Consider the following 57,671-nt stretch of genomic DNA (forward strand, 5'->3'; position numbering starts at 1 on the left):
CAAAGTCAATTCCGGTGCGTTCTTTCAGGTTTATGCCGCAACGCTTGCGCTGAGCCGCCCCATTTCGGGAAAACTTTCGGATCGGTAAGGAGAGACGTTTGTCATTGTACCAGGTCTTGTGATCACGATTTTTGCTATGCTTGCTTTGGGCTTCTCGAATAATTTGTTCGGCGTACTCGTTTCGGCGGTTCTGTACGGCATCGGTTTCGGTTCCGCACAGCCGGCTCTTCAAGCGGCAACGATACGTTTAGCCCGTCCTGACCGTAAAGGGGTTGCCAATGCTTCTTTATTGACTGCAACGGACCTCGGCATCGGCATTGGAGCAATCATGCTGGGCTGGGTTTCCCAGTACATGAGTTATCAGGCTTTGTTCACGCTAAGCGCTGTGTCGGTCACTATTTCCTTATTGATGTTTACTTTCTTTGTGAAACGTATGTTGAAAGAAAATCGTCTAAGCCCTTTGAACAACGGTTCTCTTCCCTGATTGATTAGATATTTGTATTGACTTGGAGTTAACTCCAGATTGTAAACTCCTTTAATAATGGATCTTCCCAATGGTGCCTGGGCACGAGATCACTGGTATCGTGACTGCAGTGGGCTCACACGTATCTATATATTCGGTCGGCGATCAAGTTGGTGTAGGGTGCTTGGTAGATTCCTGCCGCATGTGCGAATATTGTTTGTCCGGTGAAGAGCAATTTTGCAAAAAGGGAGTTGTATATACTTACAATGCACTTGATTATGAAGGGAACCCCACTTACGGCGGTTACAGCTCGCAAATCGTTGTGGACGAGGAATACGTGGTTCGAATCCCGGATACTATTGGACTTGACGTTGCTGCCCCGTTATTATGTGCAGGTATCTCAACGTACTCTCCGCTAAAGCATTGGAATGCTAGTTCTGGCATGATTTAATTCTAAACTCCGTTTCAACGATTCTCGACATCGATGCTTATTTATCGTTATTAGGTGTTGGCGGATCACTTGTTAACGTCGGTTTGCTCGCAGAGCCAGTATCATTCAATATGTTTTCGATCCTGGCAAGAAAAAACTTCACCGGTTCAAGTATAGGCGGTATTCGAGAGACTCAGGAGATGTTGGATTTCTGTGCTGAACATCGTATCGTTCCCCAGATTGAAAGAATTCGCGCAGATGAAGTGGATCGAGCTTGGAATCGGATTAAACAAGGCGACGTACGTTATCGATTCGTTATCGGCATTTCAACCATTTAATGGTGGAGATGCGTTCACGCAACTTGGATCAGATCTAATGAAAGATGATGGGCTTACCATTTCTATGGTAAGCCATCTTTTGTTTTTCTCTGAGAAACGCTCAGTATGTGTTGGATCGTAACTCCTGTTCAGGGAATGCGCAATTTTGATCCTACGGCTCTGGAATACCGGTGCCAGCTCAAAAATGTTCATAGATGTGGTCTATAGCTCCTGTGAAATATATTAATTACTTGTATAGGTCGTATTCGTATTATAGTGAAACTAAGAAAAAGAAACCAGTGCTTATTGATTTGGAGGGACAGTGCTGCTGCTTTAGCCACTGCCTCATGTGGATACGAAAGATATTAAGAGAAGCCATGTTGAAGGGAGAAATAAAATGGAGGCAACAACGTTCGTTTTGTTTGGAGCAACAGGGGATTTAGCTAAAAGAAAAATTTACCCTGCCTTGTATAATTTATTTGTCGATCAGAAGCTGCCGCAATCATTTTCTGTGATTGGTCTTGGAAGAAGGGAATTATCCGATGAAACATTTCAAGCAAATGTCGAGCAATCCCTTCGTAACTTTTCCAGACGTGAAGCAAACGATCCCGCATTAATCAAAAAATTCCTAAGCGCATTCCGTTATAGCGTTTTGGATGTAAGCCATAAAGAGGATTACCAGAAACTCCTGCAGATGATTGAGCAACGAGAGGAAGCGCTGAATTTATCACCGAATCGGATGTTTTATTTATCCGTTGGGCCTGAGTTTTTTGAAACGATAGCATCCAACATCAAAGAAAGCGGTCTTGGTTCAGCAAAGGGCTGGAAGCGCCTGATCATTGAAAAGCCTTTTGGCCACGATTTACAATCGGCCCGGGAGTTAAATCAAAAGCTGAGCAAAACTTTTGAGGAGCATGAAATTTTCCGGATTGACCATTATCTGGGCAAACCGATGGTGCAGAATCTTGAGGTTTTGCAGAAGACTAATCCGGTCATAAAAGCATTATGGTCTAACCGTTACATTGCGAACGTGCAGATATCGGCAAACGAAACCGTTGGCGTTGAAGAAAGAGCAGGATATTACGATCATGTAGGCGCGGTCAGGGATATGTTTCAAAACCATATGCTGCAATTGCTTATGATGGTGGCGATTCACCTTCCTACGAACAGTACTTCCGAAGACGTTCGCTTTAAGAAGAAGCTGGTAATGGAATCCCTTGAGCCGCTCGAGAAAGAGAATGTTAAATCGAGCGTGATCCGTGGCCAGTACCAAGAGGGAACCATCCAAGGGAAGCAGGTAGTTGGGTATACTTCCGAGCCAAGCATAGCCAAAACGTCCATGAATGACACATTTATAGCGGCTAAATTGCAGATCGATGACGCATTCTGGCGGGACGTTCCTTTTTATATCCGAACAGGCAAAAGAATGAAGGAGAAATCAACGCGAATCGTCATCGAGTTCAAAGAACCGTTAAAGCAGCAATCCACAGCAAATGACGATCGTAAAATACCGAATTTGTTAGTATTTGAAATTAGCCCTGACGAAAGCATTACATTGCAATTGAATTCGAGGGACCCGCAGCAAAAAGGGGAGTTCAAGCCTATGAACATCGACTTTCATACGAGTCAAACTGATGTGCCCGAGGCTTACGAAAATTTGCTCCACGACGCTTTACACGGAGACCCAACGTTTTTCGCGCATTGGGATGAAGTTGAATTGTCTTGGAAATGGGTTCAACCCATCTTGCATGCGTTTGAAGAAAATCTTGCTCCGCTTCATCTTTATGCAGCAGGTTCTTACGGTCCTGCCGAGTCCGATGAGCTATTGGCAAAAGACGGCTACCACTGGTGGTTCGATTCCAAGCCTGAACAAGAAATAAATGCACAGCAAGGAGAAGAATATGCCTATCACACAAACCATTGACCAGTTAGCTATTGATACGATCCGTACTTTGTCTATTGATGCCATAAACAGCGCTAATTCAGGCCATCCGGGCCTTCCGATGGGAGCTGCGCCAATGGCGTATGCCCTTTGGTCCAAATTGCTGAATCACAATCCAAGCCATGCCAAGTGGTTCAACCGCGACCGCTTCGTCCTTTCTGCGGGCCACGGCTCAGCATTGCTTTATAGTCTCCTGCATTTGTCGGGATATAAGGTATCGATTGAAGATTTGAAGCAGTTCCGCAAGTTTAACAGCAAAACACCAGGGCATCCTGAATTTGGCCACACGGATGGCGTAGAAGCAACGACGGGCCCTTTAGGTCAAGGGCTTGCCATGGCTGTCGGAATGGCAATGGCAGAAGCTCATCTGGCTTCAAAGTTCAACCAAAGCAGCTTTCCGGTTATCGATCATTATACGTACGCGCTTGTTGGTGACGGATGTCTGATGGAAGGAGTCGCGTACGAGGCAATGTCCATGGCAGGACATATGAAGCTTGGAAAATTAGTAGTCTTGTACGACTCCAATGATATCTCGTTAGATGGAGACCTAAACCTTTCCTTCGGAGAGAATATGCAAAAAAGAGCGGAATCAGCAGGATGGGAATATTTAAGGGTTGAGGACGGCAATAACGTGGCGCAAATTACGAAAGCCATCGAAGCTGCCAAGCAAAACGAATCGCAGCCAACCATTATCGAAATCCGGACGATTATTGGCTTTGGAAGCAAGGTAGCGGGAACGAACAAAGCACACGGCAATCCGCTAGGCAAGGAAGAGGCAAAAGCAACGAAGGCAGCTTACGGCTGGCAGTACGAGGAAGAGTTTACCGTTCCGGCGGAAGTCAAAGCTCATTTTGACCAGCTCAAGCATAATGGCGAAGCAAAAGAAGAGGATTGGAAAAGATTATTAACTTCCTATAAAGAACAGTATCCTTCGCTTGGCAAAGAACTGGAGCAAGTGATCGACGGAACGGTTGTGTTTGATGCCGCTGACATCCTTACGTTTGACTCCTCCAAAACCGTTTCTACCCGGGTAGCAAGCGGTGCAGTTATCAATCATTACATTAAATCTGTTCCATCGATTTTTGGAGGAAGCGCAGATTTATCGCATTCCACGATGACGGATATAAACGGCGAGCAAACCTTTGCTGTGGATTCCTATTCGGGACGAAACATCTACTTTGGTGTTCGCGAGCATGCGATGGGTGCAGCCGGCAACGGAATGGCATTACATGGCGGCGTAAAACCGTTCGTTAGCACCTTCTTCGTATTCAGCGATTATTTACGGCCGTCCATTCGTTTGGCTGCCTTGCAAAAATTGCCAATCATTTATGTATTTACCCATGATTCCATTGCCGTTGGAGAAGACGGCCCTACGCATGAGCCTGTCGAGCATCTGGCCGCACTGCGTACTATTCCGGGCCTTACGGTTATTCGGCCAACGGACGCTAATGAAACGGCAAGTGCATGGGCGTTTGCCTTGCAGCAAAAAGAAGGTCCGGTAGCGTTAGTGTTAAGCCGCCAAAACCTTCCAATTTATGAAGCCACCAAGGCCAATGTTGATAGCGTAGCGAAAGGCGCCTATGTCCTGACGGAAACAAACGATCATCCGGATGTCATCCTCATCGGTACCGGTTCGGAGGTATCCCTGGCTGTGAACGCAAAAGCGGAGCTTGAGCGGGATAACCTCGCAGTACGCGTCGTTGCAATGCCGAGCAGAGAACTGTTCGACCGTCAGTCCGAAGCCTACAAGCAGTCTGTTCTTCCTTCTTCCATCTCAAAACGGATAGCGATTGAAGCCGGCATTTCGCTTGGCTGGGAGCGTTACACGGGACCACACGGCAAAATATTGTCCATCGATACTTTCGGCGCATCAGGTCCTGGCAATGAGGTAATGGACTACTTTGGTTTCTCAATAGATAATGTGGTTCGCCAAACTAAACAATTGCTAAGCAAACAAGCGTAAACGGCTGTCGCTGTCCTCAGTGGCAAAAGCTATCGTTTCGCGGAGATATATAAGCACATTTATAAGTGAAAACTTATAAATTCTTATATATTAAAAAAATGGAGGTAGATCATAATGAAATTTTTTATCGATACAGCAAACGTGGAAGACATTAAAAAAGCGTACAAAATTGGTATCTTATCCGGCGTTACAACAAATCCTTCCTTGGTTGCCAAGGAAGGCGTGAAATTCGAAGACCGAATTGCAGAGATTTTGCGGGAAGTACCTGAAGTTGAATCTGTTTCTGCCGAAGTAACACCTGATGCGGTGACAGCTGAAGAAATGATTGAGCAAGCGAACGAGCTGATCAAAATCAATAATAATGACAAAAACATTACGATAAAGCTTCCGATGACACTAGCAGGCTTAGAAGCTTGTCGTTATTTAACCAAAAAAGGCGTGAAAACAAATGTTACTTTAATTTTCACAGTGAATCAAGCGCTCCTTGCTGCTCGCGCAGGCGCTACCTATGTCTCGCCATTTCTAGGCCGTTTGGATGACATTTCGGAAGATGGCGTACTATTAATCGTGAAAGTGGCAGAATTATTCCGCATTCATAACCTGGACGCGCAAATTATTGCAGCATCTGTCCGCCATCCGGATCACGTGACTCGCGTAGCGATGGCAGGCGCACATATCGCAACGATTCCGTTTACGGTTATTGAACAAATATCCAAACATCCATTGACGGATCAAGGGATGGAGAAGTTCGCTGCCGATTGGAAAAAAACAGTTCAAGTTTAAAATACAACTAAAAAATGTAGTTTGAAAGGAGCAGTTTCAAATGTCTATTTCATTTGATTATTCCAATGCATTATCTTTTATCCAGCAGCATGAAGTTGATTATTTCAATGATTTTGTGGGCGTGGCTCACCGTATGCTTCACGAGAAGGAAGGACCAGGGTCTGATTATCTCGGTTGGGTGAATTTGCCGCTTCAATATGACAAGGAAGAGTTTGCGAGAATCAAAAATGCTGCCGAGCGTATTCGCAGCCATTCCGAAGCTTTGATCGTCATCGGCATTGGCGGTTCATATTTGGGCGCAAGATCTGCAATTGAAGCGCTATCCCATACGTTCCATAACCAAATGAATGGTAAAACCCAAGTGTATTTTGCCGGACAAAATATAAGCTCTACGTACATTTCGCATCTGCTCGAGATGCTCGAGGGCAAGGATATTTCCCTAAATGTCATCTCCAAGTCGGGAACGACAACGGAGCCAGCAATCGCCTTCCGTATTTTGCGGGATTATATGGAAAAGAAATACGGAAAAAGCGAAGCCAAAAAACGGATCTTTGCGACTACCGATTCATCCAAGGGCGCACTTAAAAAACTTGCTGATGAAGAAGGTTATGAAACCTTCGTTATTCCGGACGATGTGGGCGGTCGCTATTCCGTTCTAACGGCCGTGGGGCTTCTGCCCATTGCCGCTGCCGGACTCGACATCGATCAAATGATGGCTGGAGCCGCCGCCGCTGCTCAGAAATATAATAATGCCGATCTTTCCACAAATGAAAGCTATCAATATGCCGCAGTCCGCAATGCCCTTTACCGTAAGGGGAAAACCATTGAGCTGCTCGTTAACTTCGAACCTTCCTTGCATTTTGTTTCCGAATGGTGGAAGCAGCTATTCGGCGAGAGTGAAGGAAAAGACCAGAAGGGCCTCTTCCCCGCATCTGTAGATTTTACTACAGATTTGCACTCGATGGGACAGTATGTCCAAGAAGGCCGGCGCGATCTCATTGAAACGGTGCTGTCGGTGAAAAAACCGCGCATCGAACTGACCATTCAAGAGGACGAGGGCAATCTGGACGGCTTGAATTTCGTAGCTGGCATGACGCTGGATGAAGTAAACAAGAAGGCAGCACAAGGTACACGGCTTGCCCATGTTGACGGAGGCGTACCTAATCTGATCGTTGAAATGGATGAACTAAGCGAATATACGTATGGTGAAATGGTGTACTTTTTTGAGAAGGCCTGCGGCATCAGCGGGCTGCTGCTTGGGGTGAACCCGTTCGATCAGCCTGGCGTGGAGGCGTACAAGATCAATATGTTCGCGCTGCTAGGCAAGCCCGGTTTCGAAGCACAAAAAGCCGAGCTCATGAAACGTTTATCCGCATCGGGCCAGGAATGAAAAACTAACATTTTATGATTAACAGGAGGTTGTTACGATGAAAAAACAACAAATTGGCGTAGTAGGCTTAGCCGTGATGGGTAAGAATCTCGCATTAAACATGGAAAGTAAAGGGTTCTCGGTTGCTTTATATAATCGTTCACCTGAGAAAACGAATGAGCTTTTGGCGGAAGCGCCAGGCAAAAACTTCGTAGGCACTTACAGCGTGGAAGAGTTTGTCCAAGCGTTAGAGGCGCCGCGTAAAATACTAATTATGGTCAAAGCAGGACAACCGACTGATGATACGATTAATCAGCTCCTGCCTTTCCTTAGTCAAGGGGATATCCTCATAGACGGAGGAAACGCACATTTCCCTGATACACAAAGGAGAAACAAAGATCTGCAAGCGAAAGGCTTCCGCTTTATCGGCGCGGGCATTTCGGGCGGCGAAGAGGGGGCGCTAAATGGCCCTTCGATTATGCCAGGCGGACAAAAAGACGCTTATGAGCTCGTAGAGCCAATCTTGACTGCAATCTCGGCAAAAGTGAACGGCGATGCTTGCTCCACTTACATCGGTGAAGACGGTGCAGGCCATTATGTCAAAATGGTACACAATGGCATCGAATACGGCGATATGCAGCTCATTGGCGAAGCGTATCACTTGTTGAAGGATGTATTGCACTTGAATACGAACGAGCTTCATGAGATTTTCTCGGAATGGAACCGTGGCGAGCTTGATAGCTACTTAATTGAAATAACGGCCGACATTTTTGCGAAAACGGATCCGGATACAGGCAAGCCGATGGTGGACGTTATACTTGATTCGGCAGGGCAAAAAGGAACCGGTAAATGGACAAGCCAAAGCGCGCTAGATTTGGGAGTTCCGTTGTCCATTATTACAGAATCCGTGTTTGCACGGTTTATCTCCGCCATGAAAGAAGAGCGCGTGGCTGCAAGCGAGCGGTTGAATGGACCGGCTGCATCAAGCTATGAAGGCGATCCTAAGGAGTTTATCGAGGCCGTGCGCAAAGCACTTTATACAAGCAAAATAGCTTCGTACGCGCAGGGCTTTGCACAAATGAGAGCTGCATCCGACGAGTACAAATGGGACTTGAGCTACGGAAGCATTGCGATGATATTCCGCGGGGGATGCATTATCCGCGCAGGCTTCTTGCAAAATATTAAGGATGCTTACGATCGCGACCCGGCGTTGAAAAACCTGTTTTTGGATGAATATTTCAAGGGGATCGTCGATAACTACCAAGACGCTTGGAGAAATGTCATATCGATCGCGGTAACCAGAGGAATTCCGGTTCCAGCATTCTCCTCGGCTTTAGCTTATTATGACAGCTACCGTTCAGAGAGGCTGCCAGCTAATTTATTGCAGGCGCAAAGGGATTATTTTGGAGCGCATACGTTCCAGCGGCTCGACCAAGAGGGCAGCTTTCATTTTCAATGGATGAAATAATATTTTTTTTCAATCATTTCGACCGATTAAGTAGGACTGCTTGCAAACTTTAATCGGAATGCCATTTAATAAATAGAAGATAATTTAGAAATTCATTGCTTGCTATGAATCAGAATTAGGTTCCTGGATAGAAAAGAGGGTGCCCCTAAAGCCTATGGCTTTTGGGACACCCTCTTTCTGTCAGACTTCGTTGACCTAAGCTTTTGGAATTTTCAACACCGTACCGGCTTTTACATCATCAATATTTACAATATGATTGTAACCCGCAATGAACTTCACATATTTGTCGGAGCCGTAATAGATTTTGGAGATGCTGTAGAGCGTCTCGCCACTCTTTACGGTATGAACGGAAGTCTCGTAATCGGGTAAATTTTCTACTGCACCATTTTCTTCATCTAGCTTATAATTTTTCAGGGACGGAATAAGGAGGTTGGTGCCTGCTTTCAAGCCTACATTTTTATCAAGCTTGTTTTCTTTCGCAATATAATCCACATATTCCGCCGATTTGTAAAACATTCTGGAAACACCTGACAGAGTATCGCCTACTTGGATCAGATAGGTAGCCGGCAAATTAATTTTCGAATAGTCTTTGGTTCCCTGCTGGCTGCCATCTATAGAGCCGGCTGTTGATGACAATACTGGGATCTTAAGCGTATCTCCTGCTTTCATATCATTAATAAACACGATATGGTTATACTCTGCAACCAGCGCATAATGCTCCTTAGATTGATAGAACTTCTCGGATATCAATCTTAGCGTATCGCCTTTTTGGACAACATAGGTGGTTGGAAGCTTCACCGTTTTAGAAGGGGCTTCCGTTGATTTATTGCCATTATCCTTTTTTTCTTGCGTTGGTTGTTCTGTCTGTGCAGGTTTAGTAGTTTCCGTCGGCTTATCACCTTCTTTGACCGTTGTGTTGGATGCAGTAGGAGCAGGCTCTTCCGTCACATCTTTGTATTCCTCTGTAGACTCTAGTTCCTCTCCGTTGTCAAGGGTTCTGTTTGAGATGGAGTCATCTGCCAAAGGCGCGTTTCCGCTATTCCCATTATTAAGGGAATCCGAAGCAGCAAGCGGAAGCTTAGAATCAACTTTATTCATATATTTACCGTACAATGCTCCGCAAATACCAACAAAAATGATGACTATCGCCAGATAGATTATGAGATTTGTTTGCTTTAAAGATGCCAGACGGCCTTTGGAACGGTTGCTTCTGCGTGTGCTTCTCTTATTCAAAACGTAATCTTCTCCTTTGTTCCTCAACTTAATCCTATTCTATCGGACTTATAGAACCCTATGGAATGGGCCTAAACAGCCAATTAATTAGTACCGAAAAATTCTCAGTATGTAATAGTGCTGTAGTGGCCTGCTCTTTTTATAATGCTAACGGGCAGGATGGTTTAATGAAAACACGTCCTAACTACCTTTCTTGGGTTCGCATCGCTGTTCATTTTCCTTTATTTATCGTAACGCTATGCCCGCACGCTGCCAAAGAGCCGCCCCGCGTCGAAAGACGGGTGCGGCCCTTCTCACTTCCCAACCATCCTCACAGCATCCGCCGCAAAAAGAGCATCACGCCAACCAGAACCGCCAGCAGGAGCAGCAGACCGGCGAACCGCTTGTCCGCTCTGCCCCGGCGCAGGCAGAGTAGGGCTTCAATCCCCGTCACGGCCATGGCTGTGTGCAGAATCGTATCGATCACCGGCAACAGCAGCAGGTAGGCTGCATACAGTCCGCCCAGCTGAATCGCGATGAGCATTAGAGGCAAGGAGAGCAGCAGCCCGCCAAGCTTCACCTTGAGCGGCCAGCCCTTCCGGTACGCCCACAGCTCGGACGTGCCGCGTCCGGCGAACAGTACCGCATACATGATAAAGTGGAAGGTGCTCACAAAATGCCGAGGCGCTTCAAGGCTTCCAGCGTGACCGTCTTGGCGGTCGTCCCGCTGCTGTCCACGTTAGCGGCGAACACCCAGTCGGTCTTCCCGTGCTCCACATAGCCCACATACCAGCCGAGGCCCATGTCGGACAGCCTCGTGCCCGTCTTGCCATGCACGGTGTAGTTGTCCTGGTCGTTATCAATCATGATGCGCTTGACGGTCTTCATCGTCTGCTCCTGGAAGGGCAGCGTCTCCTCCACCAGGTCTTCCATGAAGCCGGCCTGCTCCTCCGCCGAGATCTTCAGCGAGCTGCCCAGCCAAAAGGAATCGATGCCCCCGCTAATATCCATATTGCCGTAACGAATACGATCCACGTAGCTCTTCATCCGCTCGATCCCGATATCCCGTGCCATCGCCTGGTAATACCAGATTGCGGATGCACGCATTGCCGAACCCAGCGTATGGTCCCGATTCCACTCCTCGAACGGCCGGACGACGCCGTCCCACCGCTTCACGTCATATTCGTCCCGCACCGCTCCCACTTCGAGACCGATGAGTGCGTTCGGCACCTTGAACGACGATTCTGGCGTGAACCGCTGCTGGCTCCGTTCGGGATTGCAGATGTAGACGCGGTCCGTCTTCAGGTTTTTGACGATCAGGGTGCCCTGCACGTCATGGAATAGCTCCTTGCAGGGGAGTATAGTCTCTTTCGGGGCGGCATTTACGGGAAGTGCGGCACTGCCAGTTGTACCGGCGAATAGCAGGGCGGCGAGCGCCAGGACGACTCGGTTTTTCTTTTTCCAGGTAATCAAGTTGCATTCCTCCTCGATCTTCTTCATAATGGCAAAACAGAAAGGCTCGTGTCGACAACACTGAGTATATAGGAATGTACGGCTGGGCTGTACCGCCGTTTGCGATGATTGTACCCGTACAGTTGGCAGGAAGGAGTGCAAGGGAAGATGCTGTATGAAGCGATTGTGGAACAGCTCCTGCAGGAGATGAAGGACGGGAAGATGAGGCCGGGGGACAAGCTGCCGTCGATCCGGGAAGCAGCGGAAGCATTCGGTTGCAGCAGAAATACGGTGATTCGGGCATACGGGGAGCTCGAGAAGAGGCACCGGATCTATGCTGTGCCCCAGAGCGGCTATTATATCGCGCATCGCAGCCAAGGCTGGGAGGATGCGAGAGGCGCGGCGGAGGTGCCAGACGTCATCGATTTCCAGTGGGCAGGCCCGGACCGGAGCGCCATGCCATACCGGGACTTCCAGCACTGCATGAATGAGGCCATCGAGCGGTACCGCGAGGACATGTTTACGTATTCGGATGGTCAGGGCCTCGCCTCGCTGCGGCTCCAGCTGGCCCGGCATCTGCGGGATTTGCAGGTGTTCACGGCCCCGGAGCGCATCTATGTGGTGACTGGCTCTCAGCAGGCGCTGCATTTGTTGGTGGGACTGCCTTTCCCGAACGGCAAGGGGAACATCGTCGTGGAACAGCCGGTGCATGCCGGCATGGTCGAATCGCTGCGGGGATATCGGGGTGAAGTGCACGGCATCTCGTACGAGGAAGGCGGCATGGATCTGGAGCGGCTGGAGGCGCTGTTCCGGGACGGGGACGTCAAGTTCTTCTACACCGTCTCGCGGTTTCACAACCCAACCGGGTACAGCCACACGAACGAAGCCCGCAAGCGCATGGTGGAGCTGGCGAAGCGGTATGATGTGTACATCGTCGAGGATGATTACATGGGCGACCTGGATGGCGATCCGAGGAATGACCCCATGTTCGCTTACGATTTGTCCGGAAGGGTCATCTATGTAAAGAGCTTCTCCAAAGTCATGCTTCCCGGTCTGCGCCTCGGGCTGGCCGTGCTGCCGGACGGGCTGCGGGAAGGGTTCCTGCGGGCGAAGGCTGCGGCAGACGTACATTCGCCCCTGTTGACGCAAGGGGCGCTCGAGGTGTACCTAGAGAGCGGCATGTTCGCCGCCCACATCGGCCGGATGCGGGAGATATATCGCCGCAAAGCGGTGCTGCTGCAGGAAGCATACCGCAAGCATCTGCCGCCGGGAACCGCTTACACAAGGTCGTACTCCGGCTTCTATACCACGATCGGGCTGCCGGCCCCGCTCCGGGCGCAGGCAGCGGCCGACCACCTGCTGCAGCGCGGCGTGCGGGTCGATCCGGTCCAGCGCATGTACCTGCCGGAGTTCCTGCAGGAGGATTTTCTCCGGCTGAGCGTCTCACAGGTGGAGGAAGGACTCATCGAGCCCGGCATACGGGCCATCGGTGACGGAATCCGGGAGCTGCTCCGGCAGCGCACGGGAGTGCGGTTTGTGAAGCGGGGGTAGGGGGAAGGTTATTTCCTTTATAGGTGGTAAAGGATGTTAACAAAACGGCTTAATTCTCGTCTATGGAATATACTTCATTTCTCTTGAACACGAAAATCATATCGGCGAATTAAAACACTGCTCGGTAGTTGACGTCAAAAAAGGAAGGAAGATCAAAGTACTTTCCGATCTTCAAGCCAGAACGAACTATCATCCTACGATTTGTCATTGTAAAATATATGCTTGGCAGATACTGTTCCACCAGCAAGTTGAAATATGCCGAACGAATACATGGGCTGCCTCCTCTTATCAGTAGGTGACCCGGGATTAAATACCAGCAGGCCACCTGTCCGCTTAAGTACTGGAATATGGGAATGGCCATAGATCAGCACATTCAAATGAACATTCTTGAAGGCGTCTAACGCACGCGCTTCCGTATTTATTCTTTTCCCATCACCATGACCGTGAACGATACCCATTCTTACACCCTCAAACTCTAATTGCCTCTGCAATCCAAACTTGCGGATAATGTCTGCACTATCATTATTTCCTGCGACACCGTAGATCGGAGCGAATGCTACCAAAGCCTCGTACACAGAAAGGTTCGTCCAATCACCTGCATGAATGATAGCTTTTGCCGTTTTTAGCTCGCGAAGCAATCGATCCGGCAGTTTTTTGTTCATTCTGGGCATATGCGTGTCAGATACGACGACGATTTTCATCCTCACCGACCTCGATTCCTTGTCTTCATATTCTTCATTCGTATTTCATATTTTCATCGAATAGACCAATAAGACAACAATCAATGCAACAACGAAAAAACCGACTGCTATTGTTTTCTGTCCAGATGCGTAAAGTGCTAAACTAGCCAACGAGAAAACTGCTATCTGAAGCAGGTGACGAACAGGAATGGTAACGGGGTAGGTCGCTTTGGGTGCTACGAAGAGTCCCCAGAACACCGCAATGACAAGTGGTGCTCCAATTCCCAGCGCGAATCTGACGATCCAACCTCGATTAAAATGGAAACCCCAATATCCTAATGAAAAGAGAGCGGCTAACTCAATAAGAAATAAGATTAATAGCACGATAGATTGAAATAGGATCAACTTTGTTCCCCCTCACTTAAAACTAATGTTATTAGTTTTAGTTTAACTAATGATATTAGTTTTAGTTTAACTAATGATATTAGTTTTGGCAAGGGATATGAAAATATTCTGGTCATTTCAAAATCATAGATAGATAGTGCCGAAGATATGCATACTTTTGCGGATAGAATGAGAAGTAAATAAATGTCCCCTCCGTTATGATGAAAACAACGCAAGATTACATCATTTTGGAGGGAATAATAATGGCAAACGCGACACTATCTGAGCAAGAGGTTCAATTTTATAAGCAAAATGGATATGCTCTCCATAAGAAACAGCTATTTAGTCAAGAGAAAATGGCAGAGCTGTCAGGCATATTCGAAGAGCAATGGGAGCTGGTTGGCAGAAAGCTGAACAGCGAGCTGGACACTCCACATTTTCGTGACGAGCGGCTGCTGAAATTTCTGTTAAGCGATGATGTGCTCGATTTGGTTGAGCCGCTAATCGGGCCAAATATTGGATTGTGGTCGAGTCATTTCATATGCAAGGAGCCGCTGATCGGCAAGCAAACGCCATGGCATGAGGATTCCGCTTATTGGAACGGCCGTCTTAGCAGTTTTGACAAAATCGTAACCGTGTGGCTGGCAATCGACCGCAGCACGAAGGAAAACGGCTGCATGCGCGTTATTCCCGGTACACATACTGACGGATTTTCCGAATATGAAGAGGTTGATGGAAGCCAAAACATTTTTAGTACCGAAATTAAAAAAGTAGAGAATGAAAAAGCCGTTTATTTCGAATTAGAGCCGGGCGAATGCTCGGTGCACGATTCCCGCATCATTCATGGGGCAGCTGCCAATACGAGCGAGTTTCGCCGATGCGGCTATACGATGCGTTATTTCTCGACAGAAGCCAAGGTATATGAGGAGAAAAACCAAAATCATAAAATTTGGCTTGCAAGAGGCAAGGATCTGGCAGGCAATCCATTCATTAATGTATAATGATCGAAGCTAGAAGGAGCTGTATTTCATGGAATTGAGGCCAATAAAGGCGTTATGGGGAATGGCTGGCACTTACGATGAGCAGTTAGCACGCGCGGCGGAAGCCGGATATGCCGGCATTGAAGCGCCGCTGCCGCCTTTGCCCGAGGAGCAATCCTTTAAAGAAGCGCTCGAGCGGCACAAGCTGGCTTTCATTGCTCAGGTGTGTACGGAAGGCGACCATCTTGCCAGCTTCGAGAAGCAGGTGGATCGCGCCGCAGCCTTTAAACCATTGTTTATCGTAGCGCAAAGCGCGAGAGACAGCATGACAGAAACAGAGCAGGATCACTTCTATGAGGGAGCTCTTGCCGTAGAGCAGAAAATCGGGATTGCGGTTGGGCACGAAACGCATCGAAGCCGCGCGATGTTTACGCCTTGGACAACGGCAAGATTGCTGAAGCAATTTCCTGATTTGTCGATATCGGCAGATTTTAGCCACTGGGTAAACGTATGCGAATCGCATCTGGATAATCACGAGAATGAGCTTGCACTTGCGATGAAGAGGACCATTCATATTCATGGCCGAGTTGGGTTCCCGCAAGGACCGCAGGTTCCGCATCCTGCTGCTCCAGAATATAAAGCAGAGCTTGCGCTGTTCACAAAATGGTGGCAGCAAATATTCGTTGACCAAGCGATGAAAGGGAAAGCGGAAGCTACCTTCACGGCAGAATTTGGACCTCCTGGCTATATGCCGACTGAGCCGTTCACCAATAAGCCGGTCGCTGATTTATGGGAAGTCAATCAATGGATGACGGACTACATTTCCGCCAAATTTGCGGAGTGGTTTAACGTTAAGACCAAATAAGCATGAAGGGGGAATAGGGATGGATAACAATAAAACACCAGAAAGGCTGCTTAGCAAAAACTTTTTATCCTTGTCGTCCCCCTTCCGTATTTATAAGCATGTGATCGATCACAAAATTGATACGCATTGGCATGAGTTTTTCGAGATGGGCTTTATCGTATCAGGCAGAGGTACTCATATTCTTAATGGCGAGTCATCTCCTTTGGAAAGAGGGATGGCTTTTCTGCTTACAACCGCCGATTTCCATGAAATTATACCGGATGAAGGCGAAACGATACGTCTGTACGATTTTATATTTGAGGATTCATTCATTCGTCCTGCTTTAACCGAAATGCTTTTTGAAGAGGCATCTCATTTCGCTTATACTTTTGAAAGCGCACAAGCTGGCATGATCGAAGCTGAGTTTGATCGCATTTGGGACGAATCGCTGCTCTGGCAGCTAGGCAGCGACATGATTGTTCAAGGCAGCTTTGAGCGGATACTGATTGAGCTATTCAGACTAACGAGTCAAAAAAATACGGCAGCGGAAAACGTTACTGTTCGCACCGTCCATCCTTCTATAAGGAAATCAGTTATCTACATTCAGCATCATTTCCGTGAGCCGATTACTCTCCATAAAGTGGCAGAGCATGTCGGACTCTCAGCAAATTATTTCAGCGAATGCTTCCGGAAGCAAACCGGAACTTCATTCCAAGAGCATCTTCAAGAGAAAAGGCTGCAGTTCGCCAGAGCTCTGCTATGCAGCACAACGCTGCCAATAACGGAAATCTGCTACGCCTCAGGCTTTAATACGATGCCGAATTTCGAGAGGTTTTTTAAGCGAAAGTTTGGACTAGCGCCGCGCGATTATCGGAAAAGCAATAAATGAAAACCTTCCATTCACTTTTCAAAGTGTATGAAAGGTTTTTTTGCTCATGTTAAGTAATTCCAGTATACGCTAACAGGTAACGATAGCTGAACAAACAAGAATAAGCAGTTTACTGCGGCAACTGCTAGTAGAATGGAAAGCGAGCGAAGATCTTAAGTAACTGACATTTTGACCAACGTGAGCCGTTCGGAGTGAATAAAATTGAGCTTCTATATATGGGAGACATTAATATTTATTTTAGCTCTGAAGAAATAAAAAGAATACCAAAAAAACATGGGATGAATCCTATAAAATTATTGAATTAATGCAAATGGGTTCACAGGTAATTGATGTATTCCATTTGGTTAATCCGACTGGGAATTATGTTGGCTGTTTTAAGGCATTACTGATTACAAATTTTATGAAGCAAAGCATAAAGTAAAGGCCACGTCTTAGGTCGTGGCTTTTTTATGTTAGAGAATTTCTTATTGTTTCTCTTACAGCAGGTGCTAGAAAGCACGATCAGGGAAGAAAACGAATAGTTTTATCAGTTATTGCCCCTGTTTCGGTCGCTGACTGTCCATTTCTAATGACATTTATTGTGGATAAATAAAGCTTCAAGAAGCTCTTTCCCTTCGTTATTTTCCATAACTGTTGATGGTAGCCTTCATTAAAGTTTGTTGTGTAGATAATTTTTGAGTCTCTACTGGATATTTGAAGAGCACAGATAGATCTTCCCAGTTTTTTACCCACAATCGTACATAAAGCAGGTAGTTCTTAATCCTTCAAAGCGAACTAGTTTAATCAAAGCTTCTTCTTTTGTTACTGCTTTGTTGAGTTGCTTAATTTAGCGTGAAAGCTCCTTAACTTCTTGTAGAAGTCGTAGGAAGTGGAGTAGCGTAATTGGATAATGATGTACTCTTTAAATCTCGTTCTCCTAAATACAGGCAGTCATGGCTTGTGAGAAGCTGATCAGATTGTCGACGCAGGTTATGAGAAAGTCCTGTACGCGGCAGTTTTCACATTGAGATAAAATCTTTTGTGTAAACGGTACTTTCCCTTCATGATGTGTATAATCAATAAGAGTTGTTTAATTTTGCAACAGTCCATAATTGATCATAAGCGAGGTTACAAAATGAAAATTAAAGTGTTAGCGATTGCACCATATCTTGGTTTGAAGGGTTTGCTGGAAAGTTTATCACAAGAAGAGCCGAGGATCGAGATGGACATTGAAGTAGCCGATCTCCAAAATGCGATTCCAATCGTCACCGGAGATAAAGGACGTACATATGACATCATCATCAGCCGCGGGGGAACCTCTTCCGTGATCAGAGAACATATTTCAACTCCGGTTGTGGACATTCCCGTCTCAGGATATGATATTTTGCGCGTGCTTACCTTAGTCAAAGACTCCAGCACTAAGGTGGCTATCATCGGCTTCCCCAATATATGCCGCGGGGCAGCGGCCGTTTCGAGCTTGCTCGATTTTGAAATTCCGATCTATTCAATTGAGCATGCAACCGAAGTTCACACCGCGCTGCAAACGGCTTTCAATCATGGCGCAAAAATCGTTCTTGGAGATGCGATTACGGTTCGTACGGCCGAGGAGATGGGGTATAACGGCATCCTTATTACTTCAGGCCGCGAATCCGTGCTCGAGGCACTGTCGGAAGTAAAACGCATCTATGACGCTCTATTGAAGGCCCGAGAAAACGAACGTTTTTTTGAGCATATGCTAGAGCATCACCGTACGGGCGTACTTGCGTTAGATAACCGCGGCGTTATTCGTTATGCCAATCATGCTGCCTCGTTATTATTAGGTTACGATAGTTCGGTCATGCGCGGCATGAATCTTAGAGGCATCGACCCGATTTGGGGTCATTATTTGGAGGAAGCAGCCAAAAGCGATGCAGTCTCTGGAAATCAGCAAAAAACAAAATGGTTTTATAAACGCCAAATGAAGGTTGAATTTGTCGCGCCTGCCATGGCAAAGGAACAAACCTATTTAGTCTATATGTATCCGCTGGAGAACCACGGTAAAAACCCTATTTCAAGCACCTTTGAAGTAACCGGCCGAATAGCTACTTTTGCTCAGGTAATCGGTTCGAGCATAACGATTCAGCAAACTGTCAAACGCGCCAATTCGCAGGCCCAAACGGACAAGCCTATCTGGATTTTCGGGGAAGCCGGTAGCGGGAAATCGTTGTTTTCTCAAGCGATCCATTCCGCCAGCTCGCAAAGTGGCGATGCATTATACGTCATTCCATGCAACAAGTTAACGGATTCCGAACAAGAGTCTATTTTATTTGGGAATGAAACGACGCCGGGGCTGCTCTACATGGAATCTGTCGGTACGGTTTGCCTCCAGCAAATCCAGCATACCAGTCAGCATTTGCAGCAAAAGCTGCTGGCCGCCATGCAAGGAGGAGCCCATCCGCGCCTTATCGTCACTTCCCTGCTGCCAGTAAAAGCCTTGTTAAAAAAAGAAGAACTAGCCGCCGATTTTGCACATCTATTCGCCAATACGAACTTGCAATTACCGCCGCTTCGTGAGCGTCTGGAGGATATCGGAGAAATAGCCCGCGTCTTAATCGCCAATTACAATTCCCGTCATGGCAAGCAAATTGTCGGTATACGACAGCCTGTATTAGAAGACGATCTCATGCAGAAGCCATGGCCGGGCAATATACAGCAATTGAAGCTGGTCTTAGAGTGCATTTTATCGGTTACGAATGGAAATTATATTGGCGCCAATGAAGCATCTGAAGGATGGCTAAAAGTAAGGGAGTCCATACAAACGGAAGATGTCAGCCACAATGTGCTTTTAAACTTGTCGGGCACCTGGGAGGAAATCGAAAAGAGAGTCTTATGGGAAATCCTGCAACACGAAGGCATGAATCAATCCAAAACGGCTAACCGTTTAGGCATCAATCGCTCCACTCTTTGGCGAAAACTTAAAAATATGTTGCAATATTAAACGATAATGATATTGTTATGCAACATTTAGCCCTTTATAATAATCGTATAAAGCTAAAATTTATTTGGTGTTGCAAAATAAAGCATTTATATAAATTTGTTTAACACAACTAGAGAAACTCGAAACTTGGATAAAGAAATGCGTGAGTTTCTGTCAAAAGCCGTACCTGTTATGGTTCCATTCTTCTCCTTAATTGCCGGATTACGGGGGAGCTGGCCTCCGGACCTTTAAACACTCTTATGAAACACAAGAATGAGATGCAAGGAGATACCACATTTATGAGGCAAATCGCAATTATTGCAGATGATTTAACCGGAGCGTCCGACTCGGGCGTGCAGTTCGCAAGAAAAGGCTTTGAGACCCAGGTCATTTTTAATATTGATCATTTTTCTACAGGCACACAGGAAATAGAAGTCATTGTTCTCGATACGGATAGCCGGTCAGTTTCAAGGAAATTGGCCTATGAGAAGGCAAAGGTAGCTGCGGTTCAAGTCAATCAACTAGGCTTTAAGCATGTATATAAAAAAATGGATTCTACGCTGCGAGGTAACTTAGGCACAGAAATAGACGCCGTCGCGGATACCATCCCAGTGGATTTTACAGTTGTAGCGCCTGCATTCCCGAAACTAGGCAGAACAACAAGAAACGGCATCCATTATATGAACAATGTACCGATCGCTCAGACTGAAGTAGCAAGAGATCCCAAGTGTCCCGTAACGGAATCAAACTTAGTAAAGCTGCTCGCTTCCCAATCGAAACGGAAAGCGGGACTAATCCCGTTAGAAACCCTTCGTGCAGGTAAGGAAGCCGTTTTGTCCCGAGTAAAAGCTTTACTTCAGAAACAAATTGAAATAATTGTGTTTGATTCTGTTTCGGGAGAAGATATGCAACAAATCGCCGAAATCATGGCGGTAAGCGAATATCGGATTCTATGGGCAGGATCGGCAGGTCTCGCAGATTACCTTCCAGAGGCGCTGGCTTTGTTGAGCAGCAGCAGTAAAGTCTTAAATTCGGTTATATCCGTCACCAATAAGCCCATACTTTTAGTTGCGGGCAGCATTTCTAAGGTAACCCGAAGTCAGATTGCCGCGTTTAATCTAAGTCCGCAGGTCAAAGCCGTGGAGTTTAACACGGTTACGGCCCTTACCTCCGATGAGGGCTGCTCTAAGGAAATCGAGCGATGCAAGATGGAGCTCCTGACGGCCATAGCTGCAGGTTCAGATGTGTCTCTTTATGCAAGCTCCTCACCCGAGCATGTCCAATTATCCAAAGCGGCAGGCGCCGTAAGAGGATTTGATTCTACGGAGGTTTCCAACCGGATCGCAGCTATATTGGGTGGAATTGCTTCCGGAATTATTCGAGAGATTGAACTGCAAGGCGTTATTCTAACCGGCGGGGATACAGCTAAGGCCGTATGCAAGCATCTGAGCGTATCCGGCATTCAGCTCATCAGTGAGATTGAACCGGGAATTCCACTGGGAAAATTCGTAGGGAGCAAGCCGTTGTGGGTAGTCACGAAAGCCGGTGCTTTCGGCAATGAAAATAGTTTGGTGCATGCTAAAGTGGCTGTGAAGGGAGGACAATCAAATGAATAGACCAATTATAGGAATTACAATGGGGGATGCTGCAGGCGTCGGCCCTGAAATTATATTGAAATCCTTGCAAGATCCCCTTGTATATGAATCTAGCAGACCTTTCGTCATCGGCGATTCGAAAATCATGGAAAGAGCCGAAGGCTTTGTCCAAACAGGACTGAAAATCCATAACATTCAAACCGTCACGGAGGCTCAGTTTCAATTTGGCACGGTAGACTGTCTGGATTTGGATTTGGTTCCGGCCGATCTGCCGATCGGACAAGTGTCTGCCGAGGCTGGACATGCCTCCTTCAGCTTTTTGAAGAAAGCGATCGAGCTTGCAAATGCCGGCGAGATAGATGCGATCTGCACAGCGCCATTGAACAAAGAAGCACTTCACAAAGGAGGACATATTTATCCGGGACACACCGAAATTTTGGCCGACTTGACCGGTACAAAGGATTTTTCGATGATGCTGTCCGCTCCAAAGCTGAAGGTCATTCACGTCACGACTCACGTTGGCATTATCGATGCCGTTAAGATGATCAATCCGGAACGCGTTTATAAGGTCATTCGCATGGCGCATGAAACGTTGCAAAAGGCAGGCTTTGCCGCTCCGAAAATCGCTGTCTGCGGCATTAATCCACATGCCGGAGAAAATGGGCTGTTTGGTTATGGAGAAGAAAAAGAAAAAATAATTCCCGGCGTCAAACAGGCTCAAGAAGATGGCATTCATGCGGTTGGGCCCCTTCCGGCCGATACCCTGTTCTTCCGAGCGACGCGCGGCGATTTTGATATCGTCGTAGCGATGTACCACGATCAGGGACATGGCCCTATTAAAGTGCTTGGACTTGAGGCTGGCGTTAACATTACCGTCGGTCTGCCTATTATTCGGACCAGCGTAGACCACGGCACCGCGTTTGATATTGCCGGCAAAGGAATCGCTGACGAGCAAAGCATGAAGGAAGCTATCCGCCAAGCGATTGAGTTAGCTCCTAACCGCGTATATCATCATCTTCCTTGAAGCAAACAATCCTAAGGTTGCGATAAGTTCCACTAGTTCATATGTCTAACTAGGCTTGGCACAGCTTTCCCAATTCTGAAAGCTATGATATGAAAAATTATGAGAGAACATCCTACAAGACCTATAACAGTAGATTTATCAGCTATCCTTATTTGCCGGTCTATCAATTTGCGGAGGAATACAAGTGGCATCGCTTTAATCCGCATAAGCTGCATCTCGGGCAGATCGGTTTCGGCTTTTGTCTTCAGAGGAGGAGGCTGTCCTCTCCGAGGAATTGACCGATACAAGGCAACGCTTGACGGAAGGCTTTCCGGATCATCATACTCCGGGTTTCCCGCAAGACGGTTCTTGGACGGTGCGTTTCGAGGGCTTGAAAAAACTGCTATAACGCAGAAAAGTATGAAGAGGAGGAAATGAAATGGCTAAGCGTTCAATACCGGATACGTTGATGCTGGAAGAACGGGCTGCCCATGCTCTGAATGCGATGGTGGGCATTGCGGATAGGGATTACGATTATGTGCCGTTCTTTGCGGCAAATTTAATGGCTAAGCCCGCTTACATGACGCATGGAGATTGGGATTACGGTTCCTCCCACGGCCGGATGATCGACGGGATGATCCTTGCAAGGCATATGTCCGGTGAAACGTTCGGACAGGAGGTAGAGGAGCGATATCGCTCCAACTTGCTCTCCTTCTTTAAGGAAGACGGAATGAGCTACCGCCAGTTGAATCCGGTACACAAATGGGAGACGAATGCGAATCTGATCGATCAGCGTGCTGTGATCCTGTCACTGACAACCTGGTATATGGAATCGGGAGATCAGAAGGCTAAGGAAGCTGCGGATCGTCATGTTGCGGCACTTAAACGGATCGCGATCAAGGAACGCGACATCTGGTATTATCCGGCTTCTGAATATAAGGAAACGGGATGGCCGTCCAAGAATGCCGTCCAACTCCGGCTTGCTCCGGACCCTGCTTCTTTCTGCGGGAGACTCATTATGCCACTGCTGAAGTACCACGAATTAACGGGGAACCAGGATGCGTTTGAGCTCTGCCAATATTTCACGGCGCTCATTACGGAAAGAAGTCGTGTATTCCTTGAAGATGGGAGCTTTAATGATTCTCTAGCCTACCGCAGCGGACACTTCCACACCCGGTTGGGTACTTTGGACGCGATTGCCCGTTTCGGTGAGTTCACGCGCAACGCCGCGATGATTAGCTGGGTTAAGAAGAGCTATGATTGGGCGCTAACGAAGTGCACCGCATTCGGCTGGACACCAGGCGACCTTCACGAGCAAGCTTATGAGCACGAAACCTGCTCTTTAGTGGATCTGATCGCGACCGGGATTACGCTCGCCAAAAATGGTTACGTGGAATATTGGGGAACCGTTGAACGGTTTCTCCGGAACCACCTGGCGGAATCTCAACTGCTGGACTTGAATTGGGTAGAACAATCTACGGACAAGTTGAGGGACATTCACGCAGATCGCTCCTATTATAAGGTTGCAGATCGAACGCGGGGAGCCTTCGCCGGATACTCCGCTCCTAACGACTTCTGCTGTGACGTTAATGAAGGACGCGGCCATACGAACGATTTGCAAATTTGCTGTTTAGGGTCTGGAATGCGCGGTTTGTTCATGGGTTGGAGTAATAGTATTACGGAGCAAGAGGGCATGATCAGCGTGAACTTCCTGCTAAACCGGGGTTCAAAGTGGCTTGACGTTGACAGCTACTTGCCGCACGAAGGAAAAGTCGTGCTTCACATTCATCAGGATCTGCCGCGGCTTGCCGTCCGAATTCCTGAGTGGGCGGGATTCACAAAAATCAACGTTGCCCGCAAACGAGGCAATACATTGACGGAAGGCAAAGGAAAAGATCCGAGCAGCTGGATTAACAAGTGTTTCCTGTTACTTGGTCCCGCATATGAAGGAGAAACAATTACGATTACGTTCCCGCTGAGCTTTCGAACAACACAGGAGAATGCAGTTGGTCAAGTATTCGATACACAGTGGCGCGGCGATGATGTTGTAGACATCAGTCCAAAGGGACGGCAAAAGCCGCTGTACAGCGGGCGCGAAGTATATGATCATGCACCGATGCGGATGGGCGATTATCGGAGACTGGATCGTGAACTTATCTGGTAGAGTGGAAAGCGGTATGACGTTTCTGAAGGAAGTTATTCAGGTCACGAATGAAGTGACCGTGCAGCGGCTTCTCCGTACTGCTTGAGAACATGGGAATCTGCAGAACAGAATTCGTTCCGCAGATTCCTCTTTTTTTTGGAAGTGCAGAATGAGACCTCTAGTGTCGATACGAGCCGCGTTCAAAAAAAGACAGAACTTTCGTCATTCGGGAGGAGAGATTGCAATGAAAAGAACAATTGTAGCGGTCTATACGGGCCAAGGCCTTGCAGATCCGTTAAAAAAGGTATTCAACGAGCTCTTGCCGGACTGCCGACTCGTTAATATCATCGATGACAGCCTGATTTATGACGTCGTACAGGCTGGAGAGATCACTTCACAGGTGTCCGGGCGGCTGTTGAACTATTATCAGAACGCGGTGGAGCTTGGGGCCGACGTAATTTTGAATACCTGCTCGTCGGTTGGTGAAGTGGTCGATCGAGCAAGGCCATTTGTATCCGTGCCAATCGTGAAGATCGATGAGCAGATGGCTCAGGAAGCGGTAAGGCGCTATTCCCGCATTGGCGTCATTGCGACCTTGCCGACGACGCTGCATCCGACAATGACCTTGCTGCGTTCCCAAGCAGAAGCTACTGGAAAATCCATTGAACTGGTGGATGGTCTGGCGAAGGGAGCATATGACGCGCTGGTCAGCGGCAAGCCGGAGGAGCACGACCGCTTAATCACGGAAACGGCGGCGAGTATCGCCTCTTCGGTGGACGCTATGGTGCTCGCGCAAGGCTCGATGGCAAGGATGGAAGCAGCTCTAAATGAGAAAACCGGCAAGCCGGTATACACCAGCCCGTATTTAGGCGTATTGGCGGTTAAACGGTTATTGGAGGCGCTTGAATAAATCGATAATTTGCGAGGTGTTTAAATTGAAAACAAAACGTATAATAGCCATTTATTTGGTCGAAACCCCGTTCACGCTTGAGCAGGCAGCTGCGTCCATCGCAGGGGAACAATCAACCGGAACGTTCACAGCAGTGCCTGGCGAAACGGCGTCGCTTAAGGATCGTCATGGTGCCCGAATCGAGTGCATCACACCTTTGGAGCAGGTCGGGCAGCCTTCGCTGCCCGGGGCGGTCTTACCGAAAGGCCATAACGGTACCTATTCACGCGGGGAAGTCGTTGTTTCTTTTCCGCTTCATAATTTCGGACCGTCGATTCCGAACCTGATGGCTTGTGTAGCCGGTAACTTGTATGAGCTGCGCGAGTTATCGGGGTTGCGGCTTCTAGATTTGGAGCTGCCGGATGACTTCGCGGCCTGCTATCCGGGGCCGCGTTTCGGCATCGAAGGGACACGACGGTTAACCGGCGTTTACGATCGACCGATTATCGGTACGATCATCAAGCCGAGTGTAGGTCTGGGTCCGGCGGATTTAGAGTCACTTGTGTATAAGCTGGCGATATCGGGACTTGATTTTATTAAGGACGATGAATTAAATGCGGATCCGCCTTATTTCCCGCTTCAGGATAAAGTGGTGACGGTCGCGCGGGCGATTGAGCGGGCAGCAGATGTTACGGGCCGTAAGGTGATGTATGCCTACAATATTACGGGAGACATCGATGCGCTGAAACGCAACCACGATCTCGTGGTCAAGGCAGGAGGCAATTGTGTCATGGTCAGTATGAACAGCGTTGGAATCGCGGGTCTCACTTATTTGAACACCTTTAGCGAGGTTCCGATTCACGGTCATCGGAATCAGTGGGGGATGCTGACGCGACATGGGCAGCTTGGTATGGACTTCCGGGCATATCAGAAGCTGTGCAGGCTCGCGGGTGCTGACCATCTGCATGTCAACGGATTAGGTAGCAAGTTCTATGAATCCGACGATTCTGTCGTGAGGTCTGTGCAAGCCTGTATGCAGCCGTTATTGGGCGGTTATGCGACGATGCCTGTCCTGTCTTCGGGACAATGGGCGGGGACGGCAGCGGTCACGTATGAACGGACGCGCACGGTTGATGTAATGCATCTCGCTGGAGGCGGTATTCTCGCTCACCCGGACGGCCCTGTCGCTGGCGTCGAGAGCATGAAGCAAGGCTGGGAGGCTGCGATACGCGGTATTCCTGCTGAAGATTATGCGAAGGATCGAGTCGAGCTGCGCCGCGCCTTCGACAAATTTCTACGTAAGGATCATGCGCAATGAACAACTTAGACGTAATGATGCAAAAAAATGAAAGACTGCTTTGCTACTATGGCGATGATTTTACCGGCTCCACAGATGTGATGGAGGCTCTGGCCATGAATGGCGTGGAGACGGTGCTGTTTCTTGAGCCGCCATCAGCGGAGCTTCTAGCTCAACGGTTTCCGAACGTGGAGTGCTTTGGCGTTGCCGGAGTAAGCCGAACGATGACGCCGGACGAGATGGAGCGCGAGCTGCGGCCCACTCTTGAACTGCTGAAATCGTATGGGACGGCAGTCGTGCATTATAAAATATGCTCGACCTTCGATTCTTCGCCCCGCGCAGGCAGCATTGGCAAGGTGCTGGAGATGGGCCGGGAGATCTATTCTCAATGCAGGTATGTGCCGATTGTGGCAGGTGTGCCGATCCTTAAGCGATATACAGTGTTCGGCCATCATTTTGCCGCTGCCGGAGCGGATGGAGAGACGTATCGGCTTGATCGTCATCCCACGATGTCCCGTCATCCCATTACGCCGATACATGAATCGGATCTTCGACTCCTTCTTCGGCAGCAAACCGAATTGCCTGTTGCTTTAATGGAACTGCCGGCATTGGATGGTGAGGCTGAGAAAGTAGCGGCTAGGCTCGAGCAGCGGCTGGAGAATAAGGAGACAGCTGCTGTCCTGTTCGATGTGCTCGATGTCTCGCGCTTGGAGACGACAGGCAGGTTGATTTGGCAGGAAGCGTTAGATCAGAAGATGAGCTTATTTGTAATCGGCTCCTCAGGCGTCGAGTACGCGTTGACCGCACATTGGGCTAGTGAGGGGCTCGTTGACCGGGATAATGTACAATTACAAGCACCAGGCGAAGTGGATCAATTGTTGGTCGTATCGGGGAGCTGTTCGCCTGTTACGCAATCGCAAATCGAGTGGGCTTTGGGGCAAGGCTATGCCGCCATTCAGGTGCCAGTGCAGGATTGGCTGGAGCCGAATCGAGCGGAAGAGTCGAGACAGGCGCTTCTGAAGCGGGTAATACCGCTCCTGGTAGAAGGCAGGAATGTTATTCTTTATTCCGCTATTGGTCCGGAAGATCCGGCAATCGAAGCGCTTCGGAAGGTATTGGATGTTCTTGGTCTAGAACCAGCGGATTCCGGTCGTATTATCGGTATGCAGCTCGGCAGACTGACCCGGGATATTTTGCAGACGTCCGGCCTGCGTAGAATTTTAATTGCGGGCGGTGACACTTCCGGTTATGTAACACGTGAGCTGGGGATCTATGCAATGTCGTGTATAAGCACGATTGTCCCTGGAGGTCCGCTATGCCGTTGTTATGCAGAAGATTCCCGAATGGACGGGCTTCAACTGTCGCTTAAAGGCGGGCAAGTTGGCGGAGCCGATTATTTTGAGCGCGTTAGGCGAGGAGGGTTATCATGAACTGCATGGTCAAAGCATTACCGGATTGGGAGAACCTGCAAATGCTGACGCCCCCGGGTGGAGTTTGATGTCACGGATTTCTTGAAGCCAGGGAACAATCGCTTGGCCGTTCGCGTCATCAGATGACCTGACTAATAATTGGGCGGAGGGAATGAATGTTAAACGTTAACATTGTAAGACGTCTGCGTTCGATCGTCGGAGCAACCTATTATAGAGACGATATGGAAGCATTGGTCGCACATTCCTATGATGGCACACCGATGCTGCAGGCTCTGCCTGACGGAGTTATTTACCCCGTTTCTACGCATCAGATTGCTGAGATTATGACTATATTATCTGAAGAAAAAATACCGCTTGTGACCCGCGGGTCAGGTTCGAACTTATGTGGTGGTACAGTCCCGGTACAGGGCGGAATTGTGATGGTCATGCATCGGATGAACCAGATTATTGATGTCGATTTAGAAAATCTCACTGCGACTGTTCAAACTGGATTAATAACGGCCGAATTTACCGCTCATGTCGAATCATTGGGTTTGTTTTATCCACCTGATCCCAGCAGTATGCGTATTTCTACAATTGGGGGCAATATCGCAGAATGTTCCGGCGGTCTTCGAGGATTAAAATATGGAACAACAAAAGAATATGTCATTGGTCTTAAAGCGGTATTGCCGAACGGAAGCATCATCCGTACCGGGGGAAAGCTAATGAAGGATGTAGCTGGCTACGACTTAACCAAATTGTTAGTCGGATCGGAGGGAACGCTTGCGGTTATAACAGAAGCAACGCTTAAACTCATTCCTCCTCCAAAAGCCAAAAAGACGATGCTCGCGATGTACCGTGATCTCTATGGTGCAGCACGTACGGTGTCCAAAATTATTGAAGATAGAATTATTCCAGCGACGCTGGAGTTTATGGATAATTCGACAATTCGAGTCGTCGATGATTTCGCTAAGTTAGGGCTGCCGCATGACATGGAAGCCATTTTATTGATTGAACAGGACGGAGATCCTGAGACCGTTGAGCGCGACATCGAGCGGATTAGAGAGATTTGTATGCTTGAGCAGGCTGACCGAGTTGAAGTGGCGGCGAACCGTGAGGAAGCGGAGAAGCTGTTAATGGCTCGGAGGAGTGCATTTACCGCTTTGGCTCGGCTAAGACCCACGACAATACTCGAAGATGCAACAGTACCTCGGTCCAAAATTGCCGACATGGTGCTTAGGATCAATGAAATTGCGCAGAAATACCAGGTTACAATTGCCACTTTCGGCCATGCAGGTGACGGTAATCTTCATCCTACGGCCATGACAGATGCAAGGGATACGGAAGAGATACATCGAGTAGAATTGGCCTTTGCTGAAATTTTTGAGGCTGCTATCGAGTTAGGAGGCACGATAACCGGAGAACATGGCGTGGGAATTGTAAAGGCACCTTATCTCGAATGGAAGGTTGGTACGGCAGGCATGGAAGTTATGCGCGGTATCAAAGAGGTATTTGATCCTCACCATATTCTGAACCCTGGAAAAATATTTGCCAAAGAAACGAAAAAAAGGGTGGTTCTGCAGCATGGCTAACGCTGATGATATGACCAAGCCTAATATCGAACACAGTAATCCACTGTCACATACACTTCTGAAAAAGATGGATTATAATCAATTAACGAACTGCATGCGTTGCGGGTTCTGTCTTCCGGCTTGTCCAACTTTCCGGGAAACAGGCGTAGAATCAGAATCACCGCGTGGTCGTATTGCGCTTATGAAAGCGGTTGTTGATGGGCTGATGGAGCCGGATGACAGATTCAAGGAACAAATGAATCACTGCCTTGGCTGCAGGGCATGTGAACCGGCTTGTCCTGCGGATGTGAAATATGGACAGCTCATTGAACAAGCTCGTGATGCCATTGAGGACCATAATGATCATAGTCTTCCCGTTAAAGGTATTCGTAAATTATTATTTAACCGAGTTTTTCCGCATCGAAACCGATTGAAATGGCTGGGGCGTTCCTTGCATTTTTATCAGAAATCGGGATTGCGGCGTGCGGCTAGAGGAACTGGTATGATGCGGTTATTCCCTGACTACTTGCGAGAGATGGAAGGGATTTTGCCAGAGGCAACCGCCTATGGAGTAGTCGAGCAATTGGGAAACTTCTATCCAGCCAAAGGAGAAGCGATAGCAAGAGTAGCTCTATTCAGGGGTTGTATCATGGATGTTTTGTTCGCCGGAACGAATGTGAATTCAGTGGAATTATTGTCAGAAGCAGGATTCGATGTGCTTATACCTAAGACTCAGGTCTGCTGCGGAGCGCTGCATGCACATAGCGGAGAGATGGATTCCGCGCGAGAGCTGGCTAAGAAAAATATTGCAGTCTTCAAGGAGACAGGCGTTGACTATATCGTTTCGAATGCTGGTGGCTGCGGAGCGCTGCTGATGGAATATGACCATTTGCTTAATAAAGATGAGAACTGGCGTGAGGACTCAAGCTGGTTTGCATCGCGCGTGGTCGATATCAGCCATCTTGTGATGGAAAAGGGACGAATTCCAACTTTTACCGAGAATCTTGTGAATAACAAAGAAGAGAAAATTCGAATTACGTATCAAGATTCCTGTCATCTTCGCAATGTAATGAAGAGTTCAGCGGCCCCAAGGCAATTGATGAAGCAGGTAACAAACGTGGAATTCATTGAGATGAAAGAAGCGGATCGCTGCTGCGGTTCTGCAGGTATATATAATGTTACTCAGCCAGTAATGGCGGGGCAACTATTGGAGCATAAGATGGTACTTGCTAAGCATACACAGGCTCGATATATGCTGACAAGCAATCCTGGTTGTTTACTCCAAATGAAGCTTGGAATTGAGAAGCATAAGCCCGATGAAAAGATGGAGGCTATGCATATCGTCGATTTTTTGCATGAGAGAATGGTTAAGTCCGAGTAAAGTCATTCATCTATAAATCTCAAGTATAGAAGGATCATCATGGAGGAGCCGTATGCGATGACCGCATGTCCGGATCTGGGAGAAGCCTATGCGCACGCGCATAGGCTTACTCGATTTTCATGTTAAAACCATTTTTGTCCCTAGCGAGCTATGTCGAAAGTGAGCCGGCCGCTTTTGAGACAGCCCCACGCTTTTTACATATACAGTAATTGTTTTGCAGGGCTCACTCTCGCGTGTCATTATGTTTGCCAAATCAGTTTCGCAAAATGGATCGAATGTCCCGTTATCCATGGACTCTTTCAAAAATCCCCTATAAAGACGGTTGAACTAGCCTATATACGGAAGCCTGAAACCGTGTAAAGTGGTTGTCAAACGAGCTTCCGGAGAAGTCTGCGAAACTGCAGAACCGAATTCAATATATCGGTTGAACCGGGAAAAGATGAGCAATAGGAGAGGAGAGGATAAACACATGGTTTTGGGCTTGGCACATATGCGAGATCGTTTTACGGAGCCGGAGCCGGATCCGCATTACGGACCGGTGCCGTTCTGGTGGTGGAGCGGCGAAGAAGTAACGGAAGAGAGAGTAAGGTGGCAGCTTCAGAAGTTTCGGGAGGGAGGCCTTCGCAACATCGGCATTATCCATCTGGCGCCGACCGGCCCGCAATACGGTTCCTGCGGGGATCTTCCCGTCTACATGAGCGAGGAATGGTGGACATTGTTCGAGGTCGCGCTGCGGGAAGCCGAGCGGCTGGGGATGAGGTTGTGGTTCTACGATCAAATCGGGTTCTCTGGCGCTAACGAGCTTGCGCGACTCGTGGCGGAGAAGCCGGAATATGCCGGATACCAGCTGCGCAGGTACCCGCTGCCGGAGGAATTGCCTTCTGGCTCGCAACTCTTGCTGGAGACGGGCGAATACCGTTATGCCGCCGTACGTCAAGGCTTTAACTGGCTTGATCCGCGGGCGTCGGCTGCTATGCTAGACCGGATACACGGCGAGCTCGAAAGGCGCTTTCAAGGCGACCTGGGCCGTACGATCGCAGGCAGCTTCCAAGACGAGCTTCCACCGCTGCCGCTATGGTCGCCGGATGTTCCGGTCATTTATGGCGAACGTCACGGCGAGAATTTGATTGATGCTCTTCCGGCGATGTTCGACAATATTCCCGGAGCTGCCGACGTCCGGCGCCGCGTCTATGCGATCGCGGCGGAGCTTGCCGAACGAGCGTTTTTCATTCCTCTAGGCGACTGGCACCGGAAATACGGCATGCTGATCGGATGCGACCAAGCCGGACCGGCGCGCAGGGTTGACGTTCACGGCGCGCAGCGGTTATATCTCGATTATTTCCGGACTCACCGCTGGTACAACTCGCCCGGAGCGGATATGGACGGGGATTCGAAAGCCCATTCCTCTATCGTCCATCTGAACGGCGGATCCCGCGTATGGCTGGAGGCTTTTCATTCCAGCGGCTGGGGCGGAACGATCGAGGAAACGATGCACTGGCTGGTCCCGTGGCTGCAGTCGGGGGTGACGCTGTTCAGTCCTCACGCCGTATATTATTCCACCCGCGGCGGCTGGTGGGAATGGGCGCCGCCGGATACGGGCTGGCGTCAGCCATACTTTGAGCACTACGGCGTATTCGCGGACACGGTCAGCCGGGTATGCCGCTTGCTGAGCGAAGGGAATCACGTGGCTGACATTGCCGTTCATTATCCTTCTTACGCTGCGGTAGGCTATCTGTCGCTTGACGATGTAAAGCCTTTCGAGCATCCGATGGCAGCTTCTAACCGCGACCCTAATGAGCGAATTACGCAGCTGCGGAAGGCGTACTTGAGCATAGCTGGAACCATTCACAGGAAGGATACCGAAGCGTATTCCGGCTCTCTTCGCAAACGTAAGCTCGACTTCGATATCGTGGACGACTCCGTTCTCGAAAGAAGCGACGTCCGGGACGGAAGACTGGAAATTGCGGGCGAACATTTCAAGGTGCTGGTACTTTGCGGGACCACTTTAATGAACGAGCCTGCTTTTTCGAAAGCGCAGGCCATGGCGAAGCAGGGCGGGCTGGTCGTCGGGGTGGATGTGCCGGAGGAAGAGCGCAGCTCGCTTCCGGGCGCCGTGTTTGTCAGCTCGGCGGAGGAAGCAGCTGAGCTCATCGACCAAAAGCTGGAGAAACGGGTGGAAGGCCCCGGCTTGTCGCTTCATCGGCGAACGGACGAGGCGGACATCTTCCTCCTGCTGCCAGAGAATGGCACGCTGCTTCGGATGCACGAGCCGGCGGGTGAGTCCGCTCGGCCTCTTACGGCAGCTGCTTATCGCCTTCGAACAGCAGGCGTTCCGGAGCTATGGGATCCGGTAAGCGGCCGGACCGAGCCCGTCGCTTATAAGCGCGAAGGAGATTGGATTTCCCTTGAGGCGAGCTTCGACCATTGGCCGGCCGCGTTAATCGTATGCCCCGAGGCGTCCGCTATGAATCCGGGCAACCGAGCGGCGGACGAGTTTTCTGAGGCTGCCCCGGCCGTGGGCTTCCGGAACGGGGTCGTTCCTTCCGTGACAGTCCCGACCTTGGGGAGAGCGCGCTTCCCTGCAAATCTGGTCGCATGGACGACAAGCAGAGGAGAGAACCGGACGCTAGACAATTGGCGCGTCCGGATCGAGGCGACGCTGGACAACCGGTACGGCGACTTCGACCTGCACAACGACCAGCGCGGTCTTATGCCTCCCGAGCGGCGCATGATGCTAATCCGTACGGAGCAGCCTGGCGAAGACGGGGTGGCGGAAGGCTGGCATATGCCAGAGCTTTCCGAAGCAGGCTGGGAAGATCGGCTGTGGAGCGAATCAGCTTACTGGCATGTCCATAAGGGGGAGTCCTTCGATCCGAAAAAGGCGCAGCCTCTCGTCTACAGCACGGTGTTCGGCGATTTGGCATTCCGTTCCTGGGCTGGGCGGATGGGCCGCGTGCCGCGAAGATATTTGCATCTTGGCCAAGCTTCCAAGGGTGAGTTCGTATGGGCCGTCACGAACGCCGTTGCCGCGAAAGAAGGGCGCTACTGGATAAGGGCGGAAAGCAATGCCGAGCTAATAGGCTGGATCAACGGGAATGCCGTCGAATGGAGCGGAGGCCCTGAGGAGAAAACGGCATGGGCCTGGCTGAAAGAAGGCCCGAATACGGTCGTGCTGCGCGCGGAAGCCAGATCGAACGGGATGCTGCGTGCCGGAATCGAAATAAACGAAAACGCTGGGGAGCCGCTGCCGAAATGGCTTTTCGCCGGGCGGCCAAATCCCGAATCTTGCTTGCGAATGAAGCTGGCGGCTCCTGCGGATCGCCCGGTGAACCGCGTCCGCGTCGTATTCGCCGCGCGAGGGAGGGCAGTGCTGCAGGTGAACGGCGTCTCCATTACAGAGCACGGAGACTTCAATCCGTATATTCGTCAGGGACAGGAAGAAGTCGATATTACGGCTTATTGGCGCGAAGGCATGAACGAAATCAAGTTCCTGCTGCCAGAAGGCAAAGGCGAAGTGTTCGCGGACGGAAGAATCGAGCTGCATGACGGCGGAGTGATCCCGTTCTGCACAGGTCCAGGCTGGCTGGATGAACAAGGTCATGCTTCGCTTGTCCTTCATGCGGGGGTGCTGCAGTTCGCCGAGACGGAGTCATTATGGATAAATGACCGACCTCATCCTCTTCCCGGCGTCGGCTGGCTTATGCCCGGCTCGGTACCGGAGAAGCCGCCTGTCCCTTTCGTTTCGGATGTTGACGCGATCGGCCGGCCGGTCTGGCTCAGGTTCCCGCTGCCTGCCGGCGCGTATCGGCTGCGCCTGGAGACAAAGGGCCGGGTGCGCTTATGGATCGGAGGAGAAGAAGTGCCATTTGCAGGAGGCGGATCCGTATTCACTGCGCAGGATGCAGGAACGATGGCCGTCGTACGGATTGAACCGGACGGCGCAATGACGGAAGCCGCTGTCTTGAGCGCGCCTGTGCGGTTCGAGACAGTCCCTCACCGCGGGGAGCTCGGCGACTGGCGGACGGCACTTCATCTGCCTCATCACAGCGGAGCTGTGGAATACGAGACGAAGCTGGAGTTCAAGGAGGAAAGCGCGGTTACGCTGGATCTGGGCCATGTCAGAGGGACCGCGGAAGTCTGGGTGGACGGCGCTCCGGTTGGCGTCCGCGTATGGCGCCCTTACCGTTATGCGATAGGGACGCTGTCAGCAGGCTCGCACATGCTGCGTATACGCGTAACGAATACGCTTGGCACGCATTACGAGCACGGTCGTCCGACCAGTCTCGTCGGCGCGAATCCGGCCGTCACTTATTGGGACAAGACCCATCGGCCGGAATGGCAGGCTTCTTTTCCGACAGGAGGTTTGTATGGTCCCGTGCGCGCATCGATCACACAACCGGGGGATGATGGAAATTGAATATCAATAATTGGCTGACGCCTTATAAATGGAGCAGGCCGGTGCTGGTCGGCTCCGGCGAGAAAGGCGCTTTCGACTATCATGCAGTCGATTGCCCTTTCGTGTTCCGCCACCATGGCCGTTTCTATATGATGTACGTCGGCTACGACGGTACCGGCTATCAGACGGCTCTTGCCGTTAGCGACGATCTGCTAAAATGGGAACCCCAATCGACAATTTTGCGCCGGAACGATGGTTCGGGCTGGGATTCAAGGAACGTTGCGGGAACTTGGATTTTGCGGGATAACGAGATGTATGGGCCGGGCACGCTGAAAAAATGGAACGGCAAGTATTGGCTAGCCTATCATTCCTATCCGGGAGATGGATACGAGGAAGGCTCCGCCAAAATCGGTCTGGCTTGGACGGAGGACGAAAATTTGCTCGAATGGCATCGCCTGCCTGATCCGATCCTGACGCCGGAGGGAGGCGAGGCGTGGGAAAGAGGAGGGCTCTACAAGGAGTGTCTGCTGCAGCACGAAGGGACATTCTATTTGTTTTATAACGCCAAAAACAAAAACCACGGACGCTGGATCGAGCAGACCGGGCTTGCCACATCGAAGGATTTGAACCATTGGACGCGGCATAAAGATAATCCCGTTATCCGCGTGACGCCGGATGCGTGGGACAGCGGGTTTGTCAGCGATCCATGCGTTCTTCGGGACGGAGGCCGCTGGGCAATGTTCTTCTTTGGCTACGACTACAAGAAGGCGCAGGAGGGAATAGCCTATTCGGGCGATCTTCTGAATTGGACGAAGCATCCCGAGCCGATCATCGCTGTCGGCGAAGAGGGAGACCTTGATGAAGTATATGCCCATAAGCCTTCCGTCATCGCGCATAATGGCGTTCTATATCACTTTTATACGGCATGCAGAAAGCCGCAAGAAGGCGATAGGACCTGCAATTTTTTCCCCGAATACCGGACGATAGCCGTCGCAACATCACAGAAGCTCTGAACGGGTCCGGTCCAATGCATGTCGGCATTTCCGGCGATTGAGCAATCAGGCTGCCGCTTCCAAGCGGCAATTAAGGAGGAACACGGTGGCAGCGATCGAAATCGCGACTTTGCGCACAGAAGGAATACAATTTCCGCTCGGCCTGGACGTTGAGAGGCCGCAGTTTTGCTGGTCGTTCGGCAGGCCGGATGGTCCCGGAAGCAGCCAGAACGCATTCCGGATTGCCGTTGCAACCAGCGAAGAACGGCTGAAGACGGGATTGCCGGATGCGTGGGATAGTGGAATCGTGAGAACCGGCGCGCATACTTCTGTCCCTTACGAAGGCGTCGCGATATTGCCGAGGCAGCGGTATTACTGGAATGTGACGGTGTGGGACGAACATGGGAAGCCTTCGACCAGCGGTACGGCGTGGTGGGAAACGGGTATGCTGGCAGGAGACCGTTGGTCGGGACGCTGGATCGGCGCCTCTGCCGGGGCGAGCGGCGAACAGCCGCTCGTCCAGATCCGAAGGTCTTTCACCGTAAAGGGGACTATTACGCGTGCGCGTGCATACATTTCCGGATTAGGCCACTATGAAATGCGTTTGAACGGGGCGAAGGTTGGACAGCGGGAACTTGAACCGGGATGGACGGACTACGACAAAACCGTGCTTTATTCGGTCTATGACATAACTTCCCAAGTCCGGCAGGGGGAGAATACGGTTGGCGTTCTTCTCGGCAACGGATTTTATCATGTCGCAGGCGGCCGCTATACGAAATTCAAAGACAGCTTCGGTGAGCCGAAATGTCTTGCCGAGCTGGTCATCGATTATGATGACGGTACGAGAGATACAATCGTCACCGATCGTTCGTGGTCGATGAGTGAAAGTCCCCTCACCTTCTCCTGCATATACGGCGGAGAGGATTATGATGCCGGACTGGAGCAGGAGGGTTGGGATGAGCCCGGCTTCGAGGAGAACGAAAGATGGAGGAGGGTCTGCGAGCTGCAGCCGCCGCAAGGCAAGCTGTCGGCGCAATCGTCTCCTCCGCTCACGGTAACGAAGCGGTTTCCGGTGTCCGGCGTCTCAGAGCCGCGCAAAGGAGTCTACGTATACGACCTGGGCCAAAATTTTTCGGGCTGGCCTTTCATCCGCATAAGCGGACCACAAGGAACGCGGGTCAAGCTGACGCCTGCGGAGCTTCTGACGGATGAGGGCATGGCCAATCAGAAATATTCGGGCTCGCCGTACGAGCTGAACTATGTCTTGAAGGGCGGAAGCATGGAAGAGTGGCATCCCCGGTTTTCGTACTACGGCTTCCGGTACGTGCAGGTGGAAGGTGCAGTGCCGTACGGATATGAGAGCGGCGGGGATGCGTGGCTTCCGGTACTGCACGGTCTCGAGGGCCAAATGATCTGTCCGGACACGCCCGTATGCGGCGGCTTCCTATGCTCGGACCCGATGCTGAACCAGATTCACGAAATAATCGATTGGGCGATCCTCAGCAACATGAAGAGCATTTTCACGGACTGCCCTCACCGCGAGAAGCTGGGCTGGCTGGAGCAGCTTCATCTGATGGGCCCCTCCATCATGTTTAATTACGATATTGAAGCGCTTTTGGACAAAATCATGCGCGATATGGCCGATGCCCAGCTTCCGAACGGGATGGTGCCGACAACGGCGCCGGAATTCGTAGCATTCAAGGAGCCTTGGCATATGTTCCGCGATGCGGCTGCCTGGGGAGGCTCTTACATTCTGGCTGCATGGGAAATGCTTCAACGTTACGGCAGCAAAGGCTCGCTGGAAAGACATTACGATGGGATGCGCCGCTACATCGATTATTTAATTGAAACGTCGGACGGATTCATTCTCCGTGGCGGACTCGGAGATTGGTACGATATCGGACCGAAGGGGCCGGGCTTTGCTCAAAATACGCCCGTTGAGTTTGTGGAAACCGCCATCTACTTCGGGCTGGTCGGCGCGATGCGGCAAATTGCGGCCGTGCTTGGCAAGGAGGAGGACGCGTCCGCTTATGCGAAGCTTGCCGAATCCGTCAAAGAGGCGTTTAACGCGGCGTTCTACGATCCATCCTCCGCGCAATACGCCGAAGGAAGCGATGCCGCGACAGCGATGCCGCTCGTAATCGGCCTTGCGCCGGAGGAGCAGCGCGGCGCGCTCTTGAACCGCCTCGTCCGTAACATAGGGGAGCGGGGATGGCTGACGACCTCGGGCGATGTCGGTCATCGGTATGTGCTACTGGCACTCGCCCGCGGCGGCCGTTCGGATGTCATCTACCGGATGACGAGGAACACGGATACGCCCGGCTACGGCTATCAGATTACGCACGGCGCAACGACGCTGACAGAAGCCTGGGACGGACCGACCGTCGGAAAATCGCAAAACCATTTCATGCTCGGCCATCTCGAAGAGTGGTTGTACAGCAGCTTGGCCGGTCTGGATTACCGTTACCAGCCGGGGACCGGGCGCTTCATCGTCAAGGTGAAGCCGGCCGTCTTAGGCGATGTTGCATGGGCGGAAGCATGGCAGCAGCTGCGTCCCGGCTTGGCGAGCGTGAGATGGGAGCTCGGTCCCGGGCGGACGGTTTCAGTAAAAGTCGAAATACCCGCGAACAGCGAGGGCCGTATCTTCATTCCTGCAGCATCGCACGCGGAGGTGCGCATGAGCGGACCAGCAGCCGAATGGCTCGTGTACGAAGACGGTTATGCGGTTTACCGCACGGGTCCGGGTTCCTATTTCTTTACCGCCGCTTATTGAAGAAGGCGGCTGGACGGCCTTGGGTCGGCGCACTCCGCCGGTTCAGGGCCGCCGTGGTATTTCGATCGAATGAGGCGAAGAGGAGCTGTTAAGACATGAGATTGCGTTTCAATCAGGAGCAGCCGGATTGGGAGAACCCGGACATTTTGCAGATTCATGCCGAGCCGGCGGACGCGCGCGGCATTCCTTTTCCCGACAGGGAGACGGCGCTTGCGGCCGCGGCTGCTTGCGACAAGAACGCCTCCACCTATGTCCAAATGTTAAAAGGCGAATGGAAGTTCCATTATGCGGAGTGTCCCGAGGATGCGCCGGAGGGGTTTTTTGACGAATCGTTCGCAGACGAGGATTGGGACCGGATTCCGGTGCCGTCGAACTGGCAGCTGTTCGGTTACGGAACGCCTTTATACAGCAGTAGTAAATATCCATTCCCGGTCGATCCGCCTCATATTCCGAAGCGGAACCCGACCGGTTGTTACCGGCGATCGTTCGACTTTCCGGAACAGCAGGCAGGCGGCGACGTGTTTCTTGTATTTGAAGGCGTAGACTCTGCCTTTCACATCTGGGTCAACGGCGAGGAAGCGGGCTTCGGCCTTGGCAGCCACAACCGGATGACGTTTAAGGTGACGGACCTGATCCGTCCGGGAGTCAACAAGCTTGCCGTTCGTGTCTATCAGTGGTCGACCGGCAGTTACCTGGAGGATCAGGATAAATGGCGGCTAAGCGGCATTTTTCGGGAAGTCTATCTGCTGTCGTTCCCATCCGCCGTCCGCCTGGGGGACACCCGTATCCGTACCCGGCTGTCCGATACGTACGACAGCGGAGCGATCGAGCTTGGCATAAGCTTTGCTGCGTCCTCGGGCAGCACCGGAGAGGGATATCGGATCCGGACCGAGCTGCTGAATGCCGACGGATCGACGGTCGCCGCAAGCGAAACCGGCGTTCCTCGTCTTTTGGGTTGTTCGCCGGAAGCCGACGTCCGAATAGAGATTCCCGTGTACGCTCCCATGCTTTGGTCGGCGGAAGAGCCGAATCTTTACACGCTGCTCATCACCTTATCCGGCGAGCAAGGACAAGCGGAGGAGGTATATCGTTACGCGGTCGGTTTCCGGGATGTCCGGGCGCGGGACGGACGCCTGCTGGTTAACGGCAAACCGATCATCATCCGCGGGGTTAACCGGAACGAATTCGATCCCGAGCTCGGCCACGTCACGACGATGGAAGCGATGATCAAGGACGTCGAGCTGATGAAACGTCACAATATCAATGCGGTACGCTGTTCGCATTATCCGAATGACGAGCGCTGGCTAGACCTGTGCGACCGTTACGGTCTGTTCGTCGTCGACGAAGCGGATTTGGAAACGCACGGCTGCGTTTTTCTGGGCGAAATCAGCCGCTGGGTCGACAATCCTGACGAGAAAACAGCCTTCGAAAGCCGGTTGGCGAACGACCCGGCATGGAAGGATGCATTTATGGATCGTATCGTTCGGGTCGTAGAGCGGGACAAGAACCATCCGTCCGTCATCGTCTGGTCGCTTGGCAACGAATCGGGCTACGGCGAGAACCACGATGCGATGGCTGCTTGGGTACGGGAGAAGGATCCGACACGTCCGGTCCATTACGAGCGGGCTTACGACGCACCTCTCGTGGATATTGTCAGCAGCATGTACCCGTCAGTGGATATGTTGATTGCGGAAGGCGAAAAAACGGACGAAACCCGGCCCTATTTGATGGTCGAATTCGGTCATGCAATGGGCAATGCGCTAGGCAACCAAAAGGAATATTGGGATACGGTATTCCGCTATCCGCGCCTTTGCGGGGGCTTGATCTGGGAGTGGGCGGACCTGTCCTTAAGGCGGAAGAAGCCGGACGGCGGCTTCGAATACGCTTACGGCGGCGATTTCGGCGACAATCCGAACAGCGGCCATTTCTGCATCGACGGTCTGCTCTTTCCGGACCGGTCCGTCAAGCCGGCGCTTCTGGAGTTCAAGAAGGCGATAGAGCCGGTCGTCGTGCAGCCGGCCAATGGGGAACGCCTGCTCCGGATTCGCAACCGGTACGATTTCGTCTCTCTCGAGCATCTGGACGTCCGGTGGACCGTCTACCGGGATGGCGAAGCGGTCGAGGATGGAACGCTGCCGCCGCTCGCGATTGCCGCGAGAGAAGAGCGGTTCGTCACCGTTCCTTACCAGACGAAACCGACGCCTTGGAGCGGAGAATATTGGCTCCATGTGAGCTTCTTGCTCCGCGAAACGACATGCTGGGCGCCCGCCGGGCATGAGGTAGCCTGGGCGGATATTCCCATTCCGTCCGCAGGGGCTCCCTTGACGCCGGTATCGCCGGCGGCCATGAGCGGCGTTTCCTTAGACGATGGCAGCCGGTTCGTAAAGGTGACCGGAGCAGGATTCGCTTTAACTTTCGACAAGCTGAGCGGCGTGATGGACCATTGGGAGAAAGACGGCATAAGCCTGCTGGAGTCGGGTCCCCGGATCCAGCTGTGGAGGGCTCCGGTCGATAACGATGTTCATCTGGCGAAGCGATGGCGGGAGGCCGGCTATCACGAGCTGGAAGCTCACGTCAGATACATTGAGGCCCGTCATATCGCGGGAGGCCTGGCCGTCCAGGTTCGGACGGAGACGATTCTTGGCGTGAATGGCTTGCGGCCGGCGTTCTCGGCTGTTCAGCTGTACACCGTCTACGGCAGCGGCGACGTGACGATCGAAACCGTGATCAAGCCGCTCAAGGAAGGGCTCCCGCCGCTGCCAAGGATCGGACTGAGGTTCGTTATGCCCTCCCGGTTCGGGCGTATGACCTGGTTCGGCCTCGGCCCGCATGAATGCTATGCGGACCGCAAAGAAAGCGGCAAGCTGGGCTTGTACGAGGGAACAGTCGATGAACAATTCGTTCCGTACATTAAGCCGCAGGAGAACGGCAGCAAGGCCGATGTCCGCTGGGCGAGCATCGCCGCCGCTAATGGAGCCGGACTTCTGGTTTCCGGAACGGGTGCTCCGCTCGGACAGGTCGGTGCGCGGCCGTATTCGACCGAGGCTTTAAGCGCCGTCCGGCACCACTCGGATTTGGAGCTTCTAGGCGCGACCGAAGTAAGCATCGACTGGCGCCAGTCCGGACTCGGCAATCACAGCTGCGGCTATGCGCCGACCCTGCCGGATTATTTGATCCCTGCGGAGCCGGTTTCGTTCTCGATCCGATTGATGCCGATCGCTGCGGGAACGGATCGCGGCGAAAGCGCAAGCCTGCGATTACCACGACGGATTGAGTGGGAACAGAGGAGAGAGGAGCCGGTTCAATGAACGGATTATCAAACAAAATATTATACGGCGGGGACTACAATCCCGAGCAATGGCCGCGCGACGTGTGGGAAGAGGACATGCGGCTGTTCAAGCTTGCCGGAATCGATATCGCCACGGTCAACGTCTTCTCCTGGGCACGGAACCAGCCGGACGAGAAGACGTACCGTTTCGAATGGCTGGACGACGTCATGGATCTGCTGCACGCGAACGGAGTACGCGCTTGCCTCGGGACCGGCACCGCAGCCCATCCCGCTTGGATGGCGCGTCATCATCCGGACGTATTGACCGTAGATTCGCAGGGCCGCAAAAAAAAGTACGGGCGCCGGCATAATTCCTGCCCGAACAGCCCGACTTTCCGCCTTTATTCGGAGCGGATGGCAGAGAGGCTGGCGGAGCGGTACAAGGATCACCCGGCCTTGCTGCTCTGGCACGTCAACAACGAGATGGGCTGGCGATGCTATTGCGACAATTGCGAACGGGCGTTCCGCGCCTGGCTGCAGGAGCGTTACGGCACGCTTGAGGCGTTGAACAGCGCTTGGTACACATCGTTCTGGGGGCATACGTTTTACGACTGGGAAGAGATCGTGCTGCCGAGCCAACAGAGCGAGCATTTCAATGTTTCCGGACATGAATCCACGGCATTCCCGGCCATGTCGATCGATTACGACCGCTTCAACTCGGACAGTTTTCTGGCGTGCTATAAATTAGAGCGCGATGCGATTAAATCCGTTATTCCGGATGCAATTGTCACGACTAATTTCCAGAGCAACGGCACTTATAAGCCACTCGATTATTTCAAATGGGCTAAAGAGTTGGATATTGTCGCGCTGGACAGCTATCCGGACAATGACATGCCAATGAGTCAAATTGCCATGCGGCACGATCTGATGCGCGGGCTGAAAAACGGCGAACCGTTCCTGCTGATGGAGCAGAGCCCGAGCCAATTGAACTGGAAGGACGTTAATCCGCTGAAGCGGCCTGGCGTCATGCGGCTGTGGAGCTATCAGGCGGTCGCGCGGGGAGCGGAGGCGGTCATGTTTTTCCAGCTTAGACGTTCCGCTGGCGCCTTTGAGAAGTTTCACGGGGCCGTCATCGACCATGCCGGCCATGAGCATACGCGGGTATTTTCCGAATGTGCAGAACTCGGCCGCGAGCTTCAGCAGCTGGGCGATAAGCTGCTCGGCGCGACGACGAAGTCAAAGGTGGCAATTGTGTTCGATTGGGACAATTGGTGGGCGATCGAGCATTCCAGTGGTCCGACGAAGCAGCTCAAATATTTGCGGCAAATTCAGCGCTATTACGACGCTTTCTACGCCCTTAATGTGCAAGTCGATATGATCGGCACGGATACGGAGGTGGGAGACTATGCTTTAGTTATTGCGCCCGTGCTGTACATGATTAAACCGGGCTTCGCGGAGAAGCTGGAGACGTATACGGCGAGCGGCGGCACGTTTGTGACGACATTCTTTAGCGGGATTGTGCAGGAAAACGATTTGGTGTCGCTCGGAGGCTATCCCGGCGAGCTTAGGAGGCTGCTCGGCATCTGGGTGGAAGAAATCGACCCACTGTTTCCAGATCAGACGAACTCTCTTGTGATGAATGGGAATGCCGGCCTGGCGAAAGGCACTTATACATGCGGCTTGATGTGCGAGCGCCTCCATATGGAAGGGGCGGAAACGGTTGCCGTCTACGGCAGCGACTTTTACGCAGGCATGCCTGCGGTTACGCGAAATCGGTTCGGCAAGGGCGAGGCTTGGTATATTTCGTCCGATCCGGAGGAGCGGTTCTTGTCAGCCCTTTTCTCGGAATTGACGGCTAGTAACATGATCGTCCCGGTTGCGCAGACGCCTCCCGGCGTGGAAGCGTGCGCCAGAGTCAAGGACGGAAAGAGATACCTTTTCCTGCTTAACCACAACGACCGCCCGTCTAACGTCTATGTCGGCCCGGAGCCGCTGCGCGAGCTGCTCGGAGGCTCGGAAATTAGCGGTGAAGCCTCGCTTCCCGCCCACGGCATCTGGATTTTGGAAGACCGGAATGATGCGCAAGGAGGCGATTAACGTAATGAGAGCGAACGAAGGGATGCTGTGGTACCGGAATCCTGCAGCGGAATGGGTGGAAGCGCTCGCCGTAGGGAACGGCCGGCTGGGCGGGATGGTATACGGCGGTATTTTTCAGGAACGTATTGCACTGAACGAGGATACGTTATGGTCGGGACATCCGTCCGATCCGAATAACCGGGAGGCGGCAGCCTATCTGGAGAAGGCGCGGAAGCTCGTATTTGAAGGGAAATACCCGGAAGCCCAGCGGATGATCGAAGAGCATATGCTGGGGCCGTGGTCCGAGTCTTATCAGCCGCTCGGCGACTTGTATCTCGGGCTGGAAGAGGTCGGCGAAGCGGAGAATTACAGGCGTGAGCTTGACCTGAACGATGCGGTCTGCCGGACGCGGTTTACGCTGAACGGGGTGCGGTATGTCCGCGAAACTTTCATCTCCGCGGCCGATCAGGTGATGGTCGTGCGTTATACCGCCGATCAGCCCGGCCGGATAGCCGTCCGGGCATCGTTTGACAGCCAGCTGCACCATCAGGTGCTCCGGGTCTCCGCCGATAAGCTTGCGATGCAGGGGCGAAGCCCGTCGCATGTGGAGCCGCTTCATGCCCGAAGTGACGATCCGGTCATCTATGAGGAAGAGCGGGGCATCTGCTTCGAGGCGCAGCTGCTCGCCCTGCCGGAAGGCGGCGCGGCGGCGGACGACGGGGAGGGACGGATCCGGATCGAAGGAGCGGACACCGTAACCTTCCTCCTGGCAGCGGCGACCAGCTTCAACGGCTTCGACAAGGATCCCATCCTGGAGGGCCGAAACCCTTCCGAGCTATGCCGCTCCTATCTAGAGGCAGCTGCCAAGCTTACATACAGCGAGCTGCTGGACCGGCATGTAAGGGATTACAGGTCGCTATACGGACGGGTGGAGCTTGAGCTTGAGGCGCCCGGCCAGCAGCTTCTGCCGACCGACGAGCGAATTCGGGCGCTTCGCGAAGGAAAGGAAGACGAGCAGCTTGCCGTTCTGTTCTTCCAGTTCGGAAGATATTTGCTTCTATCGTCGTCCCGGCCAGGAACGCAAGCGGCGAACTTGCAAGGCATTTGGAATCAGTCGGTCAGACCTCCTTGGTCGTGCAATTATACGGTCAACATTAATACGCAAATGAATTACTGGCCTGCCGAGGTTTGCAATCTTGCGGAATGTCACGAGCCACTCTTTCGTCTATTGGAGGACTTACGGATAGCCGGCAGGGAAACGGCGCTTGCCCACTATAAAGCAAGAGGCTGGGTCAGCCATCATGCCGTTGACCTTTGGCGAGTCACGACGCCGTCCGGAGGCCCGTCCAAAGGCCCCGCAAGCTGGGCGTACTGGCCGATGGGGGGAGCTTGGCTCTGCCAGCATTTATGGGAGCATTACCGGTTCGGGGGAGATCGGACGTTTTTGGCCTCGACCGCTTATCCGATCATGAAAGAAGCCGCATCGTTTTTCCTGGACTATCTTGTCGAGGATGCGGACGGCTGCTTGGTTTCCAATCCGTCCACTTCGCCGGAGAATACATTCATCGGGCCGGACGGCCGCAAATCCGCCGTCAGTCTGGACGCCACAATGGATATTGCCTTGATCCGCGAGCTTTTCGGAAACTGTATGGAAGCTTCCTACCTCCTCGGGATCGATCAGGAGCTGCATCGGGAACTAGCCGCAGCCAGGGCGCGTCTTCGCCCATTCCGGATCGGCCGCCGTGGACAACTGCAGGAGTGGTTCTTGGATTTCGAAGAAGCAGAGCCCGGACACCGGCATATGGCCCATCTATATCCGCTGCATCCGGGCAATGAGATCGACATGCGCGGCACCCCCGAGCTTGCAGGTGCTTGCCGAGTATCGATCGACCTTCGGCTGCTTCACGAGGGAGAAGACGCTGTCGGCTGGTGCTTCGCCTGGTTGATCAGCCTGTTCGCAAGACTGGAGGACGGTGAGATGTCGCATCGTTATTTGACCAAATTGCTAAAAAATCCGTTTGACAATTTGTTCAATGCCCACCGACATCCGAAGCTGACATTTTATCCGCTTACGGTCGAAGCCAACCTCGGGGCGACGGCGGGTATAGCCGAGATGCTGCTGCAGAGCCATGCCGGCGAGCTGAACCTGCTGCCGGCGCTGCCGGGCGCGTGGAAGGGAGGCCGTGTAACCGGATTGCGCGCACGCGGCGGGTTTACGGTATCACTGGCATGGGCGGATCACTCCCTTCGCGAAGCTGTAATTGCATCGTCGAATGGCGAGGTTTGCCGTATTCGAACCGATGGAATCGTGCAGGTAACCGTCGGATCGGAAACGGTCGAAGTTCGCGAGATCGCTCCTTGCGTCTTGGAGTTTCCGACGGAGCCGGGCATAAAATATACGATTTCGCGGCCATTCGAAAAGCAGTACCAAACATAAGTATGAATTCAGAAAGCGAGCAGGCCTAAATGGTCTGCTCGCTTTCTGTTTCTCGCGGCATGGTGAGCGAGCCGGACCATTAAAGTTTAAATGCCCTATGGAAAGCAGGGTTGATGGATTGTTTGCCCCAATAGGCGGTGCTAGGATTAAGGATGATAGGGATCGAAAAATATTGATAGGCGATAGAGGCTATCGTTCTTTCTAGAAGGGGAGGCGCTTAATTGATATCTGACCGAACGCAAGAGGGCAGTTCACAGGTTTTGGATCCTTTCGCAGAAATTGCGCTTCGCGAGCATCCGCTTGCGAAGGACGGCATGACCGTAATCCGGCCGCGCGAATGGAAGAGGAGGTTGTTCAGGAGGGGAGATAAAGCCGCCGAGCGGTTGATCGAGCCGGGCTTTGAGGATCGGCTGAGTCGGTTCGGGCAAGAACTGGCAGAGCTTCGCGGGCGATATCGCCCCTATCTGAGGCGTCTATCGCCGCCTCCCGCCTATAACCGCCCCAGCCGGGAGCTGGTCAGCTTCGATTTCCGTTACGAAGAGGGTGGAAACGGGGAATTTGCTCGCGTGCTGCGGGGCGAAGGTGAGTGGAAACGGGTTTCGATTCCCGACTTCCGCGGGCCGACGAAGGAGGAAGGCCGGTGGACAGGCTATTACCGGACGACCTTCAGCTATCCGAAGACGAAAGCAGGAAAGAAAGTGTTTCTAGTTTTTAAGGCTGTCGACTATGAAGCGGCCGTTTACGTGAATGGCAAATGCGCGGGCATGCACGAAGGATTGTTCGCGCCTTTCGAGTTCGACATCACTTCTTTGCTTGAGGAGACGAACGTGCTCGTTGTCGAAGTAAAGAACGATTATCCGATGATGGGCGTAAACGGTACGCGACTCGATGGAGACAAGATGTACGCCGCCACGGGCCCAGGCTGGGACGAGCCGGTGTACGGCTGGCATCATTGCCCGCCCGGCGCAGGCATTTACAACTCGGTGTTCCTGGAGGAACGGGCGGAGCTTTTCGTGGAAGACATATTTATTAAGCCAAATCCCGAGGACGGCTCTTTCGAGGCATGGATCGACGTCATGAACATGACGGCGGGTCTCATCGAAGGATCCGAGCTGACGATCGACGTTTTTGCGGACAATTTCGAAGGGGAAGGGCTCTCCGGCATTCGTTTCCCGATTGCTTACGCGGGTCCGGGCATGAACAATTACCGGTACAAAATTTTGTTCCCGGCATTCCGCAGCTGGGAGCCTGACGCACCGCACTTATACCGGCTTAGGGCGAGTCTAGACTGCGAAGGGAGACTGTTGGACGCAAAGGACCGCTGCTTCGGCATGAGGTCTTTCCGGATGGACGAAGCAGCCGAGCCGAAAGGATCGCTCTTTTTGAACGGCCGGCCAATCCTGCTGCGGGGCGCAAACGAAATGGGGCATCTCCAGCAGTGCATCATGCGGGGAGACGAAGAGCAGCTCATTGACGATATTTTGATTGCGAAGCTGGCCAATCTGAATTTTTACCGGATTACGCAGCGCCCGGTGCAAGAAGAAATTTACGATTTTATGGACCGTCTCGGCATGATGAACCAATGCGATTTGCCGGCGTTCGGCTATATCCGTCGAAGCAAGTTTTGCGAGGCGGTCCGACAGGCCGCCGAAATGGAACGGCTCATTCGAAGCCATCCGAGCGTCGTAATGGTATCGCTCATCAATGAGCCATCCCGCCCCGCAAAGCGGGGCAAAGGACACCGGCATCTGTATCGGGACGAATTGGAAGCTTTCTTCTCGTCGGCAAGGCATGCCATTTATATCGAAAATCCGGACCGCGTCGTGAAAAACGCGGACGGCGATTATGATCCGCCGACGGAAACGGGGCTGTCCGATTTTCACTGCTATACGATGTGGTATACGAACCATATGATTTCGTTCGGAGAGCTCTATAAGGGCGGGCTTCCACCGCTCAAGAAGGGCTGGAAGAGCGGATGTGGGGAATACGGATCGGAGGCTCTTGATCATTATGCCTTGATGCTGAAGCGTTATCCGCGTGAATGGCTGCCGAAGAGCCCGGATGACCCATGGATGCCGGATGCAATCGTCGACAGTCAGACGTATTCGCATCATGGGGATTGGTACCCGGAATCCGACCGAATCGGGGATTGGATCGAGCGGAGCCAGCGATATCAGGCTACCGTCACAAGGTTGATGACCGATGCAATCCGAAGGCGTTCCGATCTGATCGTGCAGTCCGCCATCCATCTGCTCATCGACGCCTGGCCGTCGGGATGGATGAAAGCGCTTGTCGGAGCCGACCGGGTGCCAAAGCCTGCCTACTTCGCATATCGAGACAGTCTGGAGCCGCTGCGCGTTCATTGGCGGAGCGACCGATGGCGCGCTTATACAGGCGAGTTAGTTGAGCTGGAAGCCTGGCTGCTTAACGATACTCCTGATGAATATCAAGGCTTGAGGCTGGTCGCTACGCTTCGGAACGAAACCGAGGATTACGCGTCCTTTGAGCTTGAAGCAGACATAGGGAGTACCGATTCCGCTTATGTCGGCTCCGTGCCGTTCGTCATGCCGGCGGTCGATAGACGCCGGACGCTCCAAGCCGACATTTCCCTATATAATCGTGCTGGAGAACTCATCAACAGCGAGCGGATAGACATCGAGGTATTCGCGAACAACGTCGAGCTCATAGAGGGCGAAACTACGGTCACTGCTGCGGCGATCGGAACCGCTGCGGAAGCGCTGTTCTCCGCAATGGGCGTTCGCAGCCGGAGTTATGCAGCAGGCCTCCCTTTCGACGTAATAGCTTTGTCTTCGGCTGAAGCGTTCCGTCTCCACGAAACGGAGATCGCGAGAGCGATAAATGCTGGGGCAAGGGCGATCATTATCCCTGACGAGAGAGGAGAAGCCGAATGGCGAATCGGGGATATCACCGTGCGACAGGAGAAAGCAGGCAGCCTGTATACGCTGGCCTTCGACGAAGCGGATAAGCGGCTAGAGCGATTCGGGGCTTCCGAGTTCCAATTCTTTTATAACAAGACGTTGGACCGAATGGACGCTCTGACAGGATGCGGCTGGTGCTCGGAGTCGATGTCGCCGCTATTGTATACGTACGCGAAGCCGGGAAGCGGGACGGCATCGGCTGGATCCCGCAAACGCAGGGTGCCTGTCGTCGGCTCGGTTCGGCTTGGGCGGGGCGAGCTTATCTTTATGGGTCTTCGCCTCGAAGGACGGATGGGCTGCAACCCGCCGCTTGACCTGCTCTTGCATGAGATTATTTTCGGCTGAAAGTAAGGAAGAGGAGACTTGGCGATTAGAGAAGGGAGAAGAGAAATATGAAAGCCGTTGAAATAAGTCCGGCCTATGATGTGTCTTGGACGCTGGATACCGGTTATTGTCATGACGGGATTCCGTTGTCGAACGGCGTGTTCGGAGCGCTAATCTGGTTTCAGGACCGGACTGTTATGCTGACGATTAATCGGGCCGATTATTGGGATCATCGCGGAGGAACGATATGGCGGGACGATTGTACGTACGGGCATCTGAAATCACTACTGGAGAGCGGTGAATTCGAAGGCGCGCGGGAGCTCTATCCGACCATGATGATGAACGGCAAGGAGAAACGGCCGACTCGGCTGGCGATGGGACGGTTCGAAGTGAGGCTGAAGCCGGATGTGCGAATTCATTCGGCTTTCCTGCACATGACCGAAGGTGAAGCACGGCTGGTCTGCAGCCATGGGGGAAGTGAGCATCTCATCCGCCTTGCCGTTCCGATCGACAAACCGATGCTGCTGATGTCGGGCGGCGGAGAGCTGATCGAGAGCGTAAAGCCAATGCCGTCTTATTCTTTCGGGAAGACGAAGGCGTACTTCGACGACTTCGGGATTCTGGCCCCTGCGTCAATGGAGGATGGCTGGGTGCAGGAGCTTCCGGAGGATCCGGCATGCGCCGTATGGATGAGGCAGGTCGGAGGGAAGCTTGCGATAGCCGCTGAATACGGCGCTGATCCGGAGAAGGCGGCGCGCGCGGCAAACGCTCATCTGGATTCGGTTTTCCTTTCCGATGCCGCTTATGCCGCCGCAACAAGAGGAACAAGAGAGCATTGGCGGGCATTATGGCGTCAGGCGGCGGATATAGCCTTGCCTGATGCCGAAATTGAGCGAATGTATTACTTGGGAATCTACAGGATGTTAGGCAATTCTATGCCGGGAAAAATCGCACCGACGCTGCAAGGTCCCTGGGCTGAGGAATACCGGAATCCGCCATGGAGCTGCGATTATCACTTCAATATTAACGTTCAACAGTGCTTATGGCCGGCATACGGTTCCAATCTGCTGGATTGCCTGAAGCCGCTTTTCTCCATGATCGATGGCTGGAAGCCAACGCTGGCTCTGAACGCCAAGCGTTTCGTCGGCATCGAAGACGGATATATGCTTGGCCATTCGGTGGACGACCGCGGTCGTCCGGTCGGCGGCATGTGGACCGGAACGATTGATCAGGCGAACACCTCGTGGATCGCCCAGATGATGTGGCAATATGCCCGGTATGCCGGTGACGAGGAGTACATGCTGGGCGAAGTGTATCCTTTTATGAAAAAGGCTCTTAATGTATTCAGGGCGATGATGGAGCAAGGTGGAGAGCGCTATTCGCTGCCGGTGACCGTGTCGCCGGAATATGGCGGTTCGTCGCAAGCCGGACTCGGCCGGAATTCGACCTTCTTTCTCGTCAATGTCCGCTTTTTATGCGAAAAGCTGCTGGAGCTCGAAGAAAAGTACGGAATCGATTCGGTTACCGCAGCCATAGCATCCGACATCTGCGCGAAGCTGCCGCCCTATACAGCAGGGCCGAGGCAATTCCAAGAGTTCGGCAAGAAGCCTGGGCTCGAGCTGTATCTGTGGGAAGGACAGCCGCTCTCCGAATCGCACCGTCATCATTCTCATTTGGCCGGCATCTTTCCATTCGACACAATCAATATGGACGATCCTGCGCAGAGAGAGGCCGTTTCGAACGCTTATAAATCATGGATCGACAAAGGCATGGGGCGATGGGCCGGCTGGTCGATGCCTTGGGCTTCGATTTTGCACAACCGCTTGGGCCGTGCGGATATGGCGCTGCTTTCTCTTCACTTGCTGAGGGAGCTCTACATGATGCCGAGCTATGCTACTAGGCATAATGCCAATTATGAAGGCTTCTGCCAGTTTACCGGAGGCGATACCATGCAGGCGGAAGCCTCGATCGCCGCGGCGGCGGCCGTTCTGGAAATGTATGTGCAATGCGTAAGAGGAACCGTCCGGGTGTTCGAGGGGCTGTCACGGCGATTCAAGGATGCCTCGTTCGCCGGCATCCGGGCGGAGGGTGCGTTTCTGCTATCGGGAATCAAGACGGGCGGAAAGGTGGAGAGTGTTACAGTGTACAGCGAACGCGACGAAACGATCCGGCTCGTCAATCCGTTCGGAGGAAGAGTATCGATTCGGAAGAACGGCGCGATCGGCTGGACGGAGGAGGAGATCATTACCCTCGAGCTTCATTCAGGCGACTGCGTCGTATTCGAGAACGGCCGGGATTAAGGAGGAAACGATGCTGGCATTCTCGTCACAGCTCGTCACAGCTCGACACAGCGCTTAGTGCTGCTAAGCAATACGGGCAACCGCTTGGGACTTCCGCCGGAGGGGGAGCTGACAGGCAAGACGCTTTAGGCCGAGGTGTTCACTTGGCCAAGGCGTAACGGGTCGACGAGACTGAGTAAAATATGGTGGTGCGGCTTTACCCTGTACCGCCATTTTTTCATATTCATAATCCCCTATAAATACAGCGCAATAAGCCTATAAATGGAGATCGGAAACCGTGTAAAGTGTTGTTAAACGATATAAGATGGAGGGCGTTATGGAACAACCGGAGAACCGAATTCGGTACGTCGGCGGCGTGACCGCCAACCTGGATTATCACCATGGACAGCTGCGTCCGGCGGTCGGCGTCCGGAGCAGGCAAGTGCTAAGGGCTAACCGTTCGCATCCGGAGTTGTCGGACGGGAGCGGATGGACCTATAATCATGCTCCCATGCTGGCTTACTGGAGAGGCAGCTTTTATTTGGAATATCTCAGCTGTCCTGTTCACGAACATGTGCCGCCGGGCCAAACTCAGCTTACGACTTCGAAGGACGGCTGGAATTGGTCGACGCCCGTCGTCCTGTTTCCTCCATACCGGCTGGACCATGAGCATCATTATCCGGACGGCGAGTCCCTTCCGGACGGGACTTACAGCGTGATGCATCAAAGGATGGGCTTTTACGCCGCTTCGAATGGCCGTCTGCTTACGCTAGCGTTTTACGGATTTTGTCCGCTGCCAAGCGTCAGTCCGAACAACGGAAAGGGCATCGGACGCGTCGTTAGGGAGATCGGAGCGGACGGCAGCTTCGGCCCGATCTATTTCATCCGGCTGAACCGGCATTCCGGCTGGTCCGAGCAGAACGTTAATTATCCCATGTATTCCGAGTCCATGGACTTAGGCTTCCGGGAAGCCTGCGAGGAGCTGCTGTCGGACCGAATAGTCACGCTCCAATGGTGGGAAGAGGACCGCAGCCTTGATGGCTTCTACGCAGTTGAAGCAGGAACGGCTTTCGCCTCTTACCGGCTGCCGGACGGACGTACCGCGGGTCTATGGAAGCATTCGCTCTATGCGGTAACGGCTGACGAAGGACGCACTTGGTCCAAGCAGGTTCGTTCGCCTTCACTCATTATGGCAGGCGGCAAAGTGTGGGGGGAGCGCACCTCCGATTCGAGGTACGCGCTTCTCTACAATCCTTCGCCGATCGGTAACCACAGGTGGCCGCTTGCGGTCATTACGGGCGACGACGGACTTGCTTTCGACGACATTCTTCTCATTAACGGCGAAGTTCCGCCGAGACGCTATTTCGGAAATCATAAAAATTACGGCATGAGCTATACCCGGGGCATCGAAACGGGGGACGATCTCCCGACTGACGGCAGCATGTGGGTCGCCTACAGCGCGAACAAGGAAGATATTTGGGTTAGCGAGGTTCCGGTACCGATTCGTTACCGGGTCAGCGGGCAGGTCAACGACACGTTCAGCGGGCTGTCCGCGGAAGACCGGGTACCGGACTGGAACGTCTACTGCCCGCATTGGGCAAGCGTCTCCGTCTCGGCGTTTCCGTCCGAGCACGATAGGAGCCTGGTGCTTAGCGACGAGGATCCTTGCGACTATGCGAAGGCGGAGCGCGTGTTCCAGGAATGCGCCGCAGGCGAGCTTCGAATCCGGATGCTGGCGAAGCAGGCGAATGACGGTCAACTTTATATTGAGCTATGCGATGCCAAAAGCGCGGCGCCGATAAGGATTCGGTTTAATTCGGACGGGGCGATTCAAGTGCTTCAGGCCGGCACATGGACGGAGCTGCAGCGATACGAGCCGGACCGGTGGTATGAGTTGGCTATTCGCTTCGATACGGAAAGACAGCGTTTTGAAGTTAAGATGAACGGCACGCCCGCTCCGAAGCCTTATCTTTTCTCCATGCCGGCATACACGCTTGAAAGACTCGTGCTGCGCACCGGTCCGATGCGCACGGAGCCGAATGTCGAGACGCCGCTTGCGGGTGCGGATCTGCCGGATGCGGACGTACCGGTGAAAGCCGTTACTTATTATATAAACGAAGTTAACATAAATCCGATTAAAGGAGGCTCGGACAAGTGACAACGACTAAACGAGCATGCACGGAAGCATTGCCGTTCGATATGCCCGAAGTGGAATTGCCGGTATTTCCGGACAAGACGTTCAATATTACCCATTTCGGCGCGGTCGGCGACGGACTATACATGAATACGGAGGCATTCGCGGCAGCTATAGAAGCTTGCGCCTCCCAAGGCGGAGGAACTGTTCTCATACCGGCAGGAATATGGCTGACCGGGCCGATCCGGCTGCAAAGCAGAATCCGGCTTCATGCCGAAGCAGGTGCCCTCGTCGTGTTCAGTGCGAACCGCGACGATTATCCGCTTATCCGCACAAGCTACGAGGGACTGCGTACCGTACGCTGCATGCCGGCGATTTACGGCGCTGATTTGGAGAATGTCGCCATTACGGGAACGGGCATCTTCGACGGTTCGGGAGAGAACTGGCGACCGGTGAAGCGAATGAAAATGACGGAGGGGCAATGGAAACAATTGGTCCAATCCGGCGGCTATAAGGAAGGAGGGAGCTGGTGGCCGACGGAGCAGTCGCTCCGAGGCGCAGCGCTCACGAAGAGCCTAATTGCGCAGAACGTTCAAGAGCCATCCGCGTTCGAGCCGGCCCGAGACCATTTGAGACCGACGCTTGTGCAGCTTGACCGATGCCGCATCGTGCTGCTGGACGGCCCGACCTTCCGCAATTCGCCTGCCTGGAATGTGCATCCCTGGTTGTGCGAGCACGTGACCGTCCGCAACGTCTCGATCCGAAATCAGTGGCATTCGCAGAACGGGGACGGTCTAGATCTCGACTCCTGCCGGTATGCGAATATTTACGACTCCGTATTTGACGTCGGGGATGACGCCATCTGTATCAAGTCCGGCAAGGACGCCGACGGCCGTGCGCTTGGCGTTCCGACCGAATACGTCACGATCCGGAACTGCCAAGTGTTCCATGGACACGGCGGATTCGTCATCGGCAGCGAGATGTCCGGAGGCGTCCGGAACATTGCCGTATCGGACTGCGTGTTCATCGGAACGGACGCAGGTTTGCGATTCAAGAGCACGCGAGGCCGCGGCGGAACGGTCGAGCGCATCTATATCCGCAACGTTCTGATGAAGAATATTGCCAAAGAAGCGATTATATTCAGCTCGTATTACTCGGGCAAAAACAATACGGATGATCCGGTACCCGTCACGGAGGAGACGCCGGTGTTCCGCGATTTTCATATCAGCGATACGACGTGCATCGGCGCGGGGGCGGCGCTGCACATCAAGGGGCTTCCGGAAATGCCGATCAGCGACATTGTCTTCGACAGGGTACTGCTGACCGCCCGCACCGGCGCGACCTGTACGAACGCCCGGAATATTGTATTCCGGCAGACGAAAGTGCTGCCGGAGACCGGCGAGCCGTATACGATGAACAATGCCGAGGATGTTACCGTAACCGATTAATACATCTAACGAACGGGAGGAAGCCACTTGCTGGAAATGATCGAAATTGGATACGAATTGGATGCTTCGCCCCGAATGCTGCACGGCGTGCGGCTGCTGAAGGAAGCGCTCGAGGCATGTGGTTACACGGTGGAGGAGAAGGCGGGCGGCTGGGCCTGGAATCGTTACCGCGATACGGGTAACCGCAAAATTTACGTCGGCCGCCGCACCGGCTCCGAGCTGCTTGCGGCGCTCGAGGAGCGCGATGTGCTGCTCTACCATACGGATGAACCCGCCTTGGAAGGCTTCTATTTGTCCTCGTGTCCGGGCCGGCTCGTTGTGGTCTCCGGCGGGGACGAAAGCGGCGCCCTGTACGGCTGCCAAGAGCTGTCGAGACGAATTCGCGAGGAAGGCGGGCTGCCGCGCGAGCTGGCGATCGGGGACGCTCCCCGATTTACCTGGCGCGGACCCGTGATCGGCTTGCAGAAGCAGCGCGTGGAGCCGGGGCGGCAGCTCTTCGAATATCCTCTGACGCCCGACCGCTTTCCATGGTTGTACGATAAGGCCATGTGGCTGGACTACTTGGACATGCTGCTCGAGCACCGGGGGAACTCGCTTTTCCTATGGAACGCGAATCCGTTCGCCTCGCTAATCGATCTGCCGGATGAACCGGAGGCACGCGAGGTGACGAAGGAGCAGCTGGAGACGAATGCAAGTTTGCTGCGCTGGCTGACGAAAGAGGCGGACAGGCGCGGCATCAGATGTTTTCTGGCCTTCTACAGCATTCATATTCCGCATGGTTTTGCCGATAAGCACGGATTGTCGCACAAGCAGACTAAACCACTGCCGGTGACAAGCGACTATTTCCGCCGTCTGATGGCCGCTTTCGTACGCGATTTCCCGACGGTCGGCCTGATGGTATGTCTCGGCGAGAGGTTGAAGGGGCAAATGTACGGGGCGGAGTGGCTGTGCAAGACTATTTTGCCCGGCATCAAGGAAGGCTTCGGCGAGTCGGCCGCCGCAGAGCCGCCGCCTGTCGTCGTGCGCTCGCATGCCATCGACATCGAGAAGGTGATGGAGGAAGCCGACGCGCACTATCCGAACTTGCACACCGAAATGAAGTACAACGGGGAATCCCTCACGACTTGGACGCCGAGGGGCGCAACGCGGGAGTTGCATCAAAAGCTAGGTGCGCGGGACGGCAACCATATCGCCACCGTGCATATGCTCTCCAATTTGGAGCCGTTCCGCTGGGGAGCTCCATCGTTTATTCAACGCTGCGCTCAGGCAGCACGGTACCGGTTAAAAGCTTCAGCGCTGCAATTTTATCCGCTGTCTTACTGGAGCTGGCCTTACTCGCCGGACCGGTCGGAAGTACGGATCAAGCAGGTGGACCGCGACTGGATCTGGTTTGAAGCGTGGCTCCGTTACGCCTGGAATCCGGACCGGGAAGGGAGCGCGGAGAAGCGCCACTGGATATCCCGTCTGGAGGAAAAATACGGAAGCAGGGAAGCAGCCGAGCATCTATTGCAAGCATATGAAGCTTTCGGGACATGCGCGCCAAAGCTTCTGCGCCGATTCGGCATAACGCAAGGCAACCGCCAGACGATGAGCCTCGGCATGACGATGAGCCAGCTCACGAATCCTGAACGGTATGTCCCTTGGTCCGAGCTGTG

At 52.4% G+C, this 57,671-nt stretch carries 34 protein-coding genes and 2 pseudogenes (2 of these 36 cut by a window edge); 31 read left to right on the forward strand and 5 right to left on the reverse strand.

Annotated features, from left to right (window positions below):
* The 7 genes and pseudogenes from RCO25_RS12660 to gndA form a co-directional block, all read left to right on the forward strand.
* Nucleotides 1-484: pseudogene (locus tag RCO25_RS12660) on the forward strand (MFS transporter); it begins 686 nt to the left of the window's first position.
* Between the two features lie 61 nt (nt 485-545).
* Nucleotides 546-1,231: pseudogene (locus RCO25_RS12665) on the forward strand (NAD(P)-dependent alcohol dehydrogenase); the annotation flags it as partial.
* A gap of 376 nt (nt 1,232-1,607) precedes the next feature.
* Nucleotides 1,608-3,134, forward strand: coding sequence for a glucose-6-phosphate dehydrogenase (gene zwf, locus RCO25_RS12670; RefSeq protein ID WP_308996509.1), 1,527 nt, complete (start codon nt 1,608-1,610; stop codon nt 3,132-3,134).
* Nucleotides 3,118-5,115 carry a transketolase gene (gene tkt, locus RCO25_RS12675; protein ID WP_308996551.1) on the forward strand — a complete coding sequence of 666 codons (1,998 nt, stop codon included), beginning with the start codon at nt 3,118-3,120 and terminating at the stop codon, nt 5,113-5,115. The genes zwf and tkt overlap by 17 nt, the downstream gene beginning before the upstream one ends.
* A 114-nt stretch (nt 5,116-5,229) precedes the next feature.
* A complete protein-coding gene (gene fsa / locus RCO25_RS12680) occupies nt 5,230-5,898 on the forward strand; it encodes a fructose-6-phosphate aldolase (protein WP_308996510.1) in 669 nt (222 codons plus the stop codon).
* A 40-nt stretch (nt 5,899-5,938) separates the two neighbouring features.
* Nucleotides 5,939-7,288: a glucose-6-phosphate isomerase gene (locus RCO25_RS12685; RefSeq protein WP_308996511.1), complete on the forward strand. Its 1,350-nt coding sequence runs from the start codon at nt 5,939-5,941 to the stop codon at nt 7,286-7,288.
* Nucleotides 7,289-7,325: 37 nt separating this feature from the next.
* On the forward strand, nt 7,326-8,735 hold the full coding sequence (gndA, locus tag RCO25_RS12690) for an NADP-dependent phosphogluconate dehydrogenase (protein ID WP_308996512.1): 1,410 nt from the start codon (nt 7,326-7,328) through the stop codon (nt 8,733-8,735).
* Between the two features lie 195 nt (nt 8,736-8,930).
* Here gndA and RCO25_RS12695 read toward each other — a convergent pair whose 3' ends face one another.
* From RCO25_RS12695 to blaOXA, 3 genes are all read right to left on the reverse strand, one after another.
* The gene (locus RCO25_RS12695) at nt 8,931-9,968 is read right to left on the reverse strand and encodes a LysM peptidoglycan-binding domain-containing protein (RefSeq protein ID WP_308996513.1); all 1,038 of its coding nucleotides are present in this window, start codon (nt 9,966-9,968) and stop codon (nt 8,931-8,933) included.
* A 310-nt stretch (nt 9,969-10,278) separates the two neighbouring features.
* Complete coding sequence (locus tag RCO25_RS12700; protein WP_308996514.1) at nt 10,279-10,599, reverse strand: hypothetical protein; 321 nt, start codon at nt 10,597-10,599, stop codon at nt 10,279-10,281.
* A 17-nt stretch (nt 10,600-10,616) separates the two neighbouring features.
* On the reverse strand, nt 10,617-11,417 hold the full coding sequence (blaOXA, locus tag RCO25_RS12705) for a class D beta-lactamase (RefSeq protein WP_374992107.1): 801 nt from the start codon (nt 11,415-11,417) through the stop codon (nt 10,617-10,619).
* 150 nt (nt 11,418-11,567) lie between these two features.
* On the opposite strand from blaOXA, the gene RCO25_RS12710 reads away from it, so the two are divergent.
* Nucleotides 11,568-12,950 carry an aminotransferase-like domain-containing protein gene (locus RCO25_RS12710; protein ID WP_308996516.1) on the forward strand — a complete coding sequence of 461 codons (1,383 nt, stop codon included), beginning with the start codon at nt 11,568-11,570 and terminating at the stop codon, nt 12,948-12,950.
* A 194-nt stretch (nt 12,951-13,144) separates the two neighbouring features.
* On the opposite strand, the gene RCO25_RS12715 is transcribed toward RCO25_RS12710, so the two are convergent.
* Nucleotides 13,145-13,651 carry a metallophosphoesterase family protein gene (locus RCO25_RS12715; RefSeq protein ID WP_308996552.1) on the reverse strand — a complete coding sequence of 169 codons (507 nt, stop codon included), beginning with the start codon at nt 13,649-13,651 and terminating at the stop codon, nt 13,145-13,147.
* Nucleotides 13,652-13,696: 45 nt separating this feature from the next.
* Nucleotides 13,697-14,035: a YrdB family protein gene (locus tag RCO25_RS12720; protein ID WP_308996517.1), complete on the reverse strand. Its 339-nt coding sequence runs from the start codon at nt 14,033-14,035 to the stop codon at nt 13,697-13,699.
* 242 nt (nt 14,036-14,277) lie between these two features.
* Between RCO25_RS12720 and RCO25_RS12725 the strand changes: the two genes are divergently transcribed.
* The 23 genes from RCO25_RS12725 to RCO25_RS12835 all read left to right on the forward strand — a co-directional run.
* Nucleotides 14,278-15,015 (forward strand): phytanoyl-CoA dioxygenase family protein, encoded by a 738-nt coding sequence (locus tag RCO25_RS12725; protein WP_308996518.1) that lies wholly within the window; start codon nt 14,278-14,280, stop codon nt 15,013-15,015.
* 28 nt (nt 15,016-15,043) lie between these two features.
* Nucleotides 15,044-15,859, forward strand: coding sequence for a sugar phosphate isomerase/epimerase family protein (locus RCO25_RS12730; protein WP_308996519.1), 816 nt, complete (start codon nt 15,044-15,046; stop codon nt 15,857-15,859).
* Nucleotides 15,860-15,878: 19 nt separating this feature from the next.
* The gene (locus tag RCO25_RS12735) at nt 15,879-16,727 is read left to right on the forward strand and encodes an AraC family transcriptional regulator (protein ID WP_308996520.1); all 849 of its coding nucleotides are present in this window, start codon (nt 15,879-15,881) and stop codon (nt 16,725-16,727) included.
* Nucleotides 16,728-17,841: 1,114 nt separating this feature from the next.
* Complete coding sequence (locus RCO25_RS12740; protein ID WP_308996521.1) at nt 17,842-19,683, forward strand: sigma-54-dependent Fis family transcriptional regulator; 1,842 nt, start codon at nt 17,842-17,844, stop codon at nt 19,681-19,683.
* A gap of 278 nt (nt 19,684-19,961) precedes the next feature.
* Nucleotides 19,962-21,278, forward strand: coding sequence for a four-carbon acid sugar kinase family protein (locus RCO25_RS12745; RefSeq protein WP_308996522.1), 1,317 nt, complete (start codon nt 19,962-19,964; stop codon nt 21,276-21,278).
* The gene (gene pdxA, locus RCO25_RS12750) at nt 21,271-22,281 is read left to right on the forward strand and encodes a 4-hydroxythreonine-4-phosphate dehydrogenase PdxA (protein WP_308996523.1); all 1,011 of its coding nucleotides are present in this window, start codon (nt 21,271-21,273) and stop codon (nt 22,279-22,281) included. Before RCO25_RS12745 ends, pdxA begins: the two co-directional genes overlap by 8 nt.
* A 418-nt stretch (nt 22,282-22,699) precedes the next feature.
* On the forward strand, nt 22,700-24,424 hold the full coding sequence (locus tag RCO25_RS12755; RefSeq protein WP_308996524.1) for a hypothetical protein: 1,725 nt from the start codon (nt 22,700-22,702) through the stop codon (nt 24,422-24,424).
* Between the two features lie 223 nt (nt 24,425-24,647).
* Nucleotides 24,648-25,313: an aspartate/glutamate racemase family protein gene (locus tag RCO25_RS12760; RefSeq protein ID WP_308996525.1), complete on the forward strand. Its 666-nt coding sequence runs from the start codon at nt 24,648-24,650 to the stop codon at nt 25,311-25,313.
* A 25-nt stretch (nt 25,314-25,338) separates the two neighbouring features.
* Nucleotides 25,339-26,610, forward strand: coding sequence for a ribulose-bisphosphate carboxylase large subunit family protein (locus RCO25_RS12765; protein WP_308996526.1), 1,272 nt, complete (start codon nt 25,339-25,341; stop codon nt 26,608-26,610).
* Nucleotides 26,607-28,019, forward strand: a complete 1,413-nt coding sequence (locus RCO25_RS12770; protein ID WP_308996527.1) for a four-carbon acid sugar kinase family protein — start codon at nt 26,607-26,609, stop codon at nt 28,017-28,019. Before RCO25_RS12765 ends, RCO25_RS12770 begins: the two co-directional genes overlap by 4 nt.
* Nucleotides 28,020-28,174: 155 nt before the next feature.
* Nucleotides 28,175-29,590 carry an FAD-linked oxidase C-terminal domain-containing protein gene (locus RCO25_RS12775; protein WP_308996528.1) on the forward strand — a complete coding sequence of 472 codons (1,416 nt, stop codon included), beginning with the start codon at nt 28,175-28,177 and terminating at the stop codon, nt 29,588-29,590.
* Nucleotides 29,583-30,950 (forward strand): (Fe-S)-binding protein, encoded by a 1,368-nt coding sequence (locus RCO25_RS12780; RefSeq protein ID WP_374992105.1) that lies wholly within the window; start codon nt 29,583-29,585, stop codon nt 30,948-30,950. The genes RCO25_RS12775 and RCO25_RS12780 overlap by 8 nt, the downstream gene beginning before the upstream one ends.
* A 469-nt stretch (nt 30,951-31,419) precedes the next feature.
* The gene (locus tag RCO25_RS12785) at nt 31,420-35,367 is read left to right on the forward strand and encodes a glycosyl hydrolase family 2 protein (RefSeq protein ID WP_308996529.1); all 3,948 of its coding nucleotides are present in this window, start codon (nt 31,420-31,422) and stop codon (nt 35,365-35,367) included.
* The gene (locus tag RCO25_RS12790; RefSeq protein WP_308996530.1) at nt 35,364-36,359 is read left to right on the forward strand and encodes a glycoside hydrolase family protein; all 996 of its coding nucleotides are present in this window, start codon (nt 35,364-35,366) and stop codon (nt 36,357-36,359) included. The genes RCO25_RS12785 and RCO25_RS12790 overlap by 4 nt, the downstream gene beginning before the upstream one ends.
* Before the next feature lie 85 nt (nt 36,360-36,444).
* Nucleotides 36,445-39,111, forward strand: a complete 2,667-nt coding sequence (locus RCO25_RS12795) for a family 78 glycoside hydrolase catalytic domain (RefSeq protein ID WP_308996531.1) — start codon at nt 36,445-36,447, stop codon at nt 39,109-39,111.
* Between the two features lie 257 nt (nt 39,112-39,368).
* Nucleotides 39,369-42,419 carry a glycoside hydrolase family 2 TIM barrel-domain containing protein gene (locus RCO25_RS12800; protein WP_308996554.1) on the forward strand — a complete coding sequence of 1,017 codons (3,051 nt, stop codon included), beginning with the start codon at nt 39,369-39,371 and terminating at the stop codon, nt 42,417-42,419.
* On the forward strand, nt 42,416-44,476 hold the full coding sequence (locus tag RCO25_RS12805) for a beta-galactosidase (RefSeq protein WP_308996532.1): 2,061 nt from the start codon (nt 42,416-42,418) through the stop codon (nt 44,474-44,476). The genes RCO25_RS12800 and RCO25_RS12805 overlap by 4 nt, the downstream gene beginning before the upstream one ends.
* Nucleotides 44,477-44,480: 4 nt before the next feature.
* On the forward strand, nt 44,481-46,892 hold the full coding sequence (locus RCO25_RS12810) for a glycoside hydrolase family 95 protein (RefSeq protein ID WP_308996533.1): 2,412 nt from the start codon (nt 44,481-44,483) through the stop codon (nt 46,890-46,892).
* 221 nt (nt 46,893-47,113) lie between these two features.
* Nucleotides 47,114-50,176 carry a glycoside hydrolase family 2 protein gene (locus RCO25_RS12815; protein WP_308996534.1) on the forward strand — a complete coding sequence of 1,021 codons (3,063 nt, stop codon included), beginning with the start codon at nt 47,114-47,116 and terminating at the stop codon, nt 50,174-50,176.
* A gap of 47 nt (nt 50,177-50,223) precedes the next feature.
* A complete protein-coding gene (locus RCO25_RS12820) occupies nt 50,224-52,455 on the forward strand; it encodes a glycosyl hydrolase family 95 catalytic domain-containing protein (protein WP_308996535.1) in 2,232 nt (743 codons plus the stop codon).
* 316 nt (nt 52,456-52,771) lie between these two features.
* Entirely contained in the window at nt 52,772-54,592 is a 1,821-nt protein-coding gene (locus RCO25_RS12825; RefSeq protein WP_308996536.1) for a sialidase family protein, read from the forward strand.
* Nucleotides 54,589-56,016, forward strand: coding sequence for a glycoside hydrolase family 28 protein (locus RCO25_RS12830; protein ID WP_308996537.1), 1,428 nt, complete (start codon nt 54,589-54,591; stop codon nt 56,014-56,016). Before RCO25_RS12825 ends, RCO25_RS12830 begins: the two co-directional genes overlap by 4 nt.
* 36 nt (nt 56,017-56,052) lie before the next feature.
* Nucleotides 56,053-57,671, forward strand: partial view of a hypothetical protein gene (locus RCO25_RS12835; protein WP_308996555.1) — the 5' portion only. Its footprint extends 1,105 nt past the window's final position; 1,619 of the gene's 2,724 nt are visible here — the first part of the coding sequence; its start codon is at nt 56,053-56,055; its stop codon lies beyond the right edge, outside the window.

The organism is Paenibacillus sp. LHD-38 (genome assembly GCF_031157315.1).
Lineage (GTDB): Bacteria > Bacillota > Bacilli > Paenibacillales > Paenibacillaceae > Pristimantibacillus.

Excerpts from the sequence above, each read along its gene's own strand:
- zwf (WP_308996509.1), top strand. The coding sequence starts at position 1,608 with ATGGAGGCAACAACGTTCGTTTTGTTTGGAGCAACAGGGGATTTAGCT.
- fsa (WP_308996510.1), top strand. The coding sequence starts at position 5,230 with ATGAAATTTTTTATCGATACAGCAAACGTGGAAGACATTAAAAAAGCG.
- RCO25_RS12685 (WP_308996511.1), top strand. The coding sequence starts at position 5,939 with ATGTCTATTTCATTTGATTATTCCAATGCATTATCTTTTATCCAGCAG.
- gndA (WP_308996512.1), top strand. The coding sequence starts at position 7,326 with ATGAAAAAACAACAAATTGGCGTAGTAGGCTTAGCCGTGATGGGTAAG.
- RCO25_RS12700 (WP_308996514.1), bottom strand. The coding sequence starts at position 10,599 with ATGTATGCGGTACTGTTCGCCGGACGCGGCACGTCCGAGCTGTGGGCG.
- RCO25_RS12710 (WP_308996516.1), top strand. The coding sequence starts at position 11,568 with ATGCTGTATGAAGCGATTGTGGAACAGCTCCTGCAGGAGATGAAGGAC.
- RCO25_RS12715 (WP_308996552.1), bottom strand. The coding sequence starts at position 13,651 with ATGAAAATCGTCGTCGTATCTGACACGCATATGCCCAGAATGAACAAA.
- RCO25_RS12725 (WP_308996518.1), top strand. The coding sequence starts at position 14,278 with ATGGCAAACGCGACACTATCTGAGCAAGAGGTTCAATTTTATAAGCAA.
- RCO25_RS12730 (WP_308996519.1), top strand. The coding sequence starts at position 15,044 with ATGGAATTGAGGCCAATAAAGGCGTTATGGGGAATGGCTGGCACTTAC.
- RCO25_RS12735 (WP_308996520.1), top strand. The coding sequence starts at position 15,879 with ATGGATAACAATAAAACACCAGAAAGGCTGCTTAGCAAAAACTTTTTA.
- RCO25_RS12740 (WP_308996521.1), top strand. The coding sequence starts at position 17,842 with ATGAAAATTAAAGTGTTAGCGATTGCACCATATCTTGGTTTGAAGGGT.
- RCO25_RS12745 (WP_308996522.1), top strand. The coding sequence starts at position 19,962 with ATGAGGCAAATCGCAATTATTGCAGATGATTTAACCGGAGCGTCCGAC.
- pdxA (WP_308996523.1), top strand. The coding sequence starts at position 21,271 with ATGAATAGACCAATTATAGGAATTACAATGGGGGATGCTGCAGGCGTC.
- RCO25_RS12755 (WP_308996524.1), top strand. The coding sequence starts at position 22,700 with ATGGCTAAGCGTTCAATACCGGATACGTTGATGCTGGAAGAACGGGCT.
- RCO25_RS12760 (WP_308996525.1), top strand. The coding sequence starts at position 24,648 with ATGAAAAGAACAATTGTAGCGGTCTATACGGGCCAAGGCCTTGCAGAT.
- RCO25_RS12770 (WP_308996527.1), top strand. The coding sequence starts at position 26,607 with ATGAACAACTTAGACGTAATGATGCAAAAAAATGAAAGACTGCTTTGC.
- RCO25_RS12775 (WP_308996528.1), top strand. The coding sequence starts at position 28,175 with ATGTTAAACGTTAACATTGTAAGACGTCTGCGTTCGATCGTCGGAGCA.
- RCO25_RS12780 (WP_374992105.1), top strand. The coding sequence starts at position 29,583 with ATGGCTAACGCTGATGATATGACCAAGCCTAATATCGAACACAGTAAT.
- RCO25_RS12785 (WP_308996529.1), top strand. The coding sequence starts at position 31,420 with ATGGTTTTGGGCTTGGCACATATGCGAGATCGTTTTACGGAGCCGGAG.
- RCO25_RS12800 (WP_308996554.1), top strand. The coding sequence starts at position 39,369 with ATGTTAAAAGGCGAATGGAAGTTCCATTATGCGGAGTGTCCCGAGGAT.
- RCO25_RS12805 (WP_308996532.1), top strand. The coding sequence starts at position 42,416 with ATGAACGGATTATCAAACAAAATATTATACGGCGGGGACTACAATCCC.
- RCO25_RS12810 (WP_308996533.1), top strand. The coding sequence starts at position 44,481 with ATGAGAGCGAACGAAGGGATGCTGTGGTACCGGAATCCTGCAGCGGAA.
- RCO25_RS12820 (WP_308996535.1), top strand. The coding sequence starts at position 50,224 with ATGAAAGCCGTTGAAATAAGTCCGGCCTATGATGTGTCTTGGACGCTG.
- RCO25_RS12825 (WP_308996536.1), top strand. The coding sequence starts at position 52,772 with ATGGAACAACCGGAGAACCGAATTCGGTACGTCGGCGGCGTGACCGCC.